The following is a 53,473-nucleotide window of genomic DNA, read 5'->3' as shown; positions in this document are numbered from 1 at the left end:
CCGTGGCGGGAGGAACGGCCGCAGGACGGCTCGTGGCCGCGCGGGGATGGTGATCTGGACGCCCGCACGCTATCGATGGACGCGTGAAGAACCTTCCGCGCGGGCTCCCCGCGCCGCCACCCTCCGGTGCCGCCGCCCTGCCCGCCGGCACGTACGCGGGGCAGGCCGTACTCGTCACCGGCGGCGGGACGGGACTGGGCAAGGCGATCGCCGCCGAGTTCGCGCGGCTGGGCGCGGACGTGGTGATCGCCGGGCGCCGCCCGGAGCCGCTGGAGGCGGCGTGCGCGGAGTTGGCCGCCGTCCCCGGAGCGGGCCGGGTGACGGCCGCCGTCTGCGACATCCGGGACCACGAACGGGTCGCGGAGGTCTTCGACGCGGCTGCGGCCGCCTCCGGACGGACGCCGGACGTGCTGGTCAACAACGCGGCCGCGAACTTCCCCTGTCCGGCGGAGGACCTGTCGCCGAACGCCTGGCGGGCGGTGGTCGACATCACCCTGACCGGCACCTGGTTCATGACCCGCGAATTCGGCCGCCGCCACCTCGCGGCCGGCACGCCCGGGTCGATCGTCAGCATCGGGGCCTCCTACGCCTGGACCGGCGGCCCCGGCTTCGCGCACAGCGCCGCCGCGAAGGCGGGGGTGAAGAACCTGGTGGAGACGCTCGCCGTCGAGTGGGGCCCGTACGGCATCCGGATCAACGGCCTGGTTCCGGGGCTGTTCCCGCACGAGGAGATGACCCGGGACATCCGCGACGGCCTGGACCGGACCGTGGCCGCAGGCACCCTCGCCGCCCGCCAGCCGGCCCTGCGGGTCGGGGAGCCGCGCGAGCTGGGCTGGGCCGCCACCTTCCTGGCCTCCCCCTACGCCCGCTTCATCACCGGGCACACCCTGGTGGTCGACGGCGCGAACTGGCAACGCCGGTCCCTGGTCAACCCTGATGTGGTGCCGGTGCGGGAGCAACTCGGGCGCGGCCCGTTCACGGGGTGAGGCGTGAGCCGTGAGGCGTGAGCCGTGAGGCGTGAGCCGTGAGGCGTGAGCCGTGAGGCGTGAGCCGTGAGGCGGTCAGCGGGCGGTGCGTGGTGCGCGGCGTCGCCGGTTCACGTTCCCGTGAAGTGCGGCGGCCGGCGGGCGGCTTTCGCTCCGTAGCCCTCGCTCGCGTCGCGCGAGGTGAGGGTGAGGGCCGCCGTCATCGCCGCCCGGTCGAGGGCCGCCGGGAGGGCGGCGTCCGCATAGGCGTCGACGGCCCGCTTGATGCCCTGGACGGCCAGCGGCGCGTTGGCGGCGATCTCCGCGGCCACCGCGCGGGCCGTGGCGTCGAGCTCGGCCGCCGGTACGACGAGCTGCACCAGGCCCCGGCGTTCCGCGGTGGCGGCATCGATGCGGCGGCCGGTCAGGGCCAGGAACTTCGCCCAGCCCGCGCCCGCGTCGCGGGCGATGCGCAGGTCGCCGCCCGCGTCCACCGCGACGCCCAGGGCCGCCTCGGGCAGCGCGAAGACCGCGTCCTCGGCGGCCACCCGGACGTCGGCCATCAGGGCGAGCTCGAAGCCGAAGCCGAGGCAGTAGCCCTGCACCGCGGCGACCACCGGCTGGGGCAGCCCGGCGAGGACGGCGAAGCGCTCGTGCACCCAGTGGATGCCCTCGTAGTAGTTCCGGGTCCGTTCGGCGGCGCTCTCCCCCGTGATGTCGCCGCCCGGGGCCCTGACGTCGATCCCGGCGCAGAACGCCCTGCCCTCGGCCCGCAGCAGGACCACCCGTACGCCCGGGTCGAAGCGGATCCGGTCGGCCAGCAGGCCCAGCTGGCGGGTGGACTCCCAACTCCACCCGTTGAGCCGGTCCGGGCGGCAGAGGGTGAGGACGGCGACCGTGTCCGCCACCTCCAGCCGGATCCGCTCCTCGCCCTGCGCGATGTCCGTACTGGTGGTGTCGATCACCGCTACCCCGATCACCGTAGGCCCACGGATTGACGGACCGTCAGCTTAGCGGGGTGCCGGTCAGCGCGGGAAGAGCTCGAACGCTACCGCCGGCCGGCCGCCGAACCGGGCCGCCGCCTGCTGGGCGTTGTCCGTCAGGAAGGTGCGGACGTACTCCTGCGGGTCCTGGTCGGTCAGCACCTCGATGTACGCCTCGTGCTTGAGCAGCGACTGGACGGCGCGTTCGAAGCCCGGGCCCGCGTCGGCCGCGTGGGTCGGCGTGGTGGTGCCCGACACCGCGACCCAGCGCACTCCGTCCCAGGGCTCCAGGCCCTGCTCCGCAAGGAGTTCGGGGAAGATCCAGCGGTTGCCGGCGTCACCCGCGGCGTCCAGCGTGGCCCGGCCGACGGCCTTGTGGTCGGGGGTGTTCCAGACGCCGCCGCCGTCGGCGCCGCCCCAGGTGTCGCGGTGGTTGAGGGTGATGACGAGTTCCGGGCGGTGGCGGCGGATGGCCGCGGCGATGTCCCGGCGCAGGCCGAGGCCGTATTCGACCACGCCGTCCCGGTAGTCGAGGAACTCGACGGTCGACACCCCGACGACCGCCGCGCTCGCCCGCTGCTCCGCCTCGCGCACCGAGGCGCATTCGGCCGGTGCGGTGGTGTCGATGCCCGCCTCGCCCCGCGTGGCCAGGAGGTAGACGACCTCCCGCCCGCCGTCCGTCCAGTCGGCGATGGCGGCCGCGCAGCCGTACTCCAGGTCGTCCGGATGGGCGACGACCGCCAGGGCGCGTTGCCAGTCGGTGGGCATGGGCTGCAAGGGGGCCTGCCGCGGGGCCTGTTGTTCGCTCATGATCGCACCATAAGCGAACGCCAGGCCCGACCGGCGTCGGCTGTGTCAGATCAGGACCACCGAGCGGAGCACCTCTCCCCGCTGCATCCGCTCGAAGGCCGCCTCGACCGCGTCCAGCGGGATCGTCTCGGAGACGAAGGCGTCCAGGTCGAGCCGGCCCTGGAGGTAGAGGTCGATCAGCATCGGGAAGTCGCGTTCCGGCAGGCAGTCGCCGTACCAGGAGGACTTGAGGGCTCCGCCGCGCCCGAAGACGTCCAGGAGCGGGAGGTCGAGCTGCATCTGCGGTGTGGGGACGCCGACGAGCACCACGGTGCCGGCGAGGTCGCGCGCATAGAAGGCCTGCCGGTACGTCTCGGGGCGGCCCACGGCCTCGATGACCACGTCCGCGCCGTTGCCGCCGGTCAGTTCCTGCACGGCCTTGACCACGTCCTCGGTGCGGCCGTTGACGGTGTGGGTGGCGCCCAGGCCCCGCGCCCACTCCAGCTTCCGGTCGTCGAGGTCGACGGCGATGATGCGGGAGGCGCCGGCCAGCCGGGCGCCCGCCACGGCCGCGCTGCCCACTCCCCCGCAGCCGATGACGGCGACCGAGTCCCCGCGGCCGACGTTGCCGGTGTTCAGGGCGGCGCCCAGGCCCGCCATCACTCCGCAGCCCAGCAGCCCCGCCGCGGCGGGCGAGGCGGCCGGGTCGACCTTGGTGCACTGTCCGGCCGCCACCAGGGTCTTATCGGCGAAGGCCCCGATGCCGAGGGCCGGGGAGAGCGCGGTGCCGTCCTCCAGGGTCATGGGCTGTGCCGCGTTGTGCGTGGCGAAGCAGTACCAGGGGCGGCCGCGCCGGCAGGCGCGGCAGTCGCCGCACACGGCGCGCCAGTTGAGGATGACGAAGTCACCGGGGGCGACGGAGGTCACGTCGGGGCCGACCGATTCCACGATGCCGGCCGCCTCGTGGCCGAGGAGGAAGGGGAACTCGTCGTTGATCCCGCCCTCGCGGTAGTGCAGGTCGGTGTGGCAGACCCCGCAGGCCTGCACCTTGACCAGCGCCTCGCCGGGGCCCGGGTCCGGCACGAGGATCGTGGTCGTCTCCACGGGCGCGCCCTTGCTCCGCGCGATGACCCCTCGTACGCGATGCGTCACTTCGTACCCCGTTCTGGTCGGCTCTGTCCGGATGACCGAACGTACACGGACGCCGCCCCGTACGGGAGTTGCGTCACCCGATGGCGCGGGATCCGGCCAGTGGGGAGGGCAGCGCTTCCCGCAGCGCCGCGCCCAGCGCCGTGACACCGGGATGGCCGGCCGCTCCGCTGCGGAAGGCGAGCAGGGTCCGTCGTGCCATGAGCAGCCGGGTGAGGACCACGCGGTCGTGGTCGCAGCCGGTGAGGCCGAGCTGCGGGACGACGGCCACACCCTGACCGACGGCGACGAGGGCGAGGACGGTGGCGAACTCGTCGGCCTGGTGCCGGATCCGGGGTTCGAAGCCCGCCGCCCGGCAGGCCCGTACGGTCATGGCGTGGCAGAGCGTTCCGGGCACCGCGGTGATCCAGGGCGCTTCGGCGTGGCGGCGCAGTACCTCCTCCTGGCCGGTCCGGGTCTGCGCCGGGCATCCCGCGGGCCCGGCGGAGGCCGGGGCGGCGAGGTACATGGCCTCCTCGAAGAGCGGCTCGGTGGCCAGGCCCGGCTCCCGCGCCGCGGGGACGAAGTCGTACTCGTGGACCAGGGCCACGTCGAGCTCACCGGCGCGCAGCGCGTGCGCGACCGCCGCCGGATCGGTTTCGCGGACCATCGGCTCCAGCCCCGGGTGGCGGCGGGAGAGGGCGGCCAGGGCCGCCGGGACGAGGGCCCGCGTGGCGGTGGGGAAGGACCCGATGCGCAGGGCTCCGGTGAGGCCGAGGCGGGCTCCGGCGAGTTCGGCGCCGGCCTGCTCCAGCCGTTCCAGGACGGCATCGGCGTGCCGGACGAGGTTGTGGCCGGCCGGGGTGAGCCGGACCCGGCGGCCGGTGCGCTTCAACAGGGGCAGACCTGCTTCGCGTTCGAGGACGCCGAGTTGCTGGGACACCGCCGACGGGCTGAAAGCGAGGGCTTCGGCGACGGCGGCGATGGTGCCCCGGTGGGCGAGTTCGCGCAGCAGGCGCAGGCGGCGTACGTCGAGCATCGGCCCAGCTTACGGTTCAGGTAAGGAACGTTCACTGGATTTGATGCTGGGGCGCCACGAAGCTGTTCGGCATGGCACGGGACATGACACGAAACAGCGCGCGGCGGCCAGCGGAGCACCTCGCACAGCGCACGGCGCGGCACACGGCACGCGACCTTCCGCTCCACGGGGTCCACGTCCCCCTGATCACCCCCTTCACTCCCGGCGGGGACGTCGCCGCCGGGACGCTGGAATCCCTCGCGCACGAGGTACTGGACGCGGGTGCCACCGGGATCGTGGCCCTCGGTACCACCGCGGAGGCGGCCGCGCTCGACGAGGCGGAGCGGGACCTCGTCACCACCGTGTGCGCCCGGGTCTGCCGGGAGCGGGGCGCGCCGCTGACGGTGGGCGCCGGGGCGAGCGGGACCCGGGCCGCCGAAGCGGCGCTCGCGCGGCTGGCCCGGTGGCCGCAGGCGATGGCGGCACTGGTGACGGTGCCGCCGTTCGTGCGGCCCTCGGCGGCGGGGGTGACGGCGCACTTCGCACGGCTGGCCGAGGTGAGTCCGGTACCGCTCATCGTGTACCACGTCCCGTACCGGACGGGGCAGCCGCTGGACGCGGCCGCGCTGCGGGCGCTCGGGGAACTGCCCGGGGTGGCGGGGGTGAAGTACGCGGCCGGGGGGATCGACCAGGACACGGTGGCGCTGCTCGGCGAACTCCCCGCGGGCTTCGCATTCCTGGCGGGTGACGACGTGTACCTCTCGCCGCTGCTCGCGCTCGGTGCGGCGGGCGGGATCCTCGCCTCCGCGCACGTGGCGACGGAGCGGTACGCCGAGCTCACCTCGGCGTGGCGGTCGGGGGACGTCGCTCGGGCCCGGGCCCTGGGGCACGCCCTGGCCCGGCTCTCGGCGGCGCTGTTCGCCGAGCCCAACCCGGCGGTGATCAAGGCGGTGCTGCACGCCCAGGGCCGGATCCCCTCCCCGGGCGTACGCCTCCCGTTGCTGCCGGCCTCGAAGGGCGTGGTGACGGACGCCCTCGCGGCGCTGACCGGGCTCCGGCACGACGACCGGCTCCTCACCGGACTGCGCTGATACGGCACGGACGGGGGCTCGGCATGCCGGAATAAGTCCTTGATGGGCGATTCGCGTATAACAGCCCGGTCGCCCCAATCCGCCACTCGGAGGGGGAAGTTGCCCCGGTTTGGCGAGGGGCCCGTCCGCTCGTGATGTGAGTCACTCGGGGCGCGTCAACATCAATTCCCGGAAAGGCCTGATTCCCTTTCCCCGGAAAGAAAGTTGGCTTTCCGGGGAACGCATTCCCAAGGTCATTTACCGGGCGCCATGCGGTAAGTCGATCACCCAGCGGAATTCACGCCTTGTTCCGGTCGCCAGGATTCGCCTACGGTCACCTCGTTCCCAGTGGCCGCCCGTCGAAACCGGTCGCCACGAGGGCTCTCCCGTACCCCCACGTGAGGAATTGCGCCATGCGCCCAAAGGGTAAGCACCGACGGCCGAAGCAGCACCCGATCGCCCGCAAGCTGGCCGTGGCCGGCACGGGCGGAGCGGCCCTCGCCCTCCCGCTGGTCAGTGCGACCACGGCCGGCGCGACGGAGACCACCGCCGCTCCCACCACGTACTCCGTGGTCGCCGGTGACACCCTTTCGCAGATCGCGGCCGCGCACTCCGTCGCAGGCGGCTGGCAGCAGCTGTACGAGGCGAACAAGAGCGTCGTCGGCGCCAACCCCTCGGTCATCCGGCCCGGCATCAAGCTGACCCTCGGCACGGCGCCGAAGACGGCGACGGCGGTCCAGGCCGTGGCGCGGCCCACCACCTCCTACACCAACAATCTCGACGGCTGGATCCGCCAGTCGCTGGACATCATGGCCCAGCACGGTATTCCCGGCAGCTACAACGGAATTCTGCGCAATGTGATGCGCGAGTCCTCGGGCAATCCCATGGCGATCAACAACTGGGACTCCAACGCCGCGGCCGGTATCCCCTCCAAGGGGCTGCTCCAGGTGATCGACCCGACCTTCCGCGCCTATCACGTACCGGGAACCTCGCTGAACTCCTACGACCCGGTCGCGAACATCACCGCCGCCTGCAATTACGCGGCCGCCCGCTACGGTTCGATCGACAACGTCAACGGCCCGTACTAAAGAGGCCCTTCACCGCCCGGGTACCCGATGTACGGGTACCCGGGCGCTCTGCGTCAGCAGCGCCGGCGGTCCTGCGTGAGCACGCCCTGCGCGGTGGCGACCGTACGGTCGTAGCAGCCGGCTTCGGAACCGGACAGCCGGTAGCGCACCGTCGTGGTGCCCACGGCGTGCCGCTGCTCGCGCGGGACGCCGGCGGTGTAACTCGCGTCTCCCGCGTACGTGTCCTCCAGCCGCGACCACCCGACCTGGCGGCCGCCGCGCAGGGTGGAGGTGTCCGCCCTGTCGCCGAGGGAGAGGACGGTGCGCAGCCGGCCCCCCGCGCCCAGGGTGGTTTCACCGTCCATCGTGTAGGTGCGCCGGGTCGTCGTGGCGGCCTCCCCGTGGGACACGGTCTCCTCGTCGGTCCACCGCGCGGACAGCGCGTCGAGGTCCTCGCCCTCGGTCCAGCGGTGCACGGAGGTGTTGCGCACCGCCCGGCTGACCGTGGTCGTGACCCGGCCGTGGGAGGTGTCGAGGTGTCCGGCGACGGTCAGGGAGTGGCCCGCCCCGGTGTCGAGCCGGTGCTCGGTCCCGGGCGTCCAGCGGACGGAGTTGGCCGGATCGCTCTCCTCGTGCCGGGTGAGGGCGCCGGTGACCACCGCACGGCCCCGGTCCTGCCACAGCAGCAGGTTCGCCGGGGTGCTCCAGCCGCTCTGCCCGGCCGGGACCCCGGCCACCGACACCTCGATGCGGTGGGGGCGGCCGTCGTTGAGGAGCGCCGCGTAGGGCGTGAGGTCGTAGCGCAGGGGCTGGACGTCGAAGGCGTGGGGGCCGGGGGTGACGTACCAGAGGAACGGGTTGGACCATCCGCCGGTCCAGACGGTGGGGAACGGTGCGGCGAGACCGGCCAGTTGCCCGTCCACCAGCACGCGGACCTCCCGGTAGGGGCCGTCCGCCGCCTTGCAGGAGTACGGGGCGGCGTCGGGCGTGGTCAGGTACCAGAACTCCTCGCACCCGCCGCCCGAACCGGTGGCGTACACCTCGGCGAGGAGCCGTTCGGTGTTGCGCGGGGTGGTCACGGACGGGGTGGTGAGCGGGATGACGCGGTCGGGGGTGACGGCCGGCCGGGTGCGGCCTTCGGCGGCGTAGAAGGTGAGGGTGACCTTGACGTCGATGACACCGGTGTAGGTGTCGTCGACGACGTTGCCGATCAGCATCTCCACGGGCTGCGGGCGGCTGAGGGTGTCCCGGTAGTGGGTGACGTCCTTCTCGACGGACCAGGTGATGCCCTCGGGCGAGGGTTCGGGGGTGGAGGTGCTCAGGATCTCGACGCCGCCGACGCTGAGGTTGCCGAGGCGGTCGTACTGGCGGCCCTTGACCTTGCCGTCGAGGCGGAGCACCACTTCCGCCCAGTCGCCCCGGCCGCAGCCGGTGGGCGGCGCGTAACTGCCCCGGTACGGGGTGAAGTCCCGGAACTGGGCCTCGGCCAGGGTCACTTGGCAGGACCTGGTCCCGGGCCGGGCCACCGACGGAGCGGCGGTGAGGGGGTCGTGCCAGTCGGTGCCGAACTCGGCGGGCGGGTCTTGCCCGGGTCGGCCGTCGCCGGGGGCCGCGGTGGACGTGGCGGCCGTGGTGGCGGCGCCGGCCGTGGCCGCGCTCGCGGGTCCCGCGGCGGCCAGGGCGCCCACGGCGAGCGCGAGCGCGCCCAGCAGGCCCGTGATCCTGTGTCGTCTCATGGGCCCGCAGTGAAACCCGGCCGGGCCCGGGGACGCCAGGGCGCGCGGAGCGGCACTGGCCGGATGTCGTCCCCGCGTCGAGTGCCCGTGCCGGCGGCGCAGGGGCCGGACGCCCCGGTGGATCAGGCGGCGGGCGAACCGGCCGGGAGTACCGCGACCCCGTCGTCGTCGGCGTAGACGATGTCCCCGGGACGGAAGGTGACCTCACCGATGGTGACGGGCTCGTCGACGGTGCCCGCGCCCGTCTTGCCGCTCTTGCGCGGGATCGTACCCCGGGCCTTGATGCCGAGGTCGAGGCGGCCGAGGGCGTCGCTGTCGCGGACCGAGCCGTTGATGATCAGTCCGGCCCAGCCGTTGCGCAGCGCGGCTCCGGCGATGAGGTCGCCCACGAGCGCGGTGCGCGGGGAGCCACCACCGTCGACCACGAGCACGGCGCCCTCGCCCGGTGTGCCGACGAGCTCCCGCAGCAGGGCGTTGTCCTCGTGGCAGGAGAGGGTGCGCACCGGCCCGGCGAACACCGCGCGGCCGCCGATCCGGCGGAAGGGGGTGGTGCACAGACCGAGGGCCTCTCCGTACCGGTCGTACAGGTCGGCGGTGGGTATCGGCTTGACGGTCATCTCGCTCCGGCTCCTTCGCTGTCTGCGTCGCGCGGTGACCAGCGTAGGCGTCGGCCCGGGCGCGGTCAGCGGCGGGAGTTGCCGAACAGGAGGCGGTAGCCGATCAGCAGGACGAGCGAGCCGGCGATGGCGGAGCCCCAGGTGGCGGCGTCGAAGAACTGGTTCTCGATCGGCCGGTCGAGGAATTTCGCGGAGAGCCATCCGCCGATGAAGGCACCGGCGATGCCGATGAGGGTGGTCCCGATCAGTCCGCCCGGGTCCCGGCCGGGCAGCAGCAGCTTGGCTATGCCGCCGGCCAGCAGCCCCAGGATGATCCAGCCGATGATGCCCATGCCCGCTCACTCCGCTTCGTTCGTGCACGCTCGCTCGCGCGTTCAGGGAGGAGGACGCGAGGAGGGCGGGATCGGTTCTCCGGGGAGGTCGCCGGTGCCGGGCGCGGCCGGCCGGCGCGGGCCCGGCCGACGCCCGGCCGACCGGGCGGGCCGCGCGTCGAGCGTCGAGCGGGTCGAGCGTCGAACCGCTCACACCGCGACCCGGCCGGCCGTTGCGGCGGCGGCGGTCGCGGGCGCGGGCGCCGGGTCGGCCACCCGGTCGCCGGGGCTCGTCCGGGTCAGCAGCAGCACCCCGCGCGCCGCGGCGAGGGCGCCCGCGGTGGCCAGCAGGATGCCGAGCGCGCCGCCCTGGAGCCGTTCGCCGAGCAGGACCATGCCGATGGCGGCGGCCGCGAGCGGGTTGGACAGGTTGACCACGGCGAGCGGTGCGCCGAGCCCGCCCCGGTAGGCCCGTTGCGACAAGAGCATGCCCCCGACGGCGAAGACCACGACGAGCAGCGCCACCGTGACCACCCGCGGGCTCAGCAGGGCCCCTCCCCGGCCGCCCGCCACCGCCACGGTCTGCGTCAGCGCGGAGGCGGCGGCGGAGGCCAGCCCCGAGGCGGTGGCGTGCCGCAGGCCGGAGCGGACGTCACCCCGGGTCAGCAGGGTGATCACGGCGGCGGTCGCGCCGGAGACGGCGAGGGCCTCGGCCAGCGTGAGGGTGTCGTCGGGCGCGGGTCCGGACGCCGGCAGGAGCAGCAGGCCGAGCCCGGCGACGGTGGCCAGGGTGCCCCGCCACTCGGTGGCGGCGACCCGGCGGCCCGCCCCGCGCGCCCCGAGGGGGACGGCCGCGACGAGGGTCAGGGCGCCCAGGGGCTGGACCAGGGTGAGCGGCCCGTACCGCAGGGCGGCCGCGTGCAGCAGCGCGGCGGCGGCGTTCAGTCCGGCCGACCACCACCAGGCGCCGTTGCCGAGCAGCGCGGCGGCGCTGCGGGCGACGGCGCGGCGGGCGAGGCGTTCCTGGGCGACGGCCGCGGCCGCGTAGGCCACGGCGGAGGCGAGGCAGAGCGCGACTGCGAGGGCGGTGGCGTTCACCGAAGGCTCCCCGCGCCCGCGACGACGGACTCGGCCCGGCCACGGCGCGGCCCCGGCAGGCCGGCTCCGACGGAGGGCACGGCGGCGGGGGACGCGGCCCCGGGGGCAGCCCCGGGCGACACCGCCTCGCAGGACACGGCCCCGCGCGACACCGCCTCGGGAAGCGCCGTGCCGGGAGACGCACCGGCCGGCGACGCGGCGGCGATCCGGGAACCACCCGTGACCGGGCGCGGGACGAACAGCAGCGCGGCCCCGAGCAGGACGGCGGCGACGACCGCGTCCAGCCAGTAGTGGTTGGCCGTCCCGACCACCACGAGCAGCGTCACCGACGGGTGCAGCAGCCACAGGTACCGCCACCGGGAGCGGGTGGCCGCGATCATGCCGAGGGCCAGCATCAGGGCCCACCCGAAGTGCAGGGAGGGCATCGCGGCGAACTGGTTGGCCAGGGTGTCGGTGGCCGGCGCGGCCCGGTAGACGGTGGGCCCGTAGACCTGCGCGGTGTCCATGAGCCCTGCGGCGCGGAGCATCCGCGGCGGTGCCAGCGGGAACGCCAGATGGAGGGCGAGGGCGGCTCCCGTGAGGACCGCGAGCACGCGGCGGGTCCACAGGTAGTGGCCGGGGCGCCGGACGTAGAGCCAGATGAGGAAGAGGGCGGTCGCCGGGAAGTGCACGCCCGCGTAGTAGGTGTTCGCCGACCGTATGAGGGTGTCGCCGTGCAGCAGCAGCCGCTGTACCGCGCCCTCGCCGGGCAGGTGCAGCGCGCGTTCGGCGTCCCAGATCCGCGCGGCGTTGCGGAACGCCTCGTCGGTGCGGCCGGTCGAGAGCATCCGGCCCGCCTTGTAGACGGTGAAGAGTCCCGCGACGAGCAGCAGCTCGCGCAGGAGCCGGCGCCGCTCCCGCCCGCGTCCGGGTGGACCGGTGGGGGGCTCCGCGGGGGTCGTCTCGGTGGTCATCCCACGGTCTCGCTTCCTCTACTCGGCGGGCGGCCGGGCGGAGCTCGTCCGCCGGGCCGTCACACATCGACACGCCAGTGTATCGATACATTGGCGTATCGATACGCCGGTGTACCGATACGCTGGCGTAGCCGTACACTCGAATGACGGACCGTGCCGCCGAGGAGGACCGCACCCATGACACAGACAGAGCCGGCCTCCGCGCGTCGCTCCAAGATCAGCCCCGAGCGGGTCCAGGAGTTCTACGACGCCGTCCTGGAGCAGCTGCGCGAGAACGGCTACGAAGCCCTGACCATGGAGGGCATCGCCGCCCGCGCCTGTTGCGGCAAGTCCACGCTCTACCGGCAGTGGAAGACCAAGCCCCAGCTGGTCGCCGCCGCCCTGCGCGCGAACCGGCAGGGCACCCTCGCCGCGGTCGACACCGGCACCCTCGCCGGGGACCTGCGCGAGGCGGCCCGGATCGCGGCCGGCACCTCGGGTCGTGACACGCGGCTCAGTCAGGCGCTCGGGCACGCCGTGCTCAGCGACGAGGAGCTCCAGGCGGCGCTGCGCGAGGCGCTGGTCGAGCCCGAGCTGGCGGCGTTCGACGCGATGGTGGCGCGGGCGGTGGCGCGCGGCGAGATCACCGCGGACCATCCGGCGGTGGAGTTCCTGCCCGCACAGCTGATGGGCGTCATGCGGATCAGGCCGGTGCTCGAAGGCCGCTACGCCGACGCCGACTACCTCGTGCGCTTCGTGGACGCGGCGCTGCTCCCCTCGCTCGGCATCACGCCGGGCACCACCCCCTAGACCGGTGGGCCACCGTCCCCGATGACCGGACGGAGACCTGCCCGCGCTGCCTCGTGGGGACGGCGGCAGCGCGCCACCCGGACCGGGCGGCGGTCACTCGCACGACGAGTGGCCGCCGCCCGATCTGTGCGGAGCGGCGCCCGCCTCACGGCCGGGGCGCCCCCATCAGCCGCGTGTACTGCTCGGGGTCGGCGTCGAAGCCGCGCGGGCGCGCGTCCAGGGACCAGCCGCCCGAGGGGTCCCGCAGGAATTCGGCGACGGTCGCGGCGCTGAACCCCCCGACGTCCGCGAAGTCGGACCGGGCCAGGTCGGTGTAGCCCTCGCGGATGCGCACTCCGGTACCGGCCACGGAGGCGAAGGTCTTCGTACGGGCGCCTTCGGGCCCGGGGTCCTGGATCACCACGCCCACGACCACCCGGCCGAGCCCCGGGGCAAGCCGGTTCAGTTCGAGGGTCATCACCTCGTCGAAGCCGAGTCCCTGCCCGGTGTCGCTGTCCCGGTTGAGGGTGATCGTGCCGTCGGGCGCGCGGCTGCCGAAGTGCACGAGGTAGACGGGGTCACCGTAGAGGGCCGCCGAGTCGTACGCGGCGGCCAGTATGTCGAGGTCGTGCGCGGGCGTCCCGGCCGGGCTGGGATCCCAGCGCAGGGCTATCTCCACCTTGGCCAGGCTCTTGCGTACTGTGCTCACCGAACTCCCCCTCCGCTCACCGGACATGGCCCAGTCATGCTGTCACGTGCCGGTGATCAAGGCGGAGCGAACGCCGTGACGGCCGAAATCCGCGGCGACCTCCCCGCGTCCGATTGCGAACCTTTCAGCCCCAATACATGTGAACCGTCACGGCATGACCGTAATGCCCATCCGCCCGTCCGCGCCGAGGAGTTGCAGGACAGCAGGATCTGCGGCCGAGCCGGATCGTTATCCTCAAATTTCCCTCAGATGTAGTGACGCTGCGCCCGTCACCTTCCTAGCTTCCTCATACACGCGCCACCCGGACCGTGTGGTTCCGCACGTGCTCGGCACTGCGTACCGACCCCGTACTCCGTGCCCTACCCGGCACCGGTACGTCCCGCTCCCGCGTGATCCGCGATCCCAGGAAAGAGTGCAGCATGAAGGTTCCCAAGGCCGGTGCGGTCGTCGCAGTGATCGCCCTCACCGCCACCGCCACGGGGTGTGCCGGTGACAGCGCCAAGGAGCCGCTCGCGATCGGCATCAAGTTCGACCAGCCCGGGATCGGGATGCGCGAGGCCAACGGCACCTACACCGGGTTCGACGTCGACGTGGCCACCTACATCGCGAAGGAGCTCGGCTACAAGCCGAACGAGATCGAGTTCAAGCAGGTCTACAGCTCCGACCGCGAGCTGCTGATCCAGTACAACGAGGTCAAGTTCGTCGCCGCCAGCTACTCGATCAGCGACAAGCGCAAGGAGAAGGTCGACTTCGCCGGCCCGTACTTCATCGCGCACCAGGACCTGCTCGTGCGCTCCACGGACACGTCGATCACCAAGGCCGAGGACCTGAACTCCAAGCGGCTGTGTTCGGTGACCGGTTCCACCTCGGCCGAGAACGTCCGCAAGACGCTGGCGCCCAAGGCCAGCGTCCTGGAGCTCGGCAGCTACTCGGACTGCCTGGTCGCCCTGCAGGACAACCAGGCCGACGCGATGACGACCGACAACTCCATCCTGGCCGGTTACGCGGCCCAGAAGGGCAACGAGGGCAAGTTCAGGCTGCTCGGGCTGAACCTGAGCAACGAGAACTACGGCATCGGCCTCAAGAAGGGTGACGCCGACCTCCAGCGCAAGATCAACACCGCGCTGACGAAGATGGTCGCGGACGGCTCCTGGGACGCGGCGGTCAAGAAGAACTTCGGCCCGGCCAACTACAAGTACGAGCCCGCGCCGCAGGTGACGTCGGGCAGCTGACGCGTGGTCCGGCCCAGGCTGCCACCTGGGCCGGACCCCTTCCCGACACATGGTTTTCACCTGTTGGATACATGACAATGTGAGCCTCGCTCTGCCACCTGACACCCCGCCAACCGACCGGCGGGGACGGTGCGTGTGGAGAGGTACCCCCACGTCATGAGATTCTCCCGCCTCGCCCCCTGGGCGGCCGGCCTCACCGCCGCCGCCCTGGCCCTCATACCGGCCACCGCCTCGGCCGGACAGCAGCGGACGGCGGCGATTCCCCACGCCGCAGCCGCCACCACCACGACCACCGCCGACTACTACGCGGCGGCCCAGGGCAAGACCGGCGCAGCGCTCAAGAGCGCACTGCACGGGATCATCAAGAACCAGTCCACGGTCACCTACGACGGCGTGTGGAACGCCCTCAAGGTCACCGACCAGGACCCGGCCAACCCGAACAACGTCATCCTGGTGTACTCGGGCCGCTCCCAGGCCAAGAACACCAACGGCGGGAACCCCGACGACTGGAACCGCGAGCACGTCTGGGCCAAGAGCCACGGCGACTTCGGAACCGCGACGGGCCCCGGCACCGACCTGCACCACCTGAGGCCGGAAGACGTCACCGTCAACAGCACCCGTGGCAACAAGGACTTCGACATGGGCGGCAGCCCGGTCGCCGAGGCCCCGGGCAGCTACACCGACTCCGACTCCTTCGAGCCGCGCGACGCGGTCAAGGGCGACGTGGCGCGGATGCTGCTCTACATGGCCGTCCGCTACGACGGCGGGGACGGCTTCCCGGACCTGGAACCGAACGACCAGGTCAACAACGGCTCGGCGCCCGCGATCGGGCGGATCAGCGTGCTCAAGCAGTGGAACCAGATGGATCCGCCGGACGCCTTCGAGCAGCGCCGCAACCAGGTCATCTTCGATACCTACCAGCACAACCGGAACCCGTTCATCGACCACCCGGAGTGGGTCAACTCCATCTGGTGACCTGCGGCGCAGGCCGTGGTGCCTCCACGGGATTGACCCGCTCCAGACCGGGTAGCCGCAGGTCAGAGGCTGCGGCCCGCGCCCGGCGGGCAGCCCGTGGAGGTACGTCGTCATGGACGGAGCCGGACTCTCCGATCGTGAGAGGCGAGCCCTCTCGGCGATCGAGGCCCAACTCAAGGGTGACCGTTCCCTGGACCGCCGCCTGCGGTCCGGACACCGCCGGCGTCACGCCGTGGCGGCCTGCGTGCTCGGCGCGCTGACCGTCGCCCTGCTGGTCGCCGCCTCGGTGACCGTGTCGCAGCCGCTGATCTGGGCCTTCGCCGCGACGTGGATCGTCACCGTGTTCACGGCCCTGCCGCTGGTGGGCCAGTGGATCAGGCGGCGCTGGCAGCAACGGGACCGAGCGCTCGGCCACGAGGCCCCGTGAACCCTCGGCCCCGACGGCCTTGCCCGGCTACGACAGCTTGTCCGCGAGGGCCTGGAAGGCGGTCCAGGACAGCTGCGGGGGCCGGGGGTCCCAGACCTTCTGCGACAGGGCCGCCAGCGGCATCCGTATGCCGTCGGCCACCTGGGCCTGGGTCTGGGCGCCGGACAGGTCGCACCACACGGCGAGCCGGGCGCCGAGCACCTGCGGCCCGTACCGCGCGGGCACCGCGGTGGTGCCGCGCAGTACCAGCGGGGTCCACTGCTCGTAGATGCGGCGGCCGGTCGGGTACGTGAACTGGTTCGGCTGGCCGAGCACGTAGTACAGGTACTCGTCGTTGAGGTTGACCACCTTGCGGCCGGCCTGCAAGTAGGCCAGCGGCGGCCGGGCGCCGTTCTCCTTGCCCGTCCAGTACTCGGCTTGGAGGTCGGGGGCGGCCGCGACCACTCCCCCGGCGAAGAAGCCGTCGTTCCAGGCCTTGAGCGCCTTGCCGGAGGGGCGCACGACGGCGGCCCGGTCGTTGAGCCAGCCCGTCGCCAGGTCCTGCACGCGGGCGCTCGGGCCGTAGCGCTGCCGCGCCGCGGTGGCGAGCTGCGGGAACGAGGCCTGCGGGTCGGGGACGACCAGTGCCTGGTATTCGTCGGCGCCCAGGTGCCAGGCCCCGCCGGGGAACAGCGGCAGGTACTCGCGCAGCAGTTCGTCGACCAGTTTCGCGGACGCCGGGTTCGCTATGTCGACGGCGCCCTTGACGGCCCGGCCCCGTACGTCACGCAGCTGGAGTGAGGGGTGGGCGCGCAGCACCGCTCCGAGGTGGCCGGGCGAGTCGATCTCCGGGACCACGGTGATGTGCCGGCTCGCGGCCAGCGCCGTGATGCGCCGTACCTCGGCCTTCGTCAGGTGGGGGTCGGAGACGATCTCCGGGTGGGTGTCGGACTGGATCCGGAAGGCCTGGTCGTCGGAGAAGTGCAGGCCGAGCTGGTTGAGCTTGAGGTCACCCATCTCGCGGAGCCTGGCCTCGATCCAGTCGGGGGTGAAGTTCTTGCGGGCTATGTCGAGGTTGAGGCCGCGCTGGGGCCGGTCGGGGGCGTCGCGGACGGTGCCTTCGGGTGCCGAACCGGCAGTGCGTATCTCCTGCTTGAGGGTGCGGGTCCCGTAGAACACACCCGCCTCGTCGGGGCCGCTGATCTTGACCCGGCCGCCCTGGACGGTGAGGGTGTACGACTCCGGTTTCCCGGAGGGGGCCGCTTCCAGGGCGAGTTGTACGTCGCCGGTGCGCGGGGCGGCGGACTCCGCGAAGCCGAGGCCGAGTTCGCCGGCGAGGAGCCGGGCCTCGTCGGTGAGGGCCGTGCGGTCGGCGGGCGCGATGACCACGCGGGCGCCGGAGGCGGGCTTCCAGCCGGGTCCGCGGGCCGGGGCGTGTTCCCGTACGGCGGGGATGACGCGGGGGGTGGTGGAGAGCGGATGGGACGGGGTGGGCGTCGGGGTCGCGGAGGCGGGCGCCGCCGTGGAGGCCCCGGAGGTGGCGGCCGCGCGCGGGGACGGAGCGGCGCCGGCCTCGCCCCCGCCGCCCGCACATCCGGGAACGGCGAGGCCGACCAGCGCGGCGACCGTTGCCGTCGCGATGGCGTGGACCCTCCTGGACTGCCTGGTCTCTCGCATCATGCACCGTTTTTCCCCGTACCAACGTGGCACGGGGAACGGTGCGGCGCGAGCGGGAGGGCCCCTCTCACACGAGCGCGGCGAGTGCGGTGGCGGCGCATTCGTGGTCCTGGGCGGGGGCTCCGCCGCCGACACCGACGGCCCCTACGAGGCGGCCCTCGCGGTGGACGGGCAGTCCGCCGGCGATGAACAGCAGCGGCCGGTCCAGGGCGGTGGGCAGGGTGTGGAAGGGGCCGCCGGGCAGGACGGCCTCGGTGAGGCCGGCGGTCGGCGCGTTCAGCTGGAGGGCGGTGTAAGCCTTGCGGGTGCTGGTCTCGCCGGAGATCAGGACGGCCCGGTCGTCGCGGCGGAAGGCCAGCGGGTGGCCGCCCGCGTCGAGGACGGTGACGCTGACCGCGATCCCGGCGGCTTCGGCGGCCTCGCGGGCGGCGCCGAGGAGGACCTCGGCGTCCTCGGTGGTCAGGGGGGCGACGGCGGTGGTGACGGACATGGAGGGGCTCCTGCCGGATCGGGTGGGGCGGGGGTCGGGTCAGTGGTGGGGCGGGGGTCGGGTCAGTGGTGGGCCGGGACGGCGGCGTTTTCGGGGGCGGCGCCCGTCACCACGCGGCTCGCGGCGGCGCGTGCGCCCGTACGCCGTTCCAGCGCGCCCGAGACGAGGGCGAGGACGAGCGCGGAGGCGGCCAGTGCGGCGCCGACCCAGTTCGGGGCGGTCCAGCCGAGACCGGCGGCGATGACCAGCCCGCCGAGCCAGGCGGCGAGCGCATTGCCGAGGTTGAAGGCGCCGATGTTGACGGCGGAGGCGAGCGTGGGGGCGCCCGCGGCCTGGTCGAGGACCCGCTTCTGGAGCGGCGGCACGGTCGCGAAACCGAGGGCGCCGATGAGGACGACGGTGACGGCGGCGGCGGCCTTGTCGTGCGCCGTGAGGGTGAAGACCGACAGGACGACGGCCAGCGCCCCGAGCGACACGTACAGCATCGGCATCAGCGCGCGGTCGGCGAACCGGCCGCCGATGAGGTTGCCGGCGACCATGCCGAGACCGAAGAGGACCAGCAGCCAGGTGACGGAGGTGTCGGCGAAGCCGGCGACGTCGGTCATCATCGGGGTGATGTAGGTGATGGCGGCGAACACCCCGCCGAAACCGAGGACGGTCATCGCCATGGCGAGCAGGACCTGGACGTTGCGGAACGCGGCGATTTCGTGGCGGATGCGGACGCCCTCGGGCCGGGGAAGTTCGGGGACCAGCTTGGCGATGCCGAGCAGGCCGAGCACGCCGAGTGCGGCCACGATCATGAAGGTGACGCGCCAGCCGAGGGTCTGGCCGACGAGGGTGCCGAGGGGGACGCCGACCACGTTGGCGACGGTCAGGCCGGTGAACATCATGGCGATGGCGCCGGCCTTCTTCTCCGGGGCGACCAGTCCGGCCGCCACGACCGAGCCGATGCCGAAGAAGGCGCCGTGGGCGAGGGAGGCGACGACGCGTCCGGCCAGCATGACGCCGAAGGCGGGAGCGAGGGCGGAGAGGACGTTGCCCGCGATGAACAGGCCCATGAGCAGCATCAGCATCCGCTTGCGGGGGACGCGGGTGCCGAGGACGGTCATGAGGGGGGCGCCGAGTACGACGCCGAGGGCGTAGCCGGTGACGAGGAAGCCGGCGGTCGGGATGGTGACGCCGTAGTCGGTGGCGACCTCGGGAAGGAGGCCCATGATCACGAATTCGGTGGTGCCGATCCCGAAGGCGCCTATGGCGAGGGCGAGGAGAGCGAGAGGCATGAGGGGTGCTGCCTTCCGGGGAGGGGGTGGTGCGGTGGCGGCGCAAGGCCCGCTGGGGAGCCGCATACGATTGCGGGCGCCGCTTACGTGCGTCCACATTAATTGCAAACGCCGATTAATTGCAAACGCGGGCTATTGCACCCGTCGCCTATCCTGGTGGAGTACCCAGCGGAACGCACCCGAGGAGAGGTCCATGACGGCCACCGACAGCGCACTCACCGCCCTTTCCCAGGGCTGGTGCGCCCTCTCCCTCCTGCACGGCCGCATCGAGACCCACATCGAGCGGGCACTCCAGGCGGCCCACGGGCTGAGCGTGCGCGAGTACTCGCTGCTGGACGTGCTCAGCCGCCAGCACGACGGACCGGGCGGCCACCTGCGGATGCACCAGGTCGCCGACTCCGTGGTGCTCAGCCAGAGCGCGACGACCCGGCTGGTCAGCAGGCTGGAGGAGCGCGGGCTGCTGAACCGCTACATCTGCGACACCGACCGGCGGGGCATCTACACCGACGTCAGCGAGGCGGGCCTGGCCCTCCTCGGCGAGGCGCGGCCGACGAACGACGCCGCCCTGCGCGAGGCACTGGACGCCGCGGCGGGGGTTCCCGCACTCGCCCCGCTGGTGGCGGCCGTCGAGAACACCCGCACGGCCGCCGTCGGCTGAACTCCCTGGGGCTACGGCTTCCCGCTGCCGCCCGGCGAGGGCCGGCCGACACCCGTGGGCGTCGGCGAGACGGAGGCCGGGGAGGTGGACGGCGGCGCGGGCCGCGACGGCGACGCCGAAGGCCTGCCCGCGGGTGCGGTCGGTGTCGCGCGCGGGGACGGCAGCCCGGTCGCGGGCGGCGTGGGCACGGGCACGGGCGAAGGCTCCTCGCTGTGCTCGGGTGAGGGCGTCCGCGGGCTCGGCGTCGGCGAAGGGATCTCGGCGGGCGCCGCGGGCGGCACCGGCCTGACCGGCCCGTGCCCGGACCCGGGTCCCAGTACCAGGTACCCGGTCACCGCGGCCGCGGCGCCGGCCAGCCCGGCGGCCGACCAGGTCAGGCGCCGCAGCCAGACCGCGGCCACCGGCCCGCGCCGGGACGAGCCCGGCGGATCGGCGGGCCGCAAGTCCCGGACGGTGACCGTGTCCGCCCGCGCTCCCAGGGCCTCGCGCAACCGGTGTTCCACCGGGCGCTCGCCGTCGTGCGTCATACCCGTCCCTCCAGAATCCGTTCCAGCGCGTCCAGGCCGCGGCTCGCGTTCGACTTCACCGCGCCCCGGCTGATCCCGAGGGTGTCGGCTATCTCCGCCTCGCTGAGCTCCGCCCAGTACCGCAGCACCAGCACCTGCCGCCGGCGCGGGGTCAGCCGGCCCAGGGCGGCCAGTACCTCCCGGTGGGCCTCGTCGAGCACGACGGATGCCTCGGCGGAGGGCACGTCGGCCGTGACGGGCGGGATCCAGGCGCGTGCGGTCCGCCTGCGGCGCAGGACCGAGCGCGAGGTGTTGACCACCGCGGTACGCAGGTACCCCAGCGCGTTGTCCACGCCCTTGATCTGCTCTCCGTGCCGCCGGTACAGGGCGGTGAAGGCGTCCTGTACCACGTCCTCGGCCGTGGCCAGGTCGTCCACCAGCAGCACCGCCAGGCGGACCATGCCCAGCCGGTGCGCGTGGTAGAGGTCGGTGACGGTGGGCGGCGCCGGCGTGCCCGCGGACCCGGGGCGCTCGGACGGGTGCGGGTACGGGTAGGCGGGGGCGGCCGGCGCGTGGGCGTCGCGGCGCAGCAGGAACGACCACAAGCCCCTTCGCGCCCGGCCGAAGCCGGGCGCGAAGGGGCTCGTCGCCGGGGCGAGTGGCAGCACGGGGGTCCTCAGTTGCCGGCGCGGCGCCGCACCGTGTACAGGGCTCCGGCTCCGACGGCTATGAGCCCGGCGGCCCCGGCGCCCAGGGCCATGGTGGTCGAGGAGGAGCCGGTGTGCGCGAGTTCGGAGCCGGCCGGCGCTTCCGAGGGCCGGGCCGACGGCGCTGCGCTCGGGGTGCTGCTGCCCGGAGCGGCCGTCGGCGTGGCGCTGCCCGAGGGGGCCACGGTGGGCTTGCCGCTGCCGGCCGGCGCCGTGGGGACCGCACTGGCGGACGCACTCGGGGCAGCACTGGGGGTCGCGGTGCCCGCAGGCGGCAGGCTGGGAGCGGGCGCCGGCGTGGCGCTGGTCACCGCGTGCGCGGGTGCGGCGGACGGCGTTCCCGCTGCGGCGAGGGCCGGGCCGCCGAGTGCGAGCGCCACCCCGGCGGCGGCAGCGGTGACGAGCGCTGCCCGGCCGGCGGACGAGGTGGCGCGCTTGAGGTTCATCACGGTGGTTCTCCCACGGTCGTGCGGTCGGGACGAGGGCGCGGAACTACGCCCTACACCCCGCACGACGCGCGACCGTCCGCGAGGTTGCCGCTGTTCCGGAAAAAGTTTCACGCGACCGGGAGGGCGATCCGGTGGACCACTTCGAGGCCGAGGGGCATCGCGTGGCAGACGGCGATGATCAGGAACGTGCCGGGGTCGGACCTGCGGTGCATGCGAGGAGCATAGGGTTCGCCCGCGAAGGGCCCGTGCCGAGGTCCTGTCGTGCGGGGCGGTTCAGGCGACCTGCCGCAGTGCCTCCCCGAGCAGGGCGATCCCCTCCTCTACGTCGCCCACCGGGCCCGCCGCGTATCCGAGGACCAGGCCCGGCGCGCCCGGCGCGACGCGGTGCCAGGACAGCGGGTGCGCTTTGACGCCGAGGGCGAGCGCGGCCGAGGCGAGCGCGGTGTCCTCGAAGCCGGCGCCGTCGAAGGTGACCATCAGGTGCAGTCCGGCCGCCGCGCCGTGCACCCGGGAGCCGGGCAGCGCCGCCCCGATCGCCCGCAGCATGGCGTCCCGGCGGCGCCGGTGGCGGCGCCGGACGAAGCGCAGGTGGCGTTCCAGCTCGCCGGAGTCCATCAGCCGCGCCAGTACGAGCTGCGTGAGGACCGGGCTGCCGAGGTCGGCGTAGCGCTTGTGCGCCACCACGGCGTCCAGCAGCCGCGGCGGGACCAGCAGCCAGCCCAGCCGCAGGGCGGGGGCCAGCAGCTTGGAGACGCTCCCGGCGTAGCAGACCGCCTCCGGCAGCAGCGCCCGCAGGGCGGGTACGGGGGCGCGGTCGTAACGGTGCTCGGCGTCGTAGTCGTCCTCGATGACCACTCCCCCGCCGGCCGCCCAGGCCAGCAGCTCCCGGCGGCGTTCGCCGTCGAGCACCACCCCGGTGGGGAACTGGTGGGCGGGGGTGAGCAGCGCCGCGCCCGCCCCGCTGCCGACGAGGGCGCCGACGTCGATGCCGGCCGCGTCCACCGGTACCGGGACGGTCTCCAGCCGCCCGAACTCCAGTTGCCCCCGGGCCCCGAGGGAGCCGGGGTCCTCCACGGCCACGCGTCGTACGCCGCTCCCGCGCAGCACGGGAGCCAGCAGGGCCAGGGCCTGGGCGACGCCGGACACGACGACCACCTCGCCCGGGTCGGCGCGGATCCCGCGGTTGCGGGCGAGCCAGCCGGCGACCGCCTGCCTCAGCGCGGGCGTTCCCTGGGGGGCGCCGTAGCCGAAATCGGCCGGGGTGAGCCCGGCGAGTACCCGGCGTTCGGCCTGGAGCCAGGCCGTACGGGGGAACGCGGTCAGGTCCGGCACCCCCGGCGAGAGGTCGATGCGGCAGGGCACGGTGCGCAGCGCGTCGACGAGGGCGGTGCCGGGCCGGGGTGCGAAGGGGTCTGCGGACGCGGCCGGGCCCTCGTCGGGTGCGAGGGACGGCGCAGGGGCGGAGGGGGGCGCGGGGGCGGCGACGACGACCGTCCCGGCCCGGCCGCGGCCCGCGACCTGCCCGGCGTCCGCCAGGCGCTGGTAGACCTCGGTGACCAGGCCGCGCGAGACCCGCAGTTCGGCGGCCAGGACACGGCCCGCGGGGAGCCGGCTGCCGACGGGCAGGGTGCCGTCCGCGATGGCGGAGCGGATGCGGGAGGTCAGCCACTCGGTCCGGCCGCGGGGCGGCGCCTGGCCGATGTCGAGCAGCAGGAAATCCGACCCGGCGGTTTTGGACCCCTTGGAACGGCCCTCTTCGGCACTGCTCATGGGTCCAATACTGGCAGAGGCTGGGCGCATGAACCCCTTCCCGTCCGATCCCGTACCCGCGCCCTCCTCCGCCTCGCGTGACCTGCTTCCGGGAGTCGTCGGCATGGTGCTGGTCGGCAGCAGCGTCACCGTCTCCCGTTCGCTCGCCGGCGCCCCGCTCTTCGCTCCCCAGGCCGTCCGTTACGCGGCCGCCGCCGTGATCCTCTTCGTCCTCGCCCGCGCCGCCCGGGTGCCGTTGCTGCGTCCGCGCGGCCGTGAGTGGCTGTGGCTGGCCGGGATCGCGGCGAGCGGGCTGGTGCTGTTCAACGTGGCCGTGGTGCGGGGCGTCGCGCACGCCGAGCCGGCCGTCATCGCGGTCGCGGTGGCCTCCGTACCGGTCCTGCTCGCCCTCGTCGGTCCGCTGCTGGAGCGGCAGCGGCCCAGCCGTCGGGTGCTGCTGGCCGCCCCCGTCGTCGTCGCCGGGGCCGCGCTCGTGGAGGGGGCCGGGCGCACCGACGCGGCCGGGGTGGGCTGGGCCGCGCTCGCGCTGGGCTGCGAGGCCGGGTTCACGTTGCTGGCGGTGCCGGTGCTGGGCCGCCACGGTGCGTGGGGGGTGTCCGTGCACGCGGTGTGGCTGGGGGCGGTGATGCTGGCGGGGCTCACGGTGCTCCTGGAGCGACCCGGCTCTCTCGCGGCGCTCGGGCCCGGACAGTGGGCGGCGGTCGGCTACCTGGCCGTCCTGGTGACGGCGGTGGCGTTCCTGCTCTGGTACCGGACGGTGGCGGCCGTGGGCGCCGGCCGGGCCGGGCTGCTCGCCGGGCTCGCCCCGCTCGCCGCGGCCGGGGCGGGAGCGGCGTCGGGCGGTGGGGTCCCGGGAGCGGCGGTGTGGCTGGGACTCGCCGTGGTGGTCGCGGGGCTGGTGGTCGGGCTGCGGCCGAGCGGTGCGCCGGCGGCGGAGCCGGTGGGCGTCGAGCGGGTGCCCGTGGCCCCTTGAGGGTGCCCGGAGCGGTGGATCACAATCCGCAGATGCCGACGCCCCCGTACGACACCGCACCCCACAGCGCCGATCCGTACGGCACCGACCCGTACCGCACCGCCCCGTACAGCAGTTGGATGCGCTACTTCTCCCCCACCGCCAACCACCGCCGGCTCGGGCTGGTCTGCCTGGGCGTGGGGGTGCAGGAGGGGCCGCTGCCGGTGGTCGGCCCGCGGGCGCTCGACCACCACGTGGCCGTGGTGGTCACCCGGGGGCGGGGCTGGTTCAGCCACGGCGGGCGCCCGCCGCAGCCCGTGACGGCGCCCGCGCTGCTGTGGCTCGTGCCCGGCGTCGAGCACCACTACGGACCGGATCCGCGGACCGGCTGGGAGGAGTGCTTCGTGGACTTCGCGGGACACGGCGTGGAGGCCTACACCGATCTCGGCTACGTCACCCCCGACCGGCCGCTGGTCCCGTTGAGCGCGACGGCCGGGGTGCGGCACGTGGTGGACGGGATCGTCCGGGCGGCCCGTACCGGCGGCCCGCTGCTGGAGGTGGAGGCGGCCGCGGCGGTACACGCGCTGCTGGTGGCCCTGCGCTACGCCCGCGCCGAGGTGTCCCGGCACGGCGACGCCGTCATGGAGGCCCTGGCGCGGGACGCACTGTTGCCGATCTCCGTCGCCGAGCACGCCGCGCGGCTCGGGATACCGCTGCCGGAGCTGCGCGGGGCGGTGCGGCGCAGCACCGGCGAGGGCGTCAAGGAGTACCTCCTCGGCATCAGACTGAGCCGGGCCAAGGAGCTGCTGGCCCGCACCGATCTGCCGGTCGCCGGGGTCGCCCGGAGGGTCGGGTACGACGACCCCGGGTATTTCAGCCGGCTGTTCAGCCGCCGCGTCGGCATGGCCCCGGGCCGCTTCCGCGCCCAGCAGTCCTTCCGCGACGCCGGGCGGCAAGGGTGAGGGCTGTCCCCTGGTCCGCGGCGGGCGCGCGGCGCCGGGGACCACGGGCAGCCCTCAGGGCTTGTCGGGGCGCCGGGCGTAGCAGAACAGGTGCTCCTCCGGGTCGGCGAGGCCGCCCTCGGGGTGGAAGAGGCTCGTGCGGTGGTACAGGAGTTCCAGGCCGGCCGTCTCGATCCGGGTCGCGTACTCCTGCTCGGACAGGCTGCTGACGGTGACCTGGTGGCCCATCCACTCGATGGCGAGGCCGCTGATGTCGCCCGGCACGGTGGCGAGGACGAGGTACCCGCCCGGCGCCACCCACGAGGCCATCCGTTCCAGCGAGGCCGCCACTTCGCGCTGCTCCATCATCAGCAGCGGGAAGAAGGCGCACACCGCGTCGAATCCGCCCCCGCCGGGCGCGTACGTGCGTACGTCCGCCTGCTCGAAGCGGGCCCGCGGGACCCGCTCGCGCGCGAGGGCGACCATCTCGGCCGAGACGTCGATGCCGGTCACCTCGCAGCCCGCCGCCGCGAGCCGTTCGGCGGTGGGCCGGCCCGTGCCGCTGCCCACGTCGAGGACCCGCGCACCCTTCGGCAGTCGGCCGGTGAGCCAGTCGAGGGCCTGCGCCTGTGCGGGGACGCGGCCGAACGCCTCCTCGTAGCGCTCCGCGAGCGCGTCGAACACCTCGGCCGCCGACTCGTGTCCACTCATCGCGATGCCTCGTTCCCTCTCATGTCTACGGCAGATAGCCGACGTTGAGCTCGGCCATCGAGGTCCAGGGGTTGCCGTTCACCTCGCTCAAGGCCTCGAGTCTGACGTACCGGGCCGCCCGGGGCGAGAAGGAGACGTCCTGTTGCGCGGCGCCGTCCGCGAACCTTCCGGAGGCCGCGGCCGGGCCCCAGGTCACCCCGTCGGTGGAGGTGAACACCTGGTAGTCCGCGATGCGCCCGTTGCTCTGCGTCTGCCGGGGCAGGCAGTGCAGGGCCGAGACCTCGTAGGAGGCGCCGAGGTCCACGGTGATCTCGTGCGGCATCGGCGCGGTCGCCGCGTACCACTGGGTGTGCCAGAGGGTGGCGGCGTTGCCGTCCAGGACGTTGGCGGCGCTGCCGTTCTCGCCCGCCGTCTCCTGGCTGTCGACGGCTTTGACGCCCATCCGGCTCTGCGGCACGAGGAGTTCCCCGCCGCCGCCCGTGCCGAGGTCGTCCACCGTGAGGTCGTCGAGGACGAGGTCCGCCTCGTCGTGGGAGTCCTCGCCCGTGACCTTGCGCACGCCGATCCAGGCGTCCGCCCCGGCGGTGAACGTCTGGGTGAAGGTGGTGGCGGTGCGGGCCTGCCCCAGGGCGGTGGCCGTCTCCCCGGTGCCCGAGCCGGTGATGAACCGGTAGTCGCCGCCGAAGCCGTTCTCGTAGGCGAAGGACACCTTGTACGTGCGCCCCTTCGTCAGGCGCAGCGTCTGCGGCAGGGTGCGGTAGACCAGGCCCTGTCGCTCCTCGTGCGACTTGAGGGAGTTGCCCCCGCTGATCACGTCGTCCACCAGCTTCCCGTTCCAGCCGGCCTGGGTGTACGGGGCGTTGCGCTGGGCGATGTGGGTGCGCGGGTCGGTGGCGGAGCCGCCGGCGCCGCCGAAGACGAACGGGCCCCAGCCCGCGTCCACGTGCTCGAAGTCCTCGGCGAAGTAGTGGCCGCCGAGCGGTGTCCGGGCCGAGCGGACCACGCGGACGTCGTCGAAGGTGACGGTGCCCGGTCCGGCCGCCGCGGAGAGCGTGAGGGTGGCGGTGGACCGGCCTGCCGGGACGTCGAAGAGCACCTTCATGCGCTGCTCGTCGGTGCCGTTCTTCTCGCTCCCGCCGAGGTTGTCGGTCAGCGGCGAGGAGTCGGCGTACACGGAGGTGGCCGCGCCCCCGGCGGGGGTGACGGCGAGGGTGGCGGCCCGGCCGGCGGGGGTGGAGACCCAGACGGACGCGGTATAGGTGCCGGGGGTCAGGCCGGTGAGCTGCTGCGCCACGGCCGGGGCGGTTCCGTGGGCCATGGTCAGCTCGCTCTGGCCCCGGGAGTTGCGGGTGACGGCGGCGCCGGCGCCGGTGACCGTCCAGGCCCTCAGGTCGCCGGAGTAGAAGGAGGGGTCCTTGACGGGGGTGCCCTCGCCCCACTCGGGGTCGGCCTGGGCGGGCGCGGCGCCGTTGGTGACGAGGTAGGCGGTCTTCGCCGTCGCGTCGAGGGTGACCCGGCCCTGGGTGACGGTGAGGTCTCCGACGAGTCGGCGTCCCGTGTCGGTGAGCCGGTAGAGCCTGGGTGTGCTCCAGCCGGCCGGAAGGGTCCAGGTGGTGGAGCCGCCGGTGTCGTTCCAGTGGTAGAGCTTGCCGTCGCGCGGCAGGAGGTAGGCGCCGCCGCGCAGGACGGTGCGCCCGGCGGTGGTGATCGTGCGGGCGCCGCCGGCGGTGCTGACGGTGGTGCCGTTCGCGAGGGTGACCGTGTCGGCGGTCCACTTCACGATCGGGGATTCCTGGAGGAACTTCGTCGGCAGGTTGACGGCGAAGGTGGTGTTCAGGAAGGCGGGGTAGTCCTTCTTGCCCTGCCAGCCCTCGTACGCGGTGAGTTCCGCGCCGCCGAGCAGCGGGTTCCGGGCGATCCAGTCGTCCTTGGTGTGGTTGGCGATGAACCGGACGACGGTGGAGTTGATGCCCTTGAGGTCGCTGCCGCCGTAGTCGACGTCGGCGGCCCAGTGGTGCCACAGCGACTGCTCGGTCAGGGTGTGGGGGAATTCGGTGGCGAGCTGGAAACCGAGGCCGCCGATCTCGCGCTGGAGCTTGCGGGACACGTATCCGTCGCCGTACCAGACGTCCACGTAGAGGAAGTCGAGGCCGGGGGCGGCTGCCTTGAGGTCCTGGAGGCGCTTGGCCCGCTGCCCGGACTGGCCGTCCCGGCGGGTGTCGACGTAGTACGACTGGTCGAGCCAGTCCCAGCCGAGCCCTCCGCTCTGGTGGGCCGGGTCGAAGGTGGCCGATACGGGGTACTCCTCGGTCGCGTTGATGTGGACGCCGAAGTCGGCGTTGTAGGCGTGCCCGGCGGTGGTGAGGGTGTTCAGGTCGACCGCGCCGCCCTGTTTGCCGCCGATGTTCTTGTAGTCCATGTGCGCGGAGTCGTGGCCCTCCGAGGCGTAGCCCTTGAGCAGGACGAACTGGCCGAGGCCGTCCGTCGCGAGGCTGACGCGTTTGGTTTCGTCCAGGGTCTGGGTGAAGGGGTGGGTGGCCTGGGAGGCGAAGTTGAAGGGGATGCGCTGGACGACCCGGTTCGCGGTGTCCTGCCAGCCGGTGGGCGGGGTCCAGATGTCGCGGTAGGCGACGGCGGCGTCCTGCCAGTCCACGACGGAGTCGGCGTTGCGGTCGGCGGTGATCGCGATCCGGGCGTACGGGAGCGGCTCGGTGTCGGTGTCGGCCGCGCCCGCCGCCCGGTACAGCCAGTCCCCGCTCCACAGGGCGGCCCTGCGGTAGGAGCCCTTGTCGGTGACCTGCTTGCTGATGCGGCCGTTGTCGCGGGCGGTGGCGCCCGAGGGCTGGTCGTAGAGGGAGTTGGAGTCGATGGCGGCGGCCAGCTTGCCGGTGTTGACCAGCCCGTACATGACCGTCGTCGCGGCGGCGTCCACGGGCGTGGCGGCGGTGACGGGGGTGAAGGTGTCGCCGGTGCCGGTGGTGGCGGTGTGCATGCGGGCGGTGGAGAGCGCGGCACCGGCCTGGTCGCTGCGGACGCTGACGAGACTGTGGTCGGGGACGGCGAGGCTGTGCACGCGCAGCGCGGGGGTGTCCTCGATCGCGGTGACGTTGAACTCCACGACCGAACCGGCCACGGAGAGACGGGACCTGACGGTCACTCCGGAGAAGCTGAGCGCGTAGTCGACGGCGGACGCGGAGGCCGTCGCGGTCACGGCGGGGGTGTAGGCGGCGCCGTTGACGACGATCTTGGTCAGCGGGTCCTCGTTGCCGTTCAGTACGTCACCGGTGGCGCGGCGGGTGTAGGCGATGACGCGGGGGAAGGCGCGGTCGACGCTCACCGAGAGCTCGGGCGAGGTGATGGTCAGGGGTCCGGCCGCGGGGGCCGCGGAGACCGGGGTGGTGGGTACGGACACGGTGAGGGTGGCGATGAGACCGGCGACCACGGCTGCGGCCGGCCAGAGGGGGGTGCGCATCGGGCCTCCGGGAGTCGGTGCTTCCTCGTGGGGAAGACCGCACGGCTCCGGAGCCCTGCGGTCCGCTCACTGACCTGACAGCTTGCGGACCGTGTGCGGGCCGGGCCCATGGACAAAGCGGAGCGGCGTCATGGACTTACGGGAAACCGGGCTGTGGTGGCGCGTCGGCTCAGGCCGTCTCGGGCGCCAGCACGACGGCCGTGCCGTACGCGCACACCTCGGTGCCGATGTCGGCGGCCTCGGTCACATCGAAGCGCATGGCGAGGACGGCGTTGGCGCCCCGCGCCTTGGCCTGCTCGATGAGCCGCTCCATGGCCTGGTTACGGGTCTGCACGAGGGTCTTCGTCAGCCCCCTGAGCTCCCCGCCGATCATGGATTTCAGGCCGGCGCCGATCTGGCTGCCCAGGTGGCGCGAGCGCACGGTGAGGCCGAAGACCTCCCCGACGACCCGCTCGACCCGGTAGCCGGGAGCGTCGTTGGTCGTCACCACCATGACCCCGGTCTGCTCGGCCCCGGGGCCTCCGCCGTAGTCGTCTATGCCCATGGATCCCACTGTGGCGCCGGGCGCCGGCGCCCGCATCCCGAACCGGCGCCACGGTGGGCCGGGCAGCATGCGAGAACGCATGGCGCGGGCACCCCGCGACTCTCTACCATGAGCCGACGCCGCGGGCCCGCAGGGGCCATCAAGGAGGGCACATGGAGTTAGGGCCGGACCCGTCCCAGCCGCCGTTCATCGACATGCACACCCCGAGCGTCGCCCGGATGTACGACTGGCTCCTGGGCGGTGTGGAGAACTACGCCAGCGACCGCGAGGCATGCGCCCGGTTGCTGGAGATCGCGCCCAGTACCCAGCTGCTGGCCCGCAACAACCGGGCCTTCCTCAGCCGCGTGGTGCGGATCCTCGTCGAGGACTACGGGATCCGGCAGTTCCTCGACCACGGTTCGGGCCTTCCCACGCAGGACAACGTGCACGAGGTGGCGCAGCGCATCGACAAGGACTGCAAGGTCGCCTACATCGACAACGACCCCATGGTCCTCGCACACGCCCAGACCACGCTGCACGACAACTCCGGCACGCTGGTGCTGCCGATGGACATGCGCGACACCGAGCGCATCCACGGGGCCACCCGGGAATTCCTCGACTGGAACCAGCCCATCGCGGCGCTGTTCGTCTCGGTCCTGCACTGCATCCCGGACTCGGACGACGGCCGCTCCCCGGCTGCCGTCGTGCGCAAGACCGCGGACCTGCTGCCGCCGGGCAGCTTCATGGTGATCTGCCAGCTCGTCAGCGACGACCCGGTGGTGCGGGACGACGTGACCCGGATGATGGACGTCACCACCCACGGGCACTGGGGGCGCGTGCGCGAGACGCACGAGGTGCGGCGGTACTTCGACGGGCTGGACATCCTCGAACCGGACCTCGTCGACGTGGTCGACTGGCGCCCCGACACCACCCCGCCGCCACCGGAGCTCCGGCCGAAGGACTGGGTGGAGTGGGGCGGCGTGGGCCGCCTCCTCCGGTGAAGTCCACGGGGCGGCGGCGCACGGAAGGAACGGCTCGATGACGATCGTGGTCACCACACCGACCGGGCACGTGGGATCGCGCGTGGTGCGGCTGCTGCTCCAGGCCGGCGTCCGCCCGCGCGTCCTGGTCCGCGACCCGGCCCGCCTTGACGAAGGCACCCGCGCGGGTGGACGTACGCCGCGGCGATCTGACGGACGCCGGTTTCGTCCGGGACGCGGTGGCGGGGGCGCGGACCGTGTTCTGGGTGGATCCCACCCCCCATACCGCGCCGGACCCGATCGGAACCTCGCTGGAGACCGCGGCGCCGCTGGTGGAGGCAGCCCGGGCCGGTGACGTGGGCCGGGTGGCGCTGCTCAGCAGCATCGGGGCGGAGAAGCGGCACGGCGTCGGCCACATCGACGCCCTGGCGGGGATCGAGACGGAACTCGATGCCACCGGAACGGACGTGCTGCACCTGCGCTGCGCGTACTTCTTCACCAACCTGCTTCTCGACCTCGAAGGACTCTCCCGAGGCGTCCTGAACACGGCGTTCGACCCCGAACACCCGATGCCGTGGGTCGATCCGCGCGACGTCGCGGACGTGGTCGCGGTCCGGCTGCTGAACGACGGCTGGCGGGGGCGGACGGTGCAGGCCGTGCACGGACCGGAGGACCTCACCTTCCACCAGGTCGCGCGGATCCTCACCGAGGCCCTCGGCCGTACGGTCCGGCTCGACCAGGTCGGCGAGGACGCGCTCCGGGACACCCTGCGCGCCGCCGGGCTGACCGCGCCGGCGGTCGAGGGCATCGTCGGCATGAGCGCCGGATCGAGCGGCCTGGTGCCCGAGCAGCCCCGTGACCTGCTCACCACCACACCCACCCGGCTCGGTGGGTGGGCGCACGCCGAGCTGCGTCCCCTGCTGGAGGCCCGTCCCGGGACGGCCTAGTCCTCCGCGTACTGCAGCAACGCCTCTTCGATGAGCTGGCGGCTGCGGTCGCGGGAGGCCGCTGCCTTGCGGAGGTTGCTGAGGGCGTTGCGGTAGTCGTCCAGGGCGCGCGGGCGGGTCACGTAGTTGGCGCCGTTGATGTGCTCGACGTACGCCAGCTCGCCCGGCCCGCCGTCGGCGAACTTGAGGTGGGTGATGGGGTAGGGAGGGGCCGCGGAATACCCCCAGGACATCTCCAGGACGCGGATGTTGACCTTGGCGACGTCCCCGGCGCGGAGCAGGTGCCGCAGTTGTTCGCGCATCACCTGGGCATTGCCGCAGCGGCGTTGCAGGACCCCTTGGTCGAGCAGGACCGTCAGGCGCGGTACCTCGCCCTCCATCAGCCGCAGTTGGCGCTGGGTGCGCAGCTGCACGACGCGTTCCATCTCGCCCTCGGAGGCGCTGGGCATCACGGCCCTGACCATGTGCCCGGCGTAGGCCGGGGTCTGGAGGATCCCGGGTACCACGAGGTTCTCGTAGACGCAGATCTCCTGCGCCTCGCCTTCCAGTTGGATCAGGCGCTTGAGGAAGGTCGGGGTCACATCGCTGTACTGCTCGTACCACTCGCAGTCCTGGGCGTGTTCCAGGAGCCGCTCGACCGTCCGCATCTCCCCCTCGTCCAGCCCGTAGTGGCGGGCCAGGTCGAGGACGTCGCGCGCCTTCGGCGGGCTCTCGCCCCGCTCCAGCCGGCTGATCTTCGACACCGAGCCCCGGATGACGGGTGCGACGTCCCGCAGGGTGAGGCCGCGGGCCTCGCGCCACCCTCTGAGCTCCTGTCCCAGCACCCGGGCGGCCGCCGCACGTCCTTGTTCGACGCCGAGCGGGACCACGGGGGCGAGCGGATCGGGCAGGGAGTCGGGCCGGGGTTCGGGCAGCGCGGGCATGCGGAACTCCAATGTGACCGGGGGCGGATCTCAGTCGTCAGAATGGGGCGTGGTCGCCCGCCCGTCCAAGCTTTGGCCTAAGGCTTGGACTTCATCCGGTCAGTTGATCGAATTCGGCGCGCTTGGCGCCGTCGAGGAACGCCTCGATCTCCCCGGCCGTGAAGATCAGGGCCGGACCGTCGGGGAAGCGCGAATTGCGCATGGCCACGGTCCCGTCGGGCAGTGCCGCGACCTCCACGCAGTTGCCGTTGCCGACGCTGGCACTGCTCTTCACCCAGACCGCACCGGGGATTTCGCTCGCCACGACTCCATTGCGTAACTGCATGATGAGACCTCTCCTCGTACCGACACACGCATGATCGTGCAATCGCATATGGGATTGCACGACAAGCAGTTGTGAGAATGCTAGCCAGCACGGGCGGTCGCGGTAGTCCCCCGAAAGGGTGTCTCCTGGGCGACGACCCCCCGACGATCGCCTCATGAGAGCACCATCCGCCCGAAAGCCATCAGATTGGGCAAATCGGGCTAAACGGCGGTGCGCCGCCGGGGTGTCCCGGCGTCCCCTCGCCATAGTCGTGCGTGGCAACCGCCTGGTTGCCGGCCCGAGCCGCGTGGCGCGGTCGGGCGATTGTCTTCGTAGAGGAGTCGGCTCATGCTGAAGCCCACCAGGACCGTCCTCGCACTCACGGCCGGAAGCCTGGTGCTCGGCCTCGTCAGCGCGGGCGCCGCCATCGCCGACGAGGACCCGATGGCCGAGATCCCGGCAGCCCACCAGGAGCCCGTCGCCGTCAAGAGGCAGATCTGGGGCAAGGTCGTCTCGTCCGGCCGGCTGACGGTCCGCAGCAGGCCGAGCACCCGCTCGTACTCCCTCGGCAAGATCGAGTCGGGCCAGAGGATCGCGCTCGAATGCAAGCAGCGCGGGGAGAGGGTCGGCGGGAACGACCTCTGGTACCTCCTGGAGACCCGCAAGGACCGGGAGGAGGGGAACGGCGGGAACAACAACGGCGGGAACAACAACGGCGGGAACAACAACGGCAAGGGCCCGTGGGGCGATGACCTCGGGGACGGGAACGCCGGGATGGACGGCGACTACAACGAGGGCGGCAACGGCGGTCGGACCGACGGCCGTGACGAGGGCCGTGACGAGGGCCGCACCGACGGCCGCACCGATGGCCGGACCGACGGCCCCAACGACGGCTTCGCCGGCGACGGCAAGTCCGTGAAGAAGACCGCCAAGTCCGCGAAGGTCTCGAAGAAGGACGAGGACGACCGCTGGGTGGCCGCCCGCTACGTCAAGAACCTGGACACGGTGCCGTGGTGCCGCTGATCAGCGCGCCGGGCCGCTGATCCGATCGCCGGACCGTACGCCGGGAGGCCGGCTCCTCGCCGAGGGGCCGGCCTCCCGGCCGTCGTCATCCGGCCGGGCGGACGGTGCGCGGCCCCGCGCACCGCGCCCCGTACGCCTCCACCCGCGCGCGCAGCTCCCGGTCCGCCGTGACCACCACCAGGGCGCCGCCTTCGCCGCGCTCCGCGTAGTGCGCCACCAGCTCCACGATCCGGTCGTCGCCGCTCCCGGGCGCCGCGTCCACCCGTACGCCGGGGACGGATGCGACGCCCCGGGCCGCGCCTTCGACCACGAGGACGATCTCCTCACCCGCCCCGCGCCGGGCGAGCCGGTCGCGCAGCCGCTCGGCCGCGCCGCGCCGGTCCCGCCACCAGCCGTCGGGGACTGACCCGACGACGTTCGCGGCGTCCACGATCAGTACGTCCACAGGTGCTCGCGCAGGAACTTCCACGGGTACGACTGTCGCAGACCCGCTCAGAAGTCGCCGTAGGCGACCTGCCAGGTCGGCAGGCCCATCCGGCGCCAGACGGCCACGACGCGGTCCCGGTCGTCGAGCGAGACGCGCACCGCGTAGCGGTGGCGCAGGTGCGCATCGAAGAGTTCCGCCTTCACGACGTCGTCGCGGCGCTGGTCCCCGGCCGCCCGCATCCACAGCTCGTCGTAGGGGACCTGGTGCCGCTCCAGCCAGGCCTCGGTCTGCGGGCGGTGTTCCTCACTGCGCCCCGACAGCAGCACGATGACGTCCCCGTCGGCGCGCCGGAAGGCGTCCAGGGCGCGTCGCACCGGCTCGTTCGGCAGGTCCAGCCCGCAGCGGGTGAAGTCGTACGGGCCGCGGTCGCCGGTCAGCGCCAGCGTCCCGTCGATGTCGCACATCACCGCGGCGGGCAGCGCGGGGTCGGCCACGTAGGGCTCGACCGGGGGCTCGTCGTTCAGCCACTGCGCGGTCAGCCTCCAGCCTCCCTTGCGGGACTTCGCGTGCTTGTCGGCCAGGATCCGGATGATCTCCTCGCCCACCGGCCGCTCGCGTGCGGCATCGCGGCGCACGCACTCCTCGACGGGCACGTCGGTGAATTCGTGGACGACGAAGGTGGCGAGGCCGGCGACGGCCGCCTTGAGGCGCTTGGGGATGTGCGGGGTGAGGTGGGTGTTGTCGACGACCACGTCGAACCCGCCCGTCACGGCGGTCCGCAGCGCCGCGTCCTGGACGTCGAGCGCGGTCCGTTCGTGCGCGTACGAGAGGCCGCGTCCGTGGTCGGGGCCGTCCAGCATGACCCGGAGGTCGTCCAGGTTCACCCGGCGCATCCGGCCGCCGGACTGCGCTTGGAGCGCCCGGGCCGCGGTGGTCTTGCCCGAGGCGGGCAGGCCCGTCATGACGTGCACGACCGGGCGGGCCGGGGGCGCGGGGGTCCGGGGGGCGAGGGCGGTGTCGGGGGTCTCGGGGGCCTCGGGGGTCTCGGGGGCCTCCGGTTCTGCGGACACGGTGCTCAGTTCTCCTCATCGGTGGTGAAGGGGTCGGCCGATTCCGGCCGTACGGCACGCCAGGTGACGAGCTCGGTCTGCTTGTGGTCCAGACGCAAGAACAGCGCGGAACGGATCCCGCTGTCGGGCAGCGCCCGCACCGCCCGGGCGAAGGCACCCCGGTCACCGGCCAGGTGCGCCAGTGACCCGAAGGCCTCGTCGATGGCGCGCTCGCGCCGCGCGGCGGCTTCCTCCAGCCGCTCGATGACCTCACGCACCCATGCGTCGAACTCGTCGGGCACCTGCCGCAGCAGCGCGTCGAGCGGCTTGCCGCCCGAGGCCTCGATGTCGGCGACACTGCAGTTCAGGCCCTGGGCGAGCTGCTTGGCGGGCAGGCCGGCGAAGCGCTGGATGCCGTGGCTGCGCCAGATGTCGCGCTCGGTGACGCCGGTGAGCACCTTGTGCAGGCGTACGTACTCGGCGATCTTGGCCTTGGCGCGGACGCCCGAGGCGAAGCGCAGGACGAAGCCCTCGGCATCGGTGCCGGTGGCCGGGGCGCCGCCGGGCAGGGTGCTGGACTCGGTGAGCGCGAGGAGTTCGGCGAGCGGCATCGCCGGCCATACGGTGACGACCGAGCCGATCTCCCGCCAGTGCCCGGCGGCTTCGGCGAGCGGCACCTCGGCGCCGTCCCGGCCGAAGGCGGCCAGGAGCACCAGGTCGCGTCGGTCGCCGTAGTCCACGACGATCCGGTTCTGCGGGTAGAGGATCTCGGCGAGGTAGGTGACGCCGGGTACGAGGTGCTTGGTGTCGCGGCCGTCGAGACGGCGCTGCGCCCAGGTCGCCTGCTCGCTGATGAAGGAGCCCTTGGAGGCCGCGCGCCAGGTGCCCGCGTAGTGGAAGACGACCGCGAGGCTGCCGTCGACCTTGTCGTACACCTCGAAGGGTTCGTCGGGCAGGGAGGGCGCGTACGGCTGACCCGATTCGTGCTCGCCCACGTTGAAGAACTTCGGCAGGGGCAGGGCGACGATCCGGCCGGTGGCGTCGTCGGCGACCAGGCCCCGGCAGCGCGTGGTGACCTGGTTCCAGACCCGCTCGTACTGGGCCGTGCGGGTGTAGGTGTAGATCGACAGCGGCAGTTCGGGGTGCGCCTTGCGGGTCACGTGCCCGGCGTCGATCGCCGCCTTGAGTTCCTGTGCGGGCAGCAGGTCATGCAGAGTCAGGAACGCCTGGCTCATGGGGTCCTCCCGGGTCGAGATGGCTCATTCTCACGTGCGGGAGGGTGGCCCGGTAATCAATTATGACCGGCCGGAGGGCGTGCCGACGGCGCCCGGCGCCGGCGGGAAACCGGTCGTGGGAGACGGTCAGGGGGAGACAGCCAAGGGAGACGGTCAGAGGGAGAGGGTCAGTGGGAGATGCAGAGTTCGTTGCCCTGCGGGTCGGCGAGGGTGGTCCAGGTGAAGGGACCCTGGCTGCCTTCGTGCAGACGCGTGGCGCCTTTGGCGATGAGGCGCTCCACCACGGTCTGCGGGTCCTCGTCACCGGTGCGCACGTCGAGGTGGACCCGGTTCTTGACCGTCTTGGTCTCCGGTACGAGCTGGAAGAGGACGCGCGGCGCCCGTTCGAGGCCTTCCGGGTGACGGATGCCGGTGCCCGCCTTCCAGACGAGGGTGCCGTTGTGGAGGGTGGTGTCGTCCTCGCGGGCCCGACCCTCCTCGATCATGCGGCGGATGAACGCCTCGTCGCTGGGCTCGACTTCCCAACCGAGGGCGTCGGCCCACCAGTCGGCGAGGGAGTGCGGGCTGTTGGAGTCGATGGTCACCTGGAACGTGTACGCCATGGCCGGACCGTATGCGCAAGTCGCCTCCCGCGCTACGGGGATCGCGGGTCCTCTCCGAGGCGGGTCGTGAGGAACGCCGCGAAGGTCAGGATCCAGGCGGCCACGGCGATCCACAGGAGCACCTCACCCACGGGGCGCAGCCAGCCCGCGCCGGTGGGTGCGGCGGCGGAGAGGCAGGCGGTGGCCGTCATGCCGAGGGGGAACACGGTGGACCAGCGGCGGATGTCGTAGCCGGGGCGGGGGCTGCGCAGCTCTGCCGTCAGGAGCACGGCGTACCAGGCGAGGGAGGCGCAGAGGGCCACCAGGGTGAGGGAGCGCAGGGCGTCGTGCCCGGCGCCCGTCCACTCGGGTGACGCGGTGAGCTTCGAACCCGCGAGGGCGCTGATGGACAGCGCCCCGCCGGCCACCCAGTGGTCGCCCGCGCCCCCGGTCACCTCGCGGAGGTCGAAGCGGGCGAGGGCCGCCGCGTACAGCAGCAGCCCGAGAGCGAAGCAGACCAGGGCCGCCCGGCCGAGCCAGGTGTGGTGGTCGGCGTCGGACAGCTCGGCGGCGAGGACGGCCAGGCCCTGGGTGGCCACGCAGACGAGGAAGGCGGTGCCCGGGAGACGGTGCCTGGGCCAGTGCCGCAGGACGGCGTACAGCAGCCCGGGCCAGAGCGCCGCGGCCAGCGCCAGCAGGAGGGCGGCCGCGCCCTGCCAGCCGAGCTGGGAGAGACGGGCGCCGAGCACGGTGGTGGCGGCCACGGCGTTGAGGGCGGGCGGGGTGTCCGCTTCGGCCCGGAAGCGGCCCCTGTCGCCGACCAGCCGGGTCGCGAAGTCGGCGGCGAGGACCAGCCACAGGGCCCCGGCGACGGCGAGCGCGACCAGGGAGAGCAGGTCGTGGCCGGTCAGGCTCAGGCCGGCGGAGATGATCCCGGAAGCCATCACGGCGGCGCCCGCGGCGGGCGGCAGGCCGGTCCACCGCCGGCGCACGGGCAGGGCGCTCACCCCTCCAGCGGACACCAGCCGCCGACGGGCCGCCAGCCGGACCGGCCCGCTCGCGGCGGCCGGGCGTCGGTCACAGGGGGTCAGGCGACGCCTTGGGTACGGAACTGGATGCTGATGCGGGGGCCGACGGCCCGCGTCGACTTCGGCACCGCGTGCTCCATGGTGCGCTGGCAGGAGCCGCCCATCACCACGAGGTCGCCGTGGCCCAGGGGCAGGCGCAGCAGCGTGGGACCGCCGTCGCGGGGGCGGATCGCCAGGTCGCGCGGGTCACCCACGGAGAGGATGGCGACCATCGTGTCCTCGGTGGCGGAGCGGCCGGTGCGGTCCCCGTGCCAGGCCACGCTGTCGCGGCCGTCGCGGTAGAGGCACAGTCCGGCGGTGACGAAGGGCTCGCCGAGCTCCTCGGCGTAGTACCGGTCGAGCGCCGTGCGGGCTTCGGTGAGGACGGGGTGCGGGAGCGGCTCCCCGGCCCGGTAGTAGGACAGCAGCCGGGGCACGGCGACCTCGCGGTCGTACATCCGGCGCCGCTCGGCCTGCCAGGGCACGTCGGCGGCGAGCCTTTCGAACAGCGCGTCGGCGCCGGTCAGCCAGCCGGGCAGGTGGTCGACCCAGGCGCCGGCTCCCAGGTCGGTCCGGCACAGCCCGGCGAGCGGGCCGAGCCGGATCTCGTCGGTCTGGTCGAAGAGGGATCCCTGGAGCGCGTGCATGGCTCCAGCCTACTCCCGTACCCGAACACCTGCTCGATTTACTTGCGGCCCCGTCCGGGCTTGCCGCGGCCCGTGTTCTTGGCGCCCCGCGCGCCGCCCGAGCCGCCGCGCGGGTTCTTCCCCTGGGCGGGCTTGCGGGCCGCTCCGGCCGCCTTGTCGGTGCGCTTGGCCTTGGGCTGCGCGGGAGCCTGGGCCGCGCCCTGCTTGCGGCCGCGCGTGCTGTTGACCGTACGGCCGCGCACGATCCCGATGAACTCCTCGACCAGGTCGGTGGTCTCCTCCTCGGGCCAGGACAACGCGACGCGCGATTCCGGCGCGCCCGTCACCGGCCGGTACGTGAGGTCCCTGCGGTGGTGGAGACGGGCGAGCGACTGCGGTACGACGAGTACCCCCACGCCGGCCGCGACCAGCTCGATGGCGTCGGCGGTCGTCTCGGGACGCTCGATCGCGGGGCGGCCCGGCAGGCTCTCCCAGTCCAGGGTGTCGTCCAGGGGGTGCAGCACGATCTCGTCGGCGAGGTCCCCGGTGGAGATCTCCTCGACCGCCGCCACGATGTGGTCCTTCGGGATCACCACCACCGTCGTCTCGGTGTACAGGGGGATCGCGCTGAGTTCCGTACGGTCGATCGGCAGCCGGACGAAGCCCGCGTCCGCGCCGCCGGCCCGCAGAACTCCCGGGGCCTCGGCCGGGGACACGGGTACGAGCGTCAGGGGGACGTCGGGCAGCCGCTCGTTCCAGATCCGCACCCATTTGGCGGGCGTCACCCCTGGAACGTAGGCGAGCCGGAACTGGGGAGGTACTTCCGAGCCTGTCACCCGGCCAGATTACCGGCCGTGGTCAGAGGTAGCGCACATGCTCGATACCCTGGGGACATGACGTCGCACAAGACCACCCAGACCATGAAGCCCGCGACCGCGGCGAAGAAGCTGGGTGTGTACCTAGAGGCCACACCCGCCGAGTTCCAGGAGGGTGTCGTCTCGCGCACCGAGCTGAACGCGCTCCAGGCCGATCCGCCGGCCTGGCTCCAGGAGCTGCGACGCAACGGCCCGCACCCCCGGCCCGTGGTAGCGGCGAAGCTGGGCATCTCGATCGCCGGCCTCGCCCGCGGCGGGATCACGGAGGCGCTGACCACCGAGCAGATCGACGCCCTCAAGGACGAGGCGCCCGAGTGGCTCCAGAAGGAGCGCGCCACACAGGCGGAGGTCCGCAAGGAAGCGGTGCGGATCAAGGAGAAGCAGGCTGAGCGAGCGGCCCGCGAGAGCTGACCGCCCTGTATGCGTGAAGGGGTCCCGGACCGTCGTCCGGGACCCCTTCACGCATGTACGGGCGCGCTGCCGGGGGGGGGCCGGGCCCCGTCAACGGGCGGCCCCCGTCAGCGGCCCGGCCCCCCTCAGCGGCCCGGCCCCCCTCAGCAGGCCGGGCCCGAGGCCGTGATCAGGTCCGCGAGGGCGGCCATGCCGCCCTCGGCGAGCGCGCGGCGCTGCCGGTCGGCCGGAGTGCCCTCGCGCAGCAGCCGGTGCATCAGGGCGCTGACCTCCCGGTGGTCCCCGGACTCCTCCAGGGCGGGGGCGATGTACGCGGTCAGCTGGTACAGCACGTCCCCGGCGCTGTGCCGCCCGCCCCGGGGATCCACGAGGGTGCTGTTCAGGCCGTGCCGGGCGGCATGCCAGTTCGCGGCCTGCAACAGTTCGTGCGCGCATGCGGGTGGCGGGGCCCCGGCGTTCTCCTCGGCGATCGCGGTGGCGACGAGCGCCCGGATGATGCCGGTGAACAGCACGGCGTCGTCCGCCTCCAGTTGGACGTCGAGGCAGCGCACCTCGATCGTCGGGTAGCGGTCCGAGAGCCGCGCCTGCCAGTACAGCTGGCCGCGGTCGGTGATGACCCCCGACTCCAGGAGCGCCCCGATGCGCTTCTCGTAGTCCGCGAGGCCGGCGAAGCAGGGCGGCGGACCGCTGACCGGCCAGCGCCCGAAGACGATGGTGCGCCAGCTGGCGAAGCCGGTGTCCCGCCCGTCCCACAGCGGCGAGTTCCCCGACATGGCCAGCAGGGTGGGGAGCCAGACGCGGATCCGGTTGAGTACGGCCACGCCCATCTCCCGGCCCGGAACCGCCACGTGGACGTGCATGCCGTTGATCAGCTGCTCGTCGACCAGCCGCCGGGCCTCCTCCCGCATCCGCAGGTAGCGCGGCTTCTGGGTGACCGCGGGGGGCGTGCCGTCCTTGAGGGGCGCGGTGGCGGACATCGCGACCCGGCACCCCTTGTCCTCCGCCGCGGACACCACGGCATGGCGCAGCCGCAGCAGGTGCCCGCCCACCTCGCCGAGGTCCGTGCAGATGGGCGTGGCGACCTCGATCTGTGCCTGGAGGAGCTCGTCCTGCACCTCGCCCTCGTCCACGAACGACCCGAGGCCGGCCGCGACGCGCACCTCTTCCGCGAGGGGCATCGGCAGATGGGTGGAAGGGTGCAGCAGGACGTACTCTTCCTCGACCCCGACGGTGATCATGTCCGGCGGCTACCCATGAATTCCGGGATGAATTCCGGCTCCGCGGGTTTGTGGCGGCCGTTCTCGGTCAGATGCTTCAAGGTCCGCATTTCCCTTTCCGATGGAGTGAATGCCATGTCCGGTGACGAGAAGGCGAAGTCCAAGGGCGAGCAGGCCAAGGGCAAGGTCAAGGAAGCCGCAGGCCGGGCCGTCGGCAACGAACGGCTCACCGCGGAGGGCCGCGCCGAGCAGGCCAAGGACGACGCCCGGCAGGCCAAGGAGAAGATCAAGGACACCCTCAAGGACTGACTCCTTCCCTCCAGCTCTTCCCGTGCCTCCCGAGCACCCTCGCGGTGCCGGGAGGCACCTTCCGTTCCGCAAGGAGGTCCCATGCCCGCCGACGACGCCGAGAGGAAGACGGACCCGGGTGCGCGGGACCCCGCCGGGACCCGCGGGGACGATGGGCGCAACGAGAGTCCCGAGGAGCGGGCGGACCGCCAGTGGGGCGAATTGGTGCAGGAGATCCGCGTGGCCCAGACCGGCGTGCAGATCCTGTTCGGTTTCCTCCTCACCGTGGCCTTCACCCCCGTCTTCGGAAATCTCGAACAGACGGACCGGACGATTTACCTGATCACCGTCATCCTCGGCTCACTGGCCACGGGGGCCCTCATCGGTCCCGTCGCCTTCCACCGGATCGTCTTCCGTCGCCGCATCAAGCCCGAAGCGGTCACCTGGGCCTCCCGGCTGACGATGACGGGCATCGTGCTGCTGCTGATGACCCTGTGCACGGCCCTGCTCCTCATCCTCCGGGTGGCGACGCACGACGCGCTGGTCCCGTGGCTGGTGGCGGGCGTCCTGGCCTGGTACCTGCTGTGCTGGTTCGCGCTGCCGCTGTGGGTGCGCCACCGGCACACCACGCAGCGCGACTAGTCCGGGGGCTCCTGGGCGGGCGGCTGTTCGGCGGGCGACGGCGATTTCGGTGCGGGCCCGGGCGGCGGTTTCTCCCCGGGGCGTGCGGGGCGCGGGTCACGGGGTACCGCGCCGGGGCCGGGCGTGGGCCCGGGGCCCTCGGGCTCGGGGGTCTTGGGGTCGTGGCCCGGCGTGCCGGCGGCCCCCCGCGGGCCGGGCCCGTGCGCGCCCGCCTCGTGCGTCTCCGGCTCCCGGCCGGTCCGTAGTGGCTCCTTGGGCCGCTCCATGCGGTTCACCTCGGCTCTCCGTCTCGTGCGCGCGCCACTCCCTGTGGCCGACGCGTTCCCTCCGCTTGCCCGCGGACACGGTCCGCAACCGCACCGCCCGCTGGTCCCGACGTTCCGAGTAGACCCGGTCCGGGCGGTTTCCGCATGGTTTCGTACGTGACGCGGCCCCCGGACCGCATTGCGGCATCCGGGGGCCGGGGGGCGTACGGGGTTGCTCAGCCGCCCACCGGTCGGGCGACCGGGGCGGGCTCGGCCGCCCGCGCGGAGAGGGGGGTGGCGATCTGTTCCAGCGAGCGCCCCTCCGCGGCGACGGCGAAGAAGACCGCGACCACTCCGGCCGCCACCATCAAGGAGGCGCCCACGCAGAAGGCGATCACCGCGTCGCCCACCACCCCGCTGGAGGTCAGGTCGGCGAAGAGCAGCGGGCCGGAGATGCCGCCGGCCGCCGTGCCGACGGCATAGAAGAAGGCGATCGCCATGGCCCGCGTCTCCATCGGGAAGATCTCGCTGACGGTCAGGTAGGCCGAGCTGGCACCCGCGGAGGCGAAGAAGAGCACCACGCACCAGCAGGCGGTCATGGTCGCCGCGTTCAGCCGTCCCGCGTCGAAGAGCCACGCCGTCCCGAAGAGCAGCAGCCCCGAGAGGATGTACGTGCCCGCGATCATCGGGCGGCGTCCGACGGTGTCGAAGAGCCGTCCCAGGAGCAGGGGTCCGAGGAAGTTGCCGAAGGCGATGACGGCGAAGTAGTAGCCGGTGCGGCCCGACGGGACGTCGAAGAACTTGACCAGGATGCTGCCGAACCCGAAGGTGATCGCGTTGTACAGGAAGGCCTGGCCGATGAAGAGCGACAGTCCGAGGGCGGCCCGGCGGGGGTAGGACCGGAACACCGTTCTGGCGATCTCGCCGAAGCCGGTGCTGCGCCGCTGGGTGACGGTGATGGCCTCGCCCGGCTCCGGCAGCGGCTCGCCCTTCTCCTCCTCCACCCGCCGTTCGACTTCGGTGACGAGTTCCTCGGCCTCGGTCGCCTTGCCGTGGATGAACATCCACCGGGGGCTCTCGGGTACGTGGCGGCGCACCAGGAGGATCACCAGCCCGAGGACCACGCCCAGGGCGAAGGTCAGCCGCCAGCCCAGCCAGACCGGGAAGAGGCCGGTGTCGAGGGCGAGGACGGACAGCAGTGCCCCGGCGATCGCGCCGAGCCAGAAGGTGCCGTTGATGACGAGGTCGACGCGGCCGCGGTACTTGCTGGGGATCAGCTCGTCGATCGCGGAGTTGATCGCGGCGTATTCGCCGCCGATGCCGAAACCGGTGAGGAACCGGAAGACGAAGAACCACCAGGAGGAGAACGAGATCGCGGTCAGGGCGGTGGCCGCCAGGTAGACGCCGAGGGTGATGAGGAAGAGCCTCTTGCGCCCGAACAGGTCCGTCAGCCGTCCGAAGACGAGTGCGCCGGAACAGGCACCGGCCACGTACAGGGCCGCCGCCATGCCGGTGACCTGGGCGTCCGTGATGTCGAGCCCGCTGCCGCGCTCGGAGAGCCGGCTCGCGATGTTGCCGACGATGGTGACTTCGAGACCGTCCAGGATCCATACGGTTCCCAGCCCGATCACGATCATCCAGTGCCACCGCGACCAGGGCAGCCGGTCCAACCGCGCGGGGACCTTGGTGGTGACGGTCCCCTCTTCCACAAGATCAGCCATGACCCGGCGTCTGCCCTGCGTGTCCGGCCGTAAACCGACCGTAAAGGTTCGCGGCAGCCTGCACGGGCGACACGGCGCATCCTCCCTGGCGCGCCGCCGACCGTGACGGCCCGGCGGCCTGTAGGCAGACGTACGGCACGCGGGCCGCGGGTCCCCGCGCCGCGAGGCTCCCTGGAGGACGGATGACGTCGGTGGACCGCGCGCCGGATGTGGCGCCCCCGGATGACCGGCCCTCGGCCGGCACCGAACGGCGCACGCGTCACGGCACGGCCGTGCTGCGGTGGCTGTCGACCACCGACCACAAGGTGATCGGCGGTCTCTACCTCGTCACCGCGTTCGCGTTCTTCCTCTTCGCGGGCGTGCTCGCCATGATGATGCGCGCCGAACTGGCACGTCCCGGCATGCAGTTCATGTCGAACCAGCAGTACAACGAGCTGTTCACCATCCACGGCACGATCATGATGCTGCTGTTCGCGACGCCGACCTTCACCGGATTCGCCAACGCGCTGATGCCGTTGCAGATCGGCTCGCCCGATGTGGCCTTCCCCCGGATGAACGCCTTCACCTACTGGGTCTACCTCTTCGGTGGCCTGATGGTGCTGGGCGGATTCCTGACGGCGGACGGCCCGGCGGCCTTCGGCTGGTTCGCGTACGCACCGCTGAACGGCGCGGCGCACTCCCCCGGCACCGGGCCCGACCTGTGGGTCATGGGCTTGGCGGTGGCGGGGCTGAGCACGATCCTCGGTGCGGTGAACTTCATCGCCACCATCGTGTGTCTGCGTGCGCCGGGGATGACGCTGTTCCGGATGCCTATCTTCACCTGGAACGTCCTGTTCACCTCGATCCTGGCGCTGCTGGCCTTCCCGGTGCTCACCGCGACCCTGCTGGTCCTGGAGGCAGACCGCAGGTTCGGCGCGCACGTCTTCGAGGCCGCGAGCGGGGGCGCCCTGCTGTGGCAGCACCTCTTCTGGTTCTTCGGGCATCCGGAGGTGTACATCGTGGCCCTGCCGTTCTTCGGGGTGATCAGCGAGATCGTCCCGGTGTTCAGCAGGAAGCCGATGTTCGGCTACCAGGCCCTGATCGGTGCGACCATCGCCATCACGGGGCTGTCCGCGACGGTGTGGGCGCACCACATGTTCGCGACCGGCGCGGTGCTGCTGCCGTTCTTCTCCCTGCTCTCCTTCCTGATCGCCGTCCCGACGGGGGTGAAGTTCTTCAACTGGATCGGGACGATGTGGCACGGGTCGCTGTCCTTCGAGACGCCGATGCTGTGGTCCCTGGGCTTCCTCGTCACGTTCCTGCTCGGCGGCCTGTCCGGGGTGCTGGTCGCCTCGCCCCCGCTGGACTTCCACCTGACGGACAGCTACTTCGTCGTCGCACACCTGCACTACGTGCTCTTCGGGACGATCGTCTTCGCCACCTTCGCCGGGTTCTACTTCTGGTGGCCGAAGTTCACCGGCCTGATGCTGGACGAGCGGCTCGGAAAGATCCATTTCTGGACCCTGTTCACCGGTTTCCAGACGACGTTCCTGGTGCAGCACTGGCTCGGCGAGGCGGGCATGCCGCGCCGGTACGCGGACTACCTCGCAGGCGACGGTTTCACCGTCCTCAACTCCGTGTCCAGCGCGGGGTCGTTCCTGCTGGGGCTGTCGACCCTGCCCTTCCTCTACAACGTGTGGAAGACGCGGCGCCACGGTACGCCGGTCGGGGTGGACGATCCGTGGGGCTGGGGGCGTTCCCTGGAGTGGGCGACCGGTTGTCCTCCCCCGCGGCACAACTTCCACGCGCTGCCCCGGATCCGCTCGGAGTCCCCCGCCTTCGACCTGCACCACCCGGAGGTGCCCCGTGAAGGGTGAAGCCTGGCTGTTCACCGGTACGGCCGCGTTCTTCGCGGTGACGGCCGCCGTCTACGGATGGTTCTCCCCCGATCCGGCGGGGCGCGCCGCGCTGTGCGTGTCCTTCGGGATGTCGGCCCTGGTCGCCGCCTTCCTGTGGCGGCAGCGGGCTCGGGGCGGCGAGCGCCCTGAGGACCGTGGGGCGGCCGAGGTACGGGACACCGCCGGACGGCGGCTGTACTTCCCCGCCCGCAGCTTCGCCCCCGTCCTCACGGCTGCGGGCAACGCGCTGATCGGGCTCGGCGTGGTCCAGGGCCTGTGGCTGTGCCTCGTGGGGTTCGGCGTGCTGCTGCCGGGGGTCCTCGGCTTCGCCTTCCAGGAGCTGGGCCACCCGGAGTAGGGCTGCCGTCACCCGTCCCGCGGCGGCGGTTGTTCCTGGTCGGGGCCGGCGAGGACCGCCGCGATCCGGCGGCGCTGCTCGGGGGTCGCCGGGTAGCGGATCCGGTCGCGGTAGTACCAGGCGCTGAGCGCGGTGCGCGTCCGCTCGGCGAGCCGCCGCGGAGCGGGGCCGGCGGGTTCCAGGGGCCGTGGCACGTCCCGTACGAGAACGGCGTGACGGGCGGGGCCGGGCAGCGCCGTGTGCTCCGGGTGGAAGCCGCCTTCCGGGCCCTGGGTCACCAGGCCGGTCTCCTCGCCCTCGTCCAGCAGTTCCCGTTCTCGCTCCTGCAGGGCCAGGCAGAGGCGTCTGGTCAGCCAGAACGCGGCCGCCGGTACGACGAAGAACCCGGCGCGCAGCACCCTGGTCACGCCCGCCACGGGGACGTCGAAGACGTAGGCGACGATGTCCTGGCCGCCCGCGAGGAGCAGCACGGCGTACCAGGAAAGGGCCGCCACGCCCAGGCCGGTGCGGACGGGCCGGTTGCGGGGCCGGTCGCACAGGTGCCGTTCGCCGGTCGGGCCGGTGACCCAGCGCTCGAAGTACGGGTAGCAGTACAGGACCGCGAAGAGCAGTCCGGGCAGGACCACCCCCGTCAGCAGGGGGTTCCAGGACACGGTGTGCCCCCACAGCCGGGTCTCCGCCCCGGGCATCAGGCGCAGCGCCCCCTCCAGGAATCCGACGTACCAGTCGGGCTGGGAGCCGGTGGAGACGATGTCGGAGCGGTAGGGGCCGTAGGCCCAGACGGGGTTGACCTGCGCGAGTGCGCCGAGCGCCGCGAGCAGGCCGAAGACCATGAAGAACAGGCCGCCGGACTTGGCGAGGTACTGGGGGAAGAAGGGCAGTCCGACGACGTTGCGGCCGGTCCTGCCGGGGCCGGGCCACTGGGTGTGCTTGAGGGTGAACACCAGCAGGAGGTGCACCGTGATCAGTCCCAGGAGCAGGCCGGGGACCAGCAGGACGTGCACCGGGTAGAGCCTGGGCACGATGTCGTGGCCCGGGAACTGGCCACCGAAGACGAACATGCCGAGGTAGCTGCCGGCCACGGGGACGGACAGGACGATGCCCTGGGCGATGCGCAGTCCGGTGCCGGAGAGCAGGTCGTCGGGGAGCGAGTAGCCGCAGAAGCCTTCCAGGAGCGAGAGCAGGAACAGGGTGACCCCGATCGTCCAGTTGGCCTCGCGCGGACGGCGGAAGGCGCCGGTCAGGAACACGCGCAGCATGTGGGCGCCGATCGCGGCGAGGAAGAGGATCGCCGCCCAGTGGTGGGTCTGGCGGATCAGCAGTCCGCCGCGCACGTCGAAGCTGATCCTGAGGGTGGAGAGGTAGGCCCGGGACATCGGGACCCCGCGCAGCGGAGCGTACGAACCCTGGTAGGGGCCCTCGCTCATCGAGGGCTCGAAGAAGAAGGTCAGGTAGACCCCGGTCAGCAGCAGGACGAGGAAGCCGTACAGCGCGAGTTCCCCGAGCAGGAACGACCAGTGGTCGGGGAACACCTTGCGCATCACCCCGCGCGCCAGCTCCCCCAGGGGCAGCCGGGCGTCCGCCTTGTGGAAGGCCCGCACCGCCGCGCGACGTGCCCGGTCGCGCAGCCGGGCCTTGCGCCGTGACCCCAGCACCCGGGGCACCTCCTGTCCGCGTGACCGGCACCGGGAGCCACTGTGCCGGGCCGGTCGGGCGGCGGACCGGACGGCGCGCCCGTACCGGGACCCGCAGTCACCTGGTCGCTGCCGGCGGACGGGGGCGTGGCGGGGGCGGCCCGGGGTAGGCGCCGACGGATACCACGTCCGCCCACGGAGGAGTCGTCCCATGGATCTCACCCAAGCCCTGAGCGGTGCCCGGCGCCGCGCGGACCGCGAGGAGCGCGCCTACGCGGGTGACGAGGAGCGGCCGCTCAAGGGGTATCTGGCGCTCATGGGGGCGTACGGCGCGGGCGTCGCGGGGCTCGTGGCCGCCGCCCGGGCCGCGCGCAGGCCGGTACCGCGGCTCTCCCCGTCCGACGTGCTGCTGCTCGGCGGCGCCACCCACTGGGTGGCGCACACCCTCGCGAAGGACCCCGTGACCAGCCCGTTGCGCGCTCCCTTCGCCCGCTACCGCGGTACTTCCGGACCGGCCGAGCTGGAGGAGGACGTCCGGGGTTCGGGGGTGCGGCACGCGGTCGGCGAGCTGCTGACCTGCCCGTTCTGTCTGGGGCTGTGGGTGACCACGGGGCTCGGCGCCGGATACGTGTTCGCGCCCGCCTTCACCCGGTTCGCGGTCGGTTCACTGGCGGCCCTGACGGGGGCGGACCTGCTCCAGCTGTGCCGCGCCCGGCTCCAGGACGGGGGGTGAGGGGGGCGCTCAGAGCGGGAGGTCCTCGGCGTCGGCGCTGCGGATGCGGGCGGACATGTTGACCTCCATCATCCGCAGGGCCGCCTCGGCGAGGTCCCGGTGCAGGTGCGCGACCGCGTCCCGTACGACGGTGACCCCGAGGTGGCGGATGTGGGCGTCCAGCGCGGAGTAGAGCACGCACTGCTCGGTCGCCTGCCCGCACAGGACCAGGTGGTCGACTTCGAGTTGCCCCAGCAGGTAGGCGAGCGGTGTCTCGAAGAAGATCGAGTGGCGGGCCTTGAGCACGAAGAGGGCGTCCTCGTCGGGGATGAGCGGTTTCACCAGGTCGGCGTGCGGTCCGTCGAGTGCGGTCTCCAGGATCTCCCCGTGGTGGGAGCGCCACTGGCCGAAGTTGTCGTTGACGTAGATGACGGGGGTGCGGCCGCGTCTGGCGCGCTCCAGGAGGAGCTGGATACGGGGCACGGCCTGGCGGGCGGAGGGCAGCAGCAGCTCCGCGTCGGCGTGCTCGTACCGGTTGATCATGTCGATGACGACGAGTGCGCTGCCTGTCATGTCGGGACCTCCCGTGCGTGCGCTGACCGTCCGGAGGCGCCCCTCCGGTCTTCGGCTGCTACCCGCCCCGCTCCCCGCGATGCCCGGCGCGACCACCCTCGCGCCGGGGTTTGTCCGGGCTGTGACGGGTCAGCCGCGAGGCAGGGCGTGCCGCGCGCCCCCGGCTCCCGCGGGGCGGGCCGAGATCTGCCCGGAGCACGACCGGGCCGGCTTCGGCCACGGGGTGCAGGGCACGTACCTGCACGTGAGGGGAATCGCGCACACATGCGGCTGGTCCATGGCCCGTTGGGGGCGGTCCGCGGTGCGGCTCGGGGAGGGCCGGGGATGAACCGGCTCACGGAGGCTCGGGGATGAAGGGCAGGTACTCCTCCTCTTCCTCGCCGGTGGGGAGGACGACATAGCTCGCCTCGGGGAGTTCGTTCCACACGCCGGGCAGGTCACCCAGCGGTTCGGAGACCACCAGGCGGGTGTCGTCGGAGACCTTCCGCAGGTAGGGCAGCTCCGGGTACAGCTCGCGGACGGTGTCGGCCCTGCTGCTGTAGAACAGCGACCGTGACCTGCGCTGGCTGGAGTAGCGGAACGCCCACACCTTGTGCCCGTCGCTGACGGCGACCGTCATCTGGAGCGGGTCGTCGACGCCGTGTTCCTTGCCGAGGCGTTCGACCAGTCCGGCCATCCGGGCCACGGCGCCCGGCACGTCCTGGTCCAGGCCGAAGGTGACGGCCAGGTAGAACATGACCTCGGAGTCCGTGGAGCCCTCGATGGAGGGGAAGAGCGCCGGGTCGACGGCCATGTACAGGTCCCGCTGGAGCCTCTGGAAGTCGGTGATCGCCCCGTTGTGCATCCACAGCCACCGGCCGTGCCGGAAGGGATGGCAGTTGGTCTGCTGGACGGCCGAACCGGTCGAGGCGCGGACGTGGGCGAAGAAGAGCCGCGAGCTGACGTGGGCCGCCAGCTCGCGGAGGTTCTGGTTGTTCCAGGCCGGTCCGATGTCACGGAACACCGCCGGGGTGCCGTCCCCGTGCTCGCTGTACCAGCCGATGCCGAAGCCGTCGCCGTTCGTCGTCTCGACGCCCATCCGGGCGTGCAGGCTCTGGTTGATGAGCGAGTGCTCGGGACGGTAGAGGACGGTGTCGAGCAGGACCGGTGATCCCGAGTACGCGAGCCAGCGGCACATCGGCGGCACCCCTTTCAGCACATGGTTCGAGCCTAACGCGGCGGGCGGTGGCGGGCCCGGCGGTCACAGCGGTGTCCGCAGCGCGCTCGCCCCCCGTCGCCACCGCTCCAGCAGCAGGGCCCCGAGGCGGTCCTCCAGCAGGACGGTGGCGTCGGCGCCGAAGGCGATGTCGCCCTCCAGCGCGGGCTCGTCCTCCAGCAGGCCCGCGATGACCTCACGGCGTACGAGCTGCTCGTGGACGGCGTCGGCCTCGACGTGCTCGGCGTAGAAGTGCTCGGCGGCGGCCCCCGCGTCCAGGCGGCGCATCGCCGCCGCCATCCGGCGCGAGCCCGGTGAGGAGGTGACCTCGACGCAGGCGAAATGGCCCACGAGCGCTCCGCGCAGCGCCCGGTGCAGGCCGAACAGGGACATGAGGTTCACGGTCGCGAGGGCCTCGGCCGGGGCGGCGTCGAGGTAGTGGCCGTAGTCCGTGTTCAGCCCCAGGTCCGCCATCAGGCGGGCGAAGAGCTCGGCGTGCACGCGGTCGGCGTGTCCGGCGCCGAACTCGTCGTACTCGATGGCGACCATGGCGGCCTTCGCGCGCCCGCGCAGGCGCGGGATGACCCACACGTGGGGGTCGGCCTCCTTGAGGTGGTACAGGGAGCGCAGGGCGCAGTACTCGCGTACCTGCCCGAGTTCCCCCTCGTGCTCCAGGTAGCCGCTGACGCTGCCGGAGTGGTCGACCGGCTCCAGCAGCAGTTCGCCGAAGGCCTGGTCGACGGTGCGGCCGCCCGGCGCGTCGGCGCGCAGGGCGGCCAGGAAGCGCTGCTCCAGGGCGCCGCGCAGGGCGAGCAGCCCCGGGTCCCACTCGCGGCTGTCGTCGACCCCCTCGAAGCCCCGGTAGTGGAGTTCGTAGAGGAGGTAGAGGGCCAGGTGCAGGTCGTCCCCGTACGGGTCCGCGCCGTGGGCGGCGGCGGGGTCGGGGAGCGGGGCGGCCGGGTCGGGCAGGGCGGCGGCCACCGCTGCCGAGAGGGGGCCGCGCGGGGGCGGGAGCCGGCGGGCGGTGGACGGGTGGGGGCGGGTGGTGCTCGCCGTCACGGGTGGATCCTCCTCAGGGGCCGGTGGGCGTCGCGGGGTGCGCGGGCCCCGCGGGGTTCCGTGGTGTCGCGGAGCGGGTGGGTGCCGGGCGCGCCGGCGCGGATGACGACCAGTTCCTCCGTCGTCTCGTCCGGCCCCAGCAGGCCCTGTTCGCGCAGCCACGGCAGCCGGGAGCGCAGCACCGGGCCGAAGGGGATGCGGGTCCGGTCCACGACCTCGGCCCGCATCCCGGCGGCGGTCAGCCGTTGCAGCGTCCTGTCGGTGCCGCACAGGGCCGAGTGGACCATCAGCAGGGTGCCGTGCGGCTTGAGCAGGGCGGGGGCGGTGGAGCAGATGCGGTCCACGATCTCGCGCCCGTCGTTGCCCGCGTCCCAGGCGCGGGCGGGCCCACGGGCGGGCAGCCCCGGGTCCGGGGCGGGTACGTAGGGCGGGTTGCTGATGACCAGGTCGAAGGTGCCCAGAGCCTCGGCGGTCGCCACGCTCCCCCGGCGGACGGTGACCGGCTGCCGCATCCGCAGGGCGTTCAGGCGTACGGTCAGAGCGGCGCGCCAGGAGATGTCCACCGCGGTCACCCGGGCGCCCCGGCGCGCCGCGTACAGGGCCAGCGCGCCGCTGCCGGTGCAGACGTCCAGGACGTCCATGCCCGGTGCGACCTCGCTCCCCACGGCTTCGGCCAGGAGGCAGGTGTCCTCCTGGGGGGCGTAGACCCCGGGAAGGGTCCACAGGCGGGCGAATTCATGGCGCGCCCGTGGGAATCCGAGGCTCAGCGACATCCAGCACCTCCGTGGTCGGTCGGTCATCGGGCGGCTACCCCGTCCCGGGCACACCACACGTACCTGCAGGTGTGCGGCCGCGTGAGGTGGGGAGGCGCCGGGGAGAGCAGTCCACTTCTTCGACGGAGGCGAGACCATGCGCGCATTGACCTGGCAGGGCACGCGGGACGTGCGGGTGGAGACCGTTCCGGATCCCGGGATCAAGGACCCGACGGACATCGTCGTCAAAGTGACGTCCACCGGTATCTGCGGCTCCGACCTTCACCTCTACGGGGTCCTCGGGCCGTTCCTGGAACCGGGGGACATCCTCGGCCACGAGGCGATGGGCCTGGTCGAGGAGGTGGGCGCGGACGTGAAGACGCTGCGGCGCGGCGACCGGGTGGTCGTCCCGTTCAACGTCTCCTGCGGCGACTGCTTCATGTGCGACCAGGGCCTCCACTCGCAGTGCGAGACCACCCAGGTCCGGGAGTACGACAAGGGCGCCTCGCTGTTCGGCTACACCAAGCTCTACGGTCAGGTGCCCGGCGGGCAGGCGCAGTACGTGCGGGTGCCGTTCGGTGACAGGCTGCCGGTGAAGGTGCCCGAAGGGCCGCCGGACGAGCGTTTCGTGTACCTGTCCGACGTCCTGCCGACGGCCTGGCAGGCGGTGGAGTACGCGGCCGTCCCGCCGGGCGGCAGCGTCGCCGTCCTCGGTCTGGGGCCGATCGGGCAGATGGCCGCCCGGATCGCCCTGCACCGTGGGGCCCGGCTGGTCATCGGCGTGGACCTGG

The 53,473-nt window shown here is 72.9% G+C and carries 56 protein-coding genes (1 of these 56 only partly in view); 20 read left to right on the top strand and 36 right to left on the bottom strand.

The window, feature by feature from the left end; translation table 11 throughout:
- Window positions 1-83: 83 nt before the first annotated feature.
- Window positions 84-986, top strand: a complete 903-nt coding sequence (locus tag OHA81_RS27980; RefSeq protein ID WP_329200402.1) for an SDR family oxidoreductase — start codon at window positions 84-86, stop codon at window positions 984-986.
- Between the two features lie 110 nt (window positions 987-1,096).
- Here the strand turns inward: OHA81_RS27980 and OHA81_RS27975 are convergent, their stop codons facing one another.
- The 4 genes from OHA81_RS27975 to OHA81_RS27960 form a co-directional block, all read right to left on the bottom strand.
- Window positions 1,097-1,930 (bottom strand): enoyl-CoA hydratase/isomerase family protein, encoded by an 834-nt coding sequence (locus tag OHA81_RS27975; protein WP_329200400.1) that lies wholly within the window; start codon window positions 1,928-1,930, stop codon window positions 1,097-1,099.
- 60 nt (window positions 1,931-1,990) lie between these two features.
- The gene (locus tag OHA81_RS27970; protein WP_329200398.1) at window positions 1,991-2,758 is read right to left on the bottom strand and encodes a PIG-L deacetylase family protein; all 768 of its coding nucleotides are present in this window, start codon (window positions 2,756-2,758) and stop codon (window positions 1,991-1,993) included.
- Between the two features lie 45 nt (window positions 2,759-2,803).
- Window positions 2,804-3,889 carry an S-(hydroxymethyl)mycothiol dehydrogenase gene (locus OHA81_RS27965; protein WP_329200396.1) on the bottom strand — a complete coding sequence of 362 codons (1,086 nt, stop codon included), beginning with the start codon at window positions 3,887-3,889 and terminating at the stop codon, window positions 2,804-2,806.
- A gap of 73 nt (window positions 3,890-3,962) precedes the next feature.
- The gene (locus tag OHA81_RS27960) at window positions 3,963-4,904 is read right to left on the bottom strand and encodes a LysR family transcriptional regulator (RefSeq protein WP_329200394.1); all 942 of its coding nucleotides are present in this window, start codon (window positions 4,902-4,904) and stop codon (window positions 3,963-3,965) included.
- 83 nt (window positions 4,905-4,987) lie between these two features.
- Between OHA81_RS27960 and OHA81_RS27955 the strand changes: the two genes are divergently transcribed.
- Together OHA81_RS27955 and OHA81_RS27950 are read left to right on the top strand one after the other, a co-directional pair.
- A complete protein-coding gene (locus tag OHA81_RS27955) occupies window positions 4,988-5,974 on the top strand; it encodes a dihydrodipicolinate synthase family protein (RefSeq protein ID WP_329200392.1) in 987 nt (328 codons plus the stop codon).
- Between the two features lie 392 nt (window positions 5,975-6,366).
- On the top strand, window positions 6,367-7,041 hold the full coding sequence (locus tag OHA81_RS27950) for a transglycosylase SLT domain-containing protein (protein WP_329200390.1): 675 nt from the start codon (window positions 6,367-6,369) through the stop codon (window positions 7,039-7,041).
- A gap of 53 nt (window positions 7,042-7,094) precedes the next feature.
- Here OHA81_RS27950 and OHA81_RS27945 read toward each other — a convergent pair whose 3' ends face one another.
- The 5 genes from OHA81_RS27945 to OHA81_RS27925 all read right to left on the bottom strand — a co-directional run bounded on the left by OHA81_RS27945 (window position 7,095) and on the right by OHA81_RS27925 (window position 11,735).
- Window positions 7,095-8,756: a peptide-N4-asparagine amidase gene (locus OHA81_RS27945; RefSeq protein WP_443056700.1), complete on the bottom strand. Its 1,662-nt coding sequence runs from the start codon at window positions 8,754-8,756 to the stop codon at window positions 7,095-7,097.
- Window positions 8,757-8,878: 122 nt separating this feature from the next.
- Window positions 8,879-9,373 carry a ribonuclease E activity regulator RraA gene (rraA, locus tag OHA81_RS27940; protein WP_329200388.1) on the bottom strand — a complete coding sequence of 165 codons (495 nt, stop codon included), beginning with the start codon at window positions 9,371-9,373 and terminating at the stop codon, window positions 8,879-8,881.
- Between the two features lie 65 nt (window positions 9,374-9,438).
- The gene (locus tag OHA81_RS27935; RefSeq protein ID WP_329200386.1) at window positions 9,439-9,705 is read right to left on the bottom strand and encodes a GlsB/YeaQ/YmgE family stress response membrane protein; all 267 of its coding nucleotides are present in this window, start codon (window positions 9,703-9,705) and stop codon (window positions 9,439-9,441) included.
- Window positions 9,706-9,894: 189 nt separating this feature from the next.
- A complete protein-coding gene (locus OHA81_RS27930) occupies window positions 9,895-10,782 on the bottom strand; it encodes a hypothetical protein (RefSeq protein WP_329200384.1) in 888 nt (295 codons plus the stop codon).
- Window positions 10,779-11,735, bottom strand: a complete 957-nt coding sequence (locus OHA81_RS27925) for a phosphatase PAP2 family protein (RefSeq protein WP_329200383.1) — start codon at window positions 11,733-11,735, stop codon at window positions 10,779-10,781. The genes OHA81_RS27930 and OHA81_RS27925 overlap by 4 nt, the downstream gene beginning before the upstream one ends.
- Before the next feature lie 177 nt (window positions 11,736-11,912).
- On the opposite strand from OHA81_RS27925, the gene OHA81_RS27920 reads away from it, so the two are divergent.
- The gene (locus tag OHA81_RS27920) at window positions 11,913-12,524 is read left to right on the top strand and encodes a TetR/AcrR family transcriptional regulator (protein WP_329200381.1); all 612 of its coding nucleotides are present in this window, start codon (window positions 11,913-11,915) and stop codon (window positions 12,522-12,524) included.
- Between the two features lie 145 nt (window positions 12,525-12,669).
- On the opposite strand, the gene OHA81_RS27915 is transcribed toward OHA81_RS27920, so the two are convergent.
- A complete protein-coding gene (locus OHA81_RS27915; RefSeq protein ID WP_329200379.1) occupies window positions 12,670-13,212 on the bottom strand; it encodes a TerD family protein in 543 nt (180 codons plus the stop codon).
- Window positions 13,213-13,631: 419 nt separating this feature from the next.
- On the opposite strand from OHA81_RS27915, the gene OHA81_RS27910 reads away from it, so the two are divergent.
- The 3 genes from OHA81_RS27910 (at window position 13,632) to OHA81_RS27900 (ending at window position 15,846) form a co-directional block, all read left to right on the top strand.
- The gene (locus OHA81_RS27910; RefSeq protein WP_329200377.1) at window positions 13,632-14,444 is read left to right on the top strand and encodes a glutamate ABC transporter substrate-binding protein; all 813 of its coding nucleotides are present in this window, start codon (window positions 13,632-13,634) and stop codon (window positions 14,442-14,444) included.
- A gap of 156 nt (window positions 14,445-14,600) precedes the next feature.
- Window positions 14,601-15,419, top strand: a complete 819-nt coding sequence (locus tag OHA81_RS27905; RefSeq protein WP_329200375.1) for an endonuclease I family protein — start codon at window positions 14,601-14,603, stop codon at window positions 15,417-15,419.
- Window positions 15,420-15,531: 112 nt separating this feature from the next.
- The gene (locus OHA81_RS27900; protein WP_329200374.1) at window positions 15,532-15,846 is read left to right on the top strand and encodes a DUF3040 domain-containing protein; all 315 of its coding nucleotides are present in this window, start codon (window positions 15,532-15,534) and stop codon (window positions 15,844-15,846) included.
- 27 nt (window positions 15,847-15,873) lie between these two features.
- Here the strand turns inward: OHA81_RS27900 and OHA81_RS27895 are convergent, their stop codons facing one another.
- The 3 genes from OHA81_RS27895 to OHA81_RS27885 all read right to left on the bottom strand — a co-directional run bounded on the left by OHA81_RS27895 (window position 15,874) and on the right by OHA81_RS27885 (window position 19,272).
- Entirely contained in the window at window positions 15,874-17,502 is a 1,629-nt protein-coding gene (locus tag OHA81_RS27895) for a beta-N-acetylhexosaminidase (protein WP_329202572.1), read from the bottom strand.
- Between the two features lie 67 nt (window positions 17,503-17,569).
- On the bottom strand, window positions 17,570-17,992 hold the full coding sequence (locus OHA81_RS27890; protein WP_329200372.1) for a GlcG/HbpS family heme-binding protein: 423 nt from the start codon (window positions 17,990-17,992) through the stop codon (window positions 17,570-17,572).
- A 62-nt stretch (window positions 17,993-18,054) separates the two neighbouring features.
- A complete protein-coding gene (locus OHA81_RS27885; RefSeq protein WP_329200371.1) occupies window positions 18,055-19,272 on the bottom strand; it encodes an MFS transporter in 1,218 nt (405 codons plus the stop codon).
- Between the two features lie 193 nt (window positions 19,273-19,465).
- Here OHA81_RS27885 and OHA81_RS27880 point away from each other — a divergent pair, with 193 nt between their 5' ends.
- Window positions 19,466-19,930 (top strand): MarR family winged helix-turn-helix transcriptional regulator, encoded by a 465-nt coding sequence (locus tag OHA81_RS27880; RefSeq protein ID WP_329200369.1) that lies wholly within the window; start codon window positions 19,466-19,468, stop codon window positions 19,928-19,930.
- 11 nt (window positions 19,931-19,941) lie between these two features.
- On the opposite strand, the gene OHA81_RS27875 is transcribed toward OHA81_RS27880, so the two are convergent.
- The 4 genes from OHA81_RS27875 to pdxR form a co-directional block, all read right to left on the bottom strand.
- Window positions 19,942-20,457, bottom strand: coding sequence for a hypothetical protein (locus OHA81_RS27875; protein WP_329200367.1), 516 nt, complete (start codon window positions 20,455-20,457; stop codon window positions 19,942-19,944).
- A complete protein-coding gene (locus OHA81_RS27870; protein WP_329200366.1) occupies window positions 20,454-21,104 on the bottom strand; it encodes an RNA polymerase sigma factor in 651 nt (216 codons plus the stop codon). The genes OHA81_RS27875 and OHA81_RS27870 overlap by 4 nt, the downstream gene beginning before the upstream one ends.
- Before the next feature lie 8 nt (window positions 21,105-21,112).
- Window positions 21,113-21,589 carry an LAETG motif-containing sortase-dependent surface protein gene (locus tag OHA81_RS27865; protein ID WP_329200364.1) on the bottom strand — a complete coding sequence of 159 codons (477 nt, stop codon included), beginning with the start codon at window positions 21,587-21,589 and terminating at the stop codon, window positions 21,113-21,115.
- Window positions 21,590-21,865: 276 nt separating this feature from the next.
- Window positions 21,866-23,362 carry a MocR-like pyridoxine biosynthesis transcription factor PdxR gene (gene pdxR / locus OHA81_RS27860; protein ID WP_329200362.1) on the bottom strand — a complete coding sequence of 499 codons (1,497 nt, stop codon included), beginning with the start codon at window positions 23,360-23,362 and terminating at the stop codon, window positions 21,866-21,868.
- A 28-nt stretch (window positions 23,363-23,390) separates the two neighbouring features.
- Here pdxR and OHA81_RS27855 point away from each other — a divergent pair, with 28 nt between their 5' ends.
- Window positions 23,391-24,335 (top strand): DMT family transporter, encoded by a 945-nt coding sequence (locus OHA81_RS27855; protein WP_329200361.1) that lies wholly within the window; start codon window positions 23,391-23,393, stop codon window positions 24,333-24,335.
- A 119-nt stretch (window positions 24,336-24,454) separates the two neighbouring features.
- Window positions 24,455-25,276: a helix-turn-helix domain-containing protein gene (locus OHA81_RS27850; RefSeq protein WP_329202570.1), complete on the top strand. Its 822-nt coding sequence runs from the start codon at window positions 24,455-24,457 to the stop codon at window positions 25,274-25,276.
- 54 nt (window positions 25,277-25,330) lie between these two features.
- Here OHA81_RS27850 and OHA81_RS27845 read toward each other — a convergent pair whose 3' ends face one another.
- From OHA81_RS27845 to OHA81_RS27835, 3 genes are all read right to left on the bottom strand, one after another.
- Window positions 25,331-25,966, bottom strand: coding sequence for a class I SAM-dependent methyltransferase (locus tag OHA81_RS27845; RefSeq protein WP_329200359.1), 636 nt, complete (start codon window positions 25,964-25,966; stop codon window positions 25,331-25,333).
- Window positions 25,967-25,991: 25 nt separating this feature from the next.
- On the bottom strand, window positions 25,992-29,438 hold the full coding sequence (locus tag OHA81_RS27840) for an endo-alpha-N-acetylgalactosaminidase family protein (RefSeq protein ID WP_329200357.1): 3,447 nt from the start codon (window positions 29,436-29,438) through the stop codon (window positions 25,992-25,994).
- Between the two features lie 169 nt (window positions 29,439-29,607).
- Window positions 29,608-29,982, bottom strand: a complete 375-nt coding sequence (locus tag OHA81_RS27835; RefSeq protein WP_329200355.1) for a YbjQ family protein — start codon at window positions 29,980-29,982, stop codon at window positions 29,608-29,610.
- A gap of 152 nt (window positions 29,983-30,134) precedes the next feature.
- Between OHA81_RS27835 and OHA81_RS27830 the strand changes: the two genes are divergently transcribed.
- Both OHA81_RS27830 and OHA81_RS27825 read left to right on the top strand, forming a co-directional pair.
- Window positions 30,135-30,962 carry an SAM-dependent methyltransferase gene (locus OHA81_RS27830; RefSeq protein WP_329200353.1) on the top strand — a complete coding sequence of 276 codons (828 nt, stop codon included), beginning with the start codon at window positions 30,135-30,137 and terminating at the stop codon, window positions 30,960-30,962.
- A gap of 146 nt (window positions 30,963-31,108) precedes the next feature.
- Complete coding sequence (locus OHA81_RS27825) at window positions 31,109-31,888, top strand: NmrA family NAD(P)-binding protein (RefSeq protein WP_329200351.1); 780 nt, start codon at window positions 31,109-31,111, stop codon at window positions 31,886-31,888.
- Here the strand turns inward: OHA81_RS27825 and OHA81_RS27820 are convergent.
- Together OHA81_RS27820 and OHA81_RS27815 are read right to left on the bottom strand one after the other, a co-directional pair.
- Window positions 31,885-32,811, bottom strand: coding sequence for a helix-turn-helix domain-containing protein (locus OHA81_RS27820; RefSeq protein ID WP_329200349.1), 927 nt, complete (start codon window positions 32,809-32,811; stop codon window positions 31,885-31,887). The two genes, OHA81_RS27825 and OHA81_RS27820, sit on opposite strands and share 4 nt — an antisense overlap.
- Before the next feature lie 91 nt (window positions 32,812-32,902).
- Window positions 32,903-33,136: a DUF397 domain-containing protein gene (locus OHA81_RS27815; protein WP_329200347.1), complete on the bottom strand. Its 234-nt coding sequence runs from the start codon at window positions 33,134-33,136 to the stop codon at window positions 32,903-32,905.
- A gap of 327 nt (window positions 33,137-33,463) precedes the next feature.
- On the opposite strand from OHA81_RS27815, the gene OHA81_RS27810 reads away from it, so the two are divergent.
- Window positions 33,464-34,138: a hypothetical protein gene (locus tag OHA81_RS27810; protein WP_329200345.1), complete on the top strand. Its 675-nt coding sequence runs from the start codon at window positions 33,464-33,466 to the stop codon at window positions 34,136-34,138.
- An 85-nt stretch (window positions 34,139-34,223) separates the two neighbouring features.
- On the opposite strand, the gene OHA81_RS27805 is transcribed toward OHA81_RS27810, so the two are convergent.
- The 7 genes from OHA81_RS27805 to OHA81_RS27775 form a co-directional block, all read right to left on the bottom strand.
- Window positions 34,224-34,607 (bottom strand): NTP pyrophosphohydrolase, encoded by a 384-nt coding sequence (locus OHA81_RS27805; RefSeq protein ID WP_329200344.1) that lies wholly within the window; start codon window positions 34,605-34,607, stop codon window positions 34,224-34,226.
- A gap of 23 nt (window positions 34,608-34,630) precedes the next feature.
- Complete coding sequence (locus OHA81_RS27800; protein WP_329200342.1) at window positions 34,631-35,635, bottom strand: phosphatase domain-containing protein; 1,005 nt, start codon at window positions 35,633-35,635, stop codon at window positions 34,631-34,633.
- 5 nt (window positions 35,636-35,640) lie between these two features.
- Window positions 35,641-36,849 carry an RNA ligase gene (locus OHA81_RS27795; RefSeq protein ID WP_329200340.1) on the bottom strand — a complete coding sequence of 403 codons (1,209 nt, stop codon included), beginning with the start codon at window positions 36,847-36,849 and terminating at the stop codon, window positions 35,641-35,643.
- 167 nt (window positions 36,850-37,016) lie between these two features.
- Window positions 37,017-37,451: a VOC family protein gene (locus OHA81_RS27790; protein WP_329200338.1), complete on the bottom strand. Its 435-nt coding sequence runs from the start codon at window positions 37,449-37,451 to the stop codon at window positions 37,017-37,019.
- A gap of 32 nt (window positions 37,452-37,483) precedes the next feature.
- Window positions 37,484-38,437, bottom strand: a complete 954-nt coding sequence (locus tag OHA81_RS27785) for a tellurite resistance/C4-dicarboxylate transporter family protein (RefSeq protein ID WP_329200336.1) — start codon at window positions 38,435-38,437, stop codon at window positions 37,484-37,486.
- 80 nt (window positions 38,438-38,517) lie between these two features.
- Complete coding sequence (locus OHA81_RS27780; protein WP_329200335.1) at window positions 38,518-39,144, bottom strand: alpha-ketoglutarate-dependent dioxygenase AlkB; 627 nt, start codon at window positions 39,142-39,144, stop codon at window positions 38,518-38,520.
- Window positions 39,145-39,182: 38 nt separating this feature from the next.
- The gene (locus tag OHA81_RS27775; RefSeq protein ID WP_329200333.1) at window positions 39,183-39,959 is read right to left on the bottom strand and encodes a LysR substrate-binding domain-containing protein; all 777 of its coding nucleotides are present in this window, start codon (window positions 39,957-39,959) and stop codon (window positions 39,183-39,185) included.
- Between the two features lie 57 nt (window positions 39,960-40,016).
- Here OHA81_RS27775 and OHA81_RS27770 point away from each other — a divergent pair, with 57 nt between their 5' ends.
- Window positions 40,017-40,409: a DUF5997 family protein gene (locus tag OHA81_RS27770; RefSeq protein ID WP_329200331.1), complete on the top strand. Its 393-nt coding sequence runs from the start codon at window positions 40,017-40,019 to the stop codon at window positions 40,407-40,409.
- Window positions 40,410-40,552: 143 nt separating this feature from the next.
- Here OHA81_RS27770 and OHA81_RS27765 read toward each other — a convergent pair whose 3' ends face one another.
- On the bottom strand, window positions 40,553-41,647 hold the full coding sequence (locus OHA81_RS27765) for a carboxylate-amine ligase (RefSeq protein ID WP_329200329.1): 1,095 nt from the start codon (window positions 41,645-41,647) through the stop codon (window positions 40,553-40,555).
- 114 nt (window positions 41,648-41,761) lie between these two features.
- Here OHA81_RS27765 and OHA81_RS27760 point away from each other — a divergent pair, with 114 nt between their 5' ends.
- Complete coding sequence (locus tag OHA81_RS27760) at window positions 41,762-41,935, top strand: CsbD family protein (protein ID WP_329200327.1); 174 nt, start codon at window positions 41,762-41,764, stop codon at window positions 41,933-41,935.
- Window positions 41,936-42,016: 81 nt separating this feature from the next.
- Window positions 42,017-42,556 (top strand): DUF6328 family protein, encoded by a 540-nt coding sequence (locus OHA81_RS27755; RefSeq protein ID WP_329200325.1) that lies wholly within the window; start codon window positions 42,017-42,019, stop codon window positions 42,554-42,556.
- 481 nt (window positions 42,557-43,037) lie between these two features.
- Here OHA81_RS27755 and OHA81_RS27750 read toward each other — a convergent pair whose 3' ends face one another.
- Window positions 43,038-44,522, bottom strand: coding sequence for an MFS transporter (locus OHA81_RS27750; RefSeq protein WP_329200323.1), 1,485 nt, complete (start codon window positions 44,520-44,522; stop codon window positions 43,038-43,040).
- Between the two features lie 182 nt (window positions 44,523-44,704).
- Here OHA81_RS27750 and ctaD point away from each other — a divergent pair, with 182 nt between their 5' ends.
- Both ctaD and ctaF read left to right on the top strand, forming a co-directional pair.
- Window positions 44,705-46,378, top strand: coding sequence for an aa3-type cytochrome oxidase subunit I (gene ctaD / locus OHA81_RS27745; RefSeq protein ID WP_329200321.1), 1,674 nt, complete (start codon window positions 44,705-44,707; stop codon window positions 46,376-46,378).
- On the top strand, window positions 46,368-46,757 hold the full coding sequence (ctaF, locus tag OHA81_RS27740) for an aa3-type cytochrome oxidase subunit IV (protein WP_329200319.1): 390 nt from the start codon (window positions 46,368-46,370) through the stop codon (window positions 46,755-46,757). The genes ctaD and ctaF overlap by 11 nt, the downstream gene beginning before the upstream one ends.
- An 8-nt stretch (window positions 46,758-46,765) precedes the next feature.
- On the opposite strand, the gene qcrB is transcribed toward ctaF, so the two are convergent.
- On the bottom strand, window positions 46,766-48,412 hold the full coding sequence (qcrB, locus tag OHA81_RS27735; protein ID WP_329200317.1) for a cytochrome bc1 complex cytochrome b subunit: 1,647 nt from the start codon (window positions 48,410-48,412) through the stop codon (window positions 46,766-46,768).
- Between the two features lie 190 nt (window positions 48,413-48,602).
- Between qcrB and OHA81_RS27730 the strand changes: the two genes are divergently transcribed.
- Window positions 48,603-49,124, top strand: a complete 522-nt coding sequence (locus tag OHA81_RS27730) for a DUF1360 domain-containing protein (RefSeq protein ID WP_329200316.1) — start codon at window positions 48,603-48,605, stop codon at window positions 49,122-49,124.
- Window positions 49,125-49,133: 9 nt separating this feature from the next.
- Here OHA81_RS27730 and OHA81_RS27725 read toward each other — a convergent pair whose 3' ends face one another.
- The 4 genes from OHA81_RS27725 to OHA81_RS27710 all read right to left on the bottom strand — a co-directional run bounded on the left by OHA81_RS27725 (window position 49,134) and on the right by OHA81_RS27710 (window position 52,703).
- Entirely contained in the window at window positions 49,134-49,676 is a 543-nt protein-coding gene (locus OHA81_RS27725) for an isochorismatase family cysteine hydrolase (RefSeq protein ID WP_329200315.1), read from the bottom strand.
- Between the two features lie 334 nt (window positions 49,677-50,010).
- Window positions 50,011-50,853 (bottom strand): class II glutamine amidotransferase, encoded by an 843-nt coding sequence (locus OHA81_RS27720; protein ID WP_329200313.1) that lies wholly within the window; start codon window positions 50,851-50,853, stop codon window positions 50,011-50,013.
- 63 nt (window positions 50,854-50,916) lie between these two features.
- On the bottom strand, window positions 50,917-51,930 hold the full coding sequence (locus OHA81_RS27715; RefSeq protein ID WP_329200311.1) for an iron-containing redox enzyme family protein: 1,014 nt from the start codon (window positions 51,928-51,930) through the stop codon (window positions 50,917-50,919).
- Entirely contained in the window at window positions 51,927-52,703 is a 777-nt protein-coding gene (locus OHA81_RS27710) for a HemK2/MTQ2 family protein methyltransferase (protein ID WP_329200309.1), read from the bottom strand. The genes OHA81_RS27715 and OHA81_RS27710 overlap by 4 nt, the downstream gene beginning before the upstream one ends.
- 136 nt (window positions 52,704-52,839) lie before the next feature.
- Between OHA81_RS27710 and OHA81_RS27705 the strand changes: the two genes are divergently transcribed.
- Window positions 52,840-53,473, top strand: the 5' portion of a protein-coding gene (locus OHA81_RS27705) for a zinc-dependent alcohol dehydrogenase (RefSeq protein ID WP_329200307.1). Its footprint extends 551 nt past the window's final position; the window shows 634 of its 1,185 coding nt (coding positions 1-634); its start codon is at window positions 52,840-52,842; its stop codon lies beyond the right edge, outside the window.

Source organism: Streptomyces sp. NBC_00667, assembly GCF_036226825.1.
GTDB lineage: Bacteria > Actinomycetota > Actinomycetes > Streptomycetales > Streptomycetaceae > Streptomyces.
This window is presented reverse-complemented; position numbering and strand designations above follow the sequence as displayed.

What these genes read in the sequence shown, in the direction of transcription:
- OHA81_RS27970 (WP_329200398.1), bottom strand. Translation starts at nt 2,758, where the DNA reads ATGAGCGAACAACAGGCCCCGCGGCAGGCCCCCTTGCAGCCCATGCCC.
- OHA81_RS27960 (WP_329200394.1), bottom strand. Translation starts at nt 4,904, where the DNA reads ATGCTCGACGTACGCCGCCTGCGCCTGCTGCGCGAACTCGCCCACCGG.
- OHA81_RS27955 (WP_329200392.1), top strand. Translation starts at nt 4,988, where the DNA reads ATGACACGAAACAGCGCGCGGCGGCCAGCGGAGCACCTCGCACAGCGC.
- OHA81_RS27950 (WP_329200390.1), top strand. Translation starts at nt 6,367, where the DNA reads ATGCGCCCAAAGGGTAAGCACCGACGGCCGAAGCAGCACCCGATCGCC.
- OHA81_RS27945 (WP_443056700.1), bottom strand. Translation starts at nt 8,756, where the DNA reads ATGAGACGACACAGGATCACGGGCCTGCTGGGCGCGCTCGCGCTCGCC.
- rraA (WP_329200388.1), bottom strand. Translation starts at nt 9,373, where the DNA reads ATGACCGTCAAGCCGATACCCACCGCCGACCTGTACGACCGGTACGGA.
- OHA81_RS27935 (WP_329200386.1), bottom strand. Translation starts at nt 9,705, where the DNA reads ATGGGCATCATCGGCTGGATCATCCTGGGGCTGCTGGCCGGCGGCATA.
- OHA81_RS27925 (WP_329200383.1), bottom strand. Translation starts at nt 11,735, where the DNA reads ATGACCACCGAGACGACCCCCGCGGAGCCCCCCACCGGTCCACCCGGA.
- OHA81_RS27920 (WP_329200381.1), top strand. Translation starts at nt 11,913, where the DNA reads ATGACACAGACAGAGCCGGCCTCCGCGCGTCGCTCCAAGATCAGCCCC.
- OHA81_RS27910 (WP_329200377.1), top strand. Translation starts at nt 13,632, where the DNA reads ATGAAGGTTCCCAAGGCCGGTGCGGTCGTCGCAGTGATCGCCCTCACC.
- OHA81_RS27905 (WP_329200375.1), top strand. Translation starts at nt 14,601, where the DNA reads ATGAGATTCTCCCGCCTCGCCCCCTGGGCGGCCGGCCTCACCGCCGCC.
- OHA81_RS27900 (WP_329200374.1), top strand. Translation starts at nt 15,532, where the DNA reads ATGGACGGAGCCGGACTCTCCGATCGTGAGAGGCGAGCCCTCTCGGCG.
- OHA81_RS27895 (WP_329202572.1), bottom strand. Translation starts at nt 17,502, where the DNA reads ATGCGAGAGACCAGGCAGTCCAGGAGGGTCCACGCCATCGCGACGGCA.
- OHA81_RS27890 (WP_329200372.1), bottom strand. Translation starts at nt 17,992, where the DNA reads ATGTCCGTCACCACCGCCGTCGCCCCCCTGACCACCGAGGACGCCGAG.
- OHA81_RS27885 (WP_329200371.1), bottom strand. Translation starts at nt 19,272, where the DNA reads ATGCCTCTCGCTCTCCTCGCCCTCGCCATAGGCGCCTTCGGGATCGGC.
- OHA81_RS27880 (WP_329200369.1), top strand. Translation starts at nt 19,466, where the DNA reads ATGACGGCCACCGACAGCGCACTCACCGCCCTTTCCCAGGGCTGGTGC.
- OHA81_RS27875 (WP_329200367.1), bottom strand. Translation starts at nt 20,457, where the DNA reads ATGACGCACGACGGCGAGCGCCCGGTGGAACACCGGTTGCGCGAGGCC.
- OHA81_RS27865 (WP_329200364.1), bottom strand. Translation starts at nt 21,589, where the DNA reads ATGAACCTCAAGCGCGCCACCTCGTCCGCCGGCCGGGCAGCGCTCGTC.
- pdxR (WP_329200362.1), bottom strand. Translation starts at nt 23,362, where the DNA reads ATGAGCAGTGCCGAAGAGGGCCGTTCCAAGGGGTCCAAAACCGCCGGG.
- OHA81_RS27855 (WP_329200361.1), top strand. Translation starts at nt 23,391, where the DNA reads ATGAACCCCTTCCCGTCCGATCCCGTACCCGCGCCCTCCTCCGCCTCG.
- OHA81_RS27850 (WP_329202570.1), top strand. Translation starts at nt 24,455, where the DNA reads ATGCGCTACTTCTCCCCCACCGCCAACCACCGCCGGCTCGGGCTGGTC.
- OHA81_RS27845 (WP_329200359.1), bottom strand. Translation starts at nt 25,966, where the DNA reads ATGAGTGGACACGAGTCGGCGGCCGAGGTGTTCGACGCGCTCGCGGAG.
- OHA81_RS27840 (WP_329200357.1), bottom strand. Translation starts at nt 29,438, where the DNA reads ATGCGCACCCCCCTCTGGCCGGCCGCAGCCGTGGTCGCCGGTCTCATC.
- OHA81_RS27835 (WP_329200355.1), bottom strand. Translation starts at nt 29,982, where the DNA reads ATGGGCATAGACGACTACGGCGGAGGCCCCGGGGCCGAGCAGACCGGG.
- OHA81_RS27830 (WP_329200353.1), top strand. Translation starts at nt 30,135, where the DNA reads ATGGAGTTAGGGCCGGACCCGTCCCAGCCGCCGTTCATCGACATGCAC.
- OHA81_RS27820 (WP_329200349.1), bottom strand. Translation starts at nt 32,811, where the DNA reads ATGCCCGCGCTGCCCGAACCCCGGCCCGACTCCCTGCCCGATCCGCTC.
- OHA81_RS27815 (WP_329200347.1), bottom strand. Translation starts at nt 33,136, where the DNA reads ATGCAGTTACGCAATGGAGTCGTGGCGAGCGAAATCCCCGGTGCGGTC.
- OHA81_RS27810 (WP_329200345.1), top strand. Translation starts at nt 33,464, where the DNA reads ATGCTGAAGCCCACCAGGACCGTCCTCGCACTCACGGCCGGAAGCCTG.
- OHA81_RS27795 (WP_329200340.1), bottom strand. Translation starts at nt 36,849, where the DNA reads ATGAGCCAGGCGTTCCTGACTCTGCATGACCTGCTGCCCGCACAGGAA.
- OHA81_RS27790 (WP_329200338.1), bottom strand. Translation starts at nt 37,451, where the DNA reads ATGGCGTACACGTTCCAGGTGACCATCGACTCCAACAGCCCGCACTCC.
- OHA81_RS27780 (WP_329200335.1), bottom strand. Translation starts at nt 39,144, where the DNA reads ATGCACGCGCTCCAGGGATCCCTCTTCGACCAGACCGACGAGATCCGG.
- OHA81_RS27770 (WP_329200331.1), top strand. Translation starts at nt 40,017, where the DNA reads ATGACGTCGCACAAGACCACCCAGACCATGAAGCCCGCGACCGCGGCG.
- OHA81_RS27765 (WP_329200329.1), bottom strand. Translation starts at nt 41,647, where the DNA reads ATGATCACCGTCGGGGTCGAGGAAGAGTACGTCCTGCTGCACCCTTCC.
- OHA81_RS27760 (WP_329200327.1), top strand. Translation starts at nt 41,762, where the DNA reads ATGTCCGGTGACGAGAAGGCGAAGTCCAAGGGCGAGCAGGCCAAGGGC.
- OHA81_RS27755 (WP_329200325.1), top strand. Translation starts at nt 42,017, where the DNA reads ATGCCCGCCGACGACGCCGAGAGGAAGACGGACCCGGGTGCGCGGGAC.
- OHA81_RS27750 (WP_329200323.1), bottom strand. Translation starts at nt 44,522, where the DNA reads ATGGCTGATCTTGTGGAAGAGGGGACCGTCACCACCAAGGTCCCCGCG.
- ctaD (WP_329200321.1), top strand. Translation starts at nt 44,705, where the DNA reads ATGACGTCGGTGGACCGCGCGCCGGATGTGGCGCCCCCGGATGACCGG.
- OHA81_RS27730 (WP_329200316.1), top strand. Translation starts at nt 48,603, where the DNA reads ATGGATCTCACCCAAGCCCTGAGCGGTGCCCGGCGCCGCGCGGACCGC.
- OHA81_RS27725 (WP_329200315.1), bottom strand. Translation starts at nt 49,676, where the DNA reads ATGACAGGCAGCGCACTCGTCGTCATCGACATGATCAACCGGTACGAG.
- OHA81_RS27720 (WP_329200313.1), bottom strand. Translation starts at nt 50,853, where the DNA reads ATGTGCCGCTGGCTCGCGTACTCGGGATCACCGGTCCTGCTCGACACC.
- OHA81_RS27710 (WP_329200309.1), bottom strand. Translation starts at nt 52,703, where the DNA reads ATGTCGCTGAGCCTCGGATTCCCACGGGCGCGCCATGAATTCGCCCGC.